This window comes from Streptomyces sp. NPDC017936 (assembly GCF_044328485.1).
Lineage (GTDB): Bacteria > Actinomycetota > Actinomycetes > Streptomycetales > Streptomycetaceae > Streptomyces.
In genome coordinates this window covers 210,026-267,696 of sequence record NZ_JBIRHK010000001.1, presented here as the reverse complement: position 1 = coordinate 267,696, position 57,671 = coordinate 210,026, and the positions used below count along the sequence as shown (strand labels likewise).

At 73.6% G+C, this 57,671-nt stretch carries 45 protein-coding genes (1 of these 45 cut by a window edge); 33 read left to right on the top strand and 12 right to left on the bottom strand.

Annotated elements, in window-relative coordinates:
• The 7 genes from ACH4F6_RS01100 to ACH4F6_RS01070 form a co-directional block, all read left to right on the top strand.
• On the top strand, positions 1-890 hold the 3' portion of the coding sequence (locus ACH4F6_RS01100) for an aldehyde dehydrogenase (protein WP_397957696.1). Its footprint begins 574 nt before the window's first position; only the last 890 of its 1,464 coding nucleotides appear in the window; its start codon lies off the left edge, out of view; the stop codon is at positions 888-890.
• Positions 883-1,803 (top strand): 3,4-dihydroxyphenylacetate 2,3-dioxygenase, encoded by a 921-nt coding sequence (locus tag ACH4F6_RS01095; protein WP_397957695.1) that lies wholly within the window; start codon positions 883-885, stop codon positions 1,801-1,803. The genes ACH4F6_RS01100 and ACH4F6_RS01095 overlap by 8 nt, the downstream gene beginning before the upstream one ends.
• Positions 1,804-1,818: 15 nt before the next feature.
• Positions 1,819-2,664, top strand: a complete 846-nt coding sequence (locus tag ACH4F6_RS01090; RefSeq protein WP_397957694.1) for a fumarylacetoacetate hydrolase family protein — start codon at positions 1,819-1,821, stop codon at positions 2,662-2,664.
• A 28-nt stretch (positions 2,665-2,692) separates the two neighbouring features.
• Positions 2,693-3,295 carry a TetR/AcrR family transcriptional regulator gene (locus ACH4F6_RS01085; RefSeq protein ID WP_397957693.1) on the top strand — a complete coding sequence of 201 codons (603 nt, stop codon included), beginning with the start codon at positions 2,693-2,695 and terminating at the stop codon, positions 3,293-3,295.
• Between the two features lie 220 nt (positions 3,296-3,515).
• The gene (locus ACH4F6_RS01080) at positions 3,516-4,979 is read left to right on the top strand and encodes an APC family permease (protein WP_397957692.1); all 1,464 of its coding nucleotides are present in this window, start codon (positions 3,516-3,518) and stop codon (positions 4,977-4,979) included.
• Positions 4,980-5,061: 82 nt separating this feature from the next.
• On the top strand, positions 5,062-6,552 hold the full coding sequence (locus tag ACH4F6_RS01075) for an aldehyde dehydrogenase (protein WP_397957691.1): 1,491 nt from the start codon (positions 5,062-5,064) through the stop codon (positions 6,550-6,552).
• The gene (locus tag ACH4F6_RS01070; protein ID WP_397957690.1) at positions 6,549-7,274 is read left to right on the top strand and encodes a gamma-glutamyl-gamma-aminobutyrate hydrolase family protein; all 726 of its coding nucleotides are present in this window, start codon (positions 6,549-6,551) and stop codon (positions 7,272-7,274) included. The genes ACH4F6_RS01075 and ACH4F6_RS01070 overlap by 4 nt, the downstream gene beginning before the upstream one ends.
• A gap of 27 nt (positions 7,275-7,301) precedes the next feature.
• Here the strand turns inward: ACH4F6_RS01070 and ACH4F6_RS01065 are convergent, their stop codons facing one another.
• Positions 7,302-7,874, bottom strand: a complete 573-nt coding sequence (locus ACH4F6_RS01065; protein ID WP_397957689.1) for a MarR family winged helix-turn-helix transcriptional regulator — start codon at positions 7,872-7,874, stop codon at positions 7,302-7,304.
• A 507-nt stretch (positions 7,875-8,381) separates the two neighbouring features.
• Between ACH4F6_RS01065 and ACH4F6_RS01060 the strand changes: the two genes are divergently transcribed.
• From ACH4F6_RS01060 to ACH4F6_RS01030, 7 genes are all read left to right on the top strand, one after another.
• Positions 8,382-9,692, top strand: a complete 1,311-nt coding sequence (locus ACH4F6_RS01060; RefSeq protein WP_397957688.1) for an ABC transporter substrate-binding protein — start codon at positions 8,382-8,384, stop codon at positions 9,690-9,692.
• Between the two features lie 135 nt (positions 9,693-9,827).
• Positions 9,828-10,793, top strand: coding sequence for a carbohydrate ABC transporter permease (locus ACH4F6_RS01055; RefSeq protein WP_397957687.1), 966 nt, complete (start codon positions 9,828-9,830; stop codon positions 10,791-10,793).
• Positions 10,790-11,668, top strand: a complete 879-nt coding sequence (locus ACH4F6_RS01050) for a carbohydrate ABC transporter permease (protein ID WP_397957686.1) — start codon at positions 10,790-10,792, stop codon at positions 11,666-11,668. Before ACH4F6_RS01055 ends, ACH4F6_RS01050 begins: the two co-directional genes overlap by 4 nt.
• Before the next feature lie 47 nt (positions 11,669-11,715).
• Positions 11,716-14,265: a glycoside hydrolase family 2 protein gene (locus ACH4F6_RS01045; protein ID WP_397957685.1), complete on the top strand. Its 2,550-nt coding sequence runs from the start codon at positions 11,716-11,718 to the stop codon at positions 14,263-14,265.
• Positions 14,258-15,313, top strand: a complete 1,056-nt coding sequence (locus tag ACH4F6_RS01040) for a LacI family DNA-binding transcriptional regulator (protein ID WP_397957684.1) — start codon at positions 14,258-14,260, stop codon at positions 15,311-15,313. Before ACH4F6_RS01045 ends, ACH4F6_RS01040 begins: the two co-directional genes overlap by 8 nt.
• Positions 15,314-15,522: 209 nt before the next feature.
• Positions 15,523-16,719 carry a mannose-6-phosphate isomerase, class I gene (gene manA / locus ACH4F6_RS01035; RefSeq protein WP_397957683.1) on the top strand — a complete coding sequence of 399 codons (1,197 nt, stop codon included), beginning with the start codon at positions 15,523-15,525 and terminating at the stop codon, positions 16,717-16,719.
• On the top strand, positions 16,716-17,393 hold the full coding sequence (locus tag ACH4F6_RS01030; protein ID WP_397957682.1) for an alpha/beta fold hydrolase: 678 nt from the start codon (positions 16,716-16,718) through the stop codon (positions 17,391-17,393). Before manA ends, ACH4F6_RS01030 begins: the two co-directional genes overlap by 4 nt.
• Positions 17,394-17,439: 46 nt before the next feature.
• On the opposite strand, the gene ACH4F6_RS01025 is transcribed toward ACH4F6_RS01030, so the two are convergent.
• From ACH4F6_RS01025 to ACH4F6_RS01000, 6 genes are all read right to left on the bottom strand, one after another.
• On the bottom strand, positions 17,440-18,447 hold the full coding sequence (locus tag ACH4F6_RS01025) for a glycosyl hydrolase (RefSeq protein ID WP_397957681.1): 1,008 nt from the start codon (positions 18,445-18,447) through the stop codon (positions 17,440-17,442).
• Between the two features lie 601 nt (positions 18,448-19,048).
• Positions 19,049-19,462: a hypothetical protein gene (locus ACH4F6_RS01020; protein ID WP_397957680.1), complete on the bottom strand. Its 414-nt coding sequence runs from the start codon at positions 19,460-19,462 to the stop codon at positions 19,049-19,051.
• 146 nt (positions 19,463-19,608) lie between these two features.
• Positions 19,609-20,316: a GNAT family N-acetyltransferase gene (locus ACH4F6_RS01015; RefSeq protein ID WP_397957679.1), complete on the bottom strand. Its 708-nt coding sequence runs from the start codon at positions 20,314-20,316 to the stop codon at positions 19,609-19,611.
• Between the two features lie 171 nt (positions 20,317-20,487).
• Positions 20,488-22,005, bottom strand: a complete 1,518-nt coding sequence (locus ACH4F6_RS01010; RefSeq protein WP_397957678.1) for a GMC oxidoreductase — start codon at positions 22,003-22,005, stop codon at positions 20,488-20,490.
• A gap of 39 nt (positions 22,006-22,044) precedes the next feature.
• The gene (locus ACH4F6_RS01005) at positions 22,045-22,965 is read right to left on the bottom strand and encodes a sugar phosphate isomerase/epimerase family protein (protein ID WP_397957677.1); all 921 of its coding nucleotides are present in this window, start codon (positions 22,963-22,965) and stop codon (positions 22,045-22,047) included.
• The gene (locus tag ACH4F6_RS01000; protein ID WP_397957676.1) at positions 22,962-24,029 is read right to left on the bottom strand and encodes a Gfo/Idh/MocA family protein; all 1,068 of its coding nucleotides are present in this window, start codon (positions 24,027-24,029) and stop codon (positions 22,962-22,964) included. The genes ACH4F6_RS01005 and ACH4F6_RS01000 overlap by 4 nt, the downstream gene beginning before the upstream one ends.
• Positions 24,030-24,140: 111 nt before the next feature.
• Here ACH4F6_RS01000 and ACH4F6_RS00995 point away from each other — a divergent pair, with 111 nt between their 5' ends.
• The 7 genes from ACH4F6_RS00995 (at position 24,141) to ACH4F6_RS00965 (ending at position 32,095) form a co-directional block, all read left to right on the top strand.
• Positions 24,141-25,412 (top strand): ROK family protein, encoded by a 1,272-nt coding sequence (locus ACH4F6_RS00995; RefSeq protein WP_397957675.1) that lies wholly within the window; start codon positions 24,141-24,143, stop codon positions 25,410-25,412.
• A 271-nt stretch (positions 25,413-25,683) separates the two neighbouring features.
• Positions 25,684-27,027 (top strand): MFS transporter, encoded by a 1,344-nt coding sequence (locus ACH4F6_RS00990; RefSeq protein ID WP_397957674.1) that lies wholly within the window; start codon positions 25,684-25,686, stop codon positions 27,025-27,027.
• Between the two features lie 161 nt (positions 27,028-27,188).
• Entirely contained in the window at positions 27,189-28,484 is a 1,296-nt protein-coding gene (locus ACH4F6_RS00985) for a DUF6379 domain-containing protein (protein WP_397957673.1), read from the top strand.
• Positions 28,485-28,815: 331 nt separating this feature from the next.
• Entirely contained in the window at positions 28,816-29,997 is a 1,182-nt protein-coding gene (locus ACH4F6_RS00980; RefSeq protein ID WP_397957672.1) for a serine hydrolase domain-containing protein, read from the top strand.
• A 316-nt stretch (positions 29,998-30,313) separates the two neighbouring features.
• On the top strand, positions 30,314-30,979 hold the full coding sequence (locus ACH4F6_RS00975) for a hypothetical protein (RefSeq protein ID WP_397957671.1): 666 nt from the start codon (positions 30,314-30,316) through the stop codon (positions 30,977-30,979).
• Between the two features lies 1 nt (position 30,980).
• Positions 30,981-31,403 (top strand): phage holin family protein, encoded by a 423-nt coding sequence (locus ACH4F6_RS00970; RefSeq protein ID WP_397957670.1) that lies wholly within the window; start codon positions 30,981-30,983, stop codon positions 31,401-31,403.
• Complete coding sequence (locus tag ACH4F6_RS00965) at positions 31,379-32,095, top strand: DUF3618 domain-containing protein (RefSeq protein WP_397957669.1); 717 nt, start codon at positions 31,379-31,381, stop codon at positions 32,093-32,095. Before ACH4F6_RS00970 ends, ACH4F6_RS00965 begins: the two co-directional genes overlap by 25 nt.
• Positions 32,096-32,424: 329 nt before the next feature.
• Here ACH4F6_RS00965 and ACH4F6_RS00960 read toward each other — a convergent pair whose 3' ends face one another.
• Positions 32,425-33,255 carry a helix-turn-helix transcriptional regulator gene (locus ACH4F6_RS00960; RefSeq protein WP_397957668.1) on the bottom strand — a complete coding sequence of 277 codons (831 nt, stop codon included), beginning with the start codon at positions 33,253-33,255 and terminating at the stop codon, positions 32,425-32,427.
• Between the two features lie 146 nt (positions 33,256-33,401).
• On the opposite strand from ACH4F6_RS00960, the gene ACH4F6_RS00955 reads away from it, so the two are divergent.
• The gene (locus tag ACH4F6_RS00955) at positions 33,402-34,163 is read left to right on the top strand and encodes an SDR family oxidoreductase (RefSeq protein ID WP_397957667.1); all 762 of its coding nucleotides are present in this window, start codon (positions 33,402-33,404) and stop codon (positions 34,161-34,163) included.
• Between the two features lie 92 nt (positions 34,164-34,255).
• Here the strand turns inward: ACH4F6_RS00955 and ACH4F6_RS00950 are convergent, their stop codons facing one another.
• Both ACH4F6_RS00950 and ACH4F6_RS00945 read right to left on the bottom strand, forming a co-directional pair.
• The gene (locus ACH4F6_RS00950) at positions 34,256-34,459 is read right to left on the bottom strand and encodes a hypothetical protein (protein WP_397957666.1); all 204 of its coding nucleotides are present in this window, start codon (positions 34,457-34,459) and stop codon (positions 34,256-34,258) included.
• Positions 34,460-34,517: 58 nt separating this feature from the next.
• A complete protein-coding gene (locus ACH4F6_RS00945) occupies positions 34,518-35,363 on the bottom strand; it encodes an RICIN domain-containing protein (protein ID WP_397957665.1) in 846 nt (281 codons plus the stop codon).
• A 471-nt stretch (positions 35,364-35,834) separates the two neighbouring features.
• On the opposite strand from ACH4F6_RS00945, the gene ACH4F6_RS00940 reads away from it, so the two are divergent.
• The 4 genes from ACH4F6_RS00940 to ACH4F6_RS00925 all read left to right on the top strand — a co-directional run bounded on the left by ACH4F6_RS00940 (position 35,835) and on the right by ACH4F6_RS00925 (position 42,345).
• On the top strand, positions 35,835-36,884 hold the full coding sequence (locus ACH4F6_RS00940; protein ID WP_397957664.1) for a sugar-binding transcriptional regulator: 1,050 nt from the start codon (positions 35,835-35,837) through the stop codon (positions 36,882-36,884).
• The gene (locus tag ACH4F6_RS00935; RefSeq protein WP_397957663.1) at positions 36,881-37,540 is read left to right on the top strand and encodes a type VII secretion system-associated protein; all 660 of its coding nucleotides are present in this window, start codon (positions 36,881-36,883) and stop codon (positions 37,538-37,540) included. Before ACH4F6_RS00940 ends, ACH4F6_RS00935 begins: the two co-directional genes overlap by 4 nt.
• A 2,744-nt stretch (positions 37,541-40,284) precedes the next feature.
• On the top strand, positions 40,285-41,037 hold the full coding sequence (locus ACH4F6_RS00930; protein ID WP_397957662.1) for a hypothetical protein: 753 nt from the start codon (positions 40,285-40,287) through the stop codon (positions 41,035-41,037).
• 63 nt (positions 41,038-41,100) lie between these two features.
• Positions 41,101-42,345 (top strand): hypothetical protein, encoded by a 1,245-nt coding sequence (locus tag ACH4F6_RS00925; RefSeq protein WP_397957661.1) that lies wholly within the window; start codon positions 41,101-41,103, stop codon positions 42,343-42,345.
• Between the two features lie 70 nt (positions 42,346-42,415).
• On the opposite strand, the gene ACH4F6_RS00920 is transcribed toward ACH4F6_RS00925, so the two are convergent.
• The gene (locus ACH4F6_RS00920; RefSeq protein WP_397957660.1) at positions 42,416-45,739 is read right to left on the bottom strand and encodes a right-handed parallel beta-helix repeat-containing protein; all 3,324 of its coding nucleotides are present in this window, start codon (positions 45,737-45,739) and stop codon (positions 42,416-42,418) included.
• Between the two features lie 73 nt (positions 45,740-45,812).
• Between ACH4F6_RS00920 and ACH4F6_RS00915 the strand changes: the two genes are divergently transcribed.
• Positions 45,813-47,042: a S8 family serine peptidase gene (locus tag ACH4F6_RS00915; protein WP_397957659.1), complete on the top strand. Its 1,230-nt coding sequence runs from the start codon at positions 45,813-45,815 to the stop codon at positions 47,040-47,042.
• A gap of 281 nt (positions 47,043-47,323) precedes the next feature.
• Here ACH4F6_RS00915 and eccCa read toward each other — a convergent pair whose 3' ends face one another.
• Entirely contained in the window at positions 47,324-51,304 is a 3,981-nt protein-coding gene (gene eccCa / locus ACH4F6_RS00910; protein ID WP_397958193.1) for a type VII secretion protein EccCa, read from the bottom strand.
• A gap of 302 nt (positions 51,305-51,606) precedes the next feature.
• Here eccCa and eccD point away from each other — a divergent pair, with 302 nt between their 5' ends.
• The 6 genes from eccD to ACH4F6_RS00880 form a co-directional block, all read left to right on the top strand.
• Positions 51,607-53,004, top strand: a complete 1,398-nt coding sequence (eccD, locus tag ACH4F6_RS00905; RefSeq protein ID WP_397957658.1) for a type VII secretion integral membrane protein EccD — start codon at positions 51,607-51,609, stop codon at positions 53,002-53,004.
• A 17-nt stretch (positions 53,005-53,021) separates the two neighbouring features.
• Positions 53,022-54,503: a type VII secretion protein EccB gene (eccB, locus tag ACH4F6_RS00900; RefSeq protein WP_397957657.1), complete on the top strand. Its 1,482-nt coding sequence runs from the start codon at positions 53,022-53,024 to the stop codon at positions 54,501-54,503.
• 372 nt (positions 54,504-54,875) lie between these two features.
• Positions 54,876-55,220 carry a hypothetical protein gene (locus ACH4F6_RS00895; RefSeq protein WP_397957656.1) on the top strand — a complete coding sequence of 115 codons (345 nt, stop codon included), beginning with the start codon at positions 54,876-54,878 and terminating at the stop codon, positions 55,218-55,220.
• 68 nt (positions 55,221-55,288) lie between these two features.
• Complete coding sequence (locus ACH4F6_RS00890; protein WP_397957655.1) at positions 55,289-55,609, top strand: WXG100 family type VII secretion target; 321 nt, start codon at positions 55,289-55,291, stop codon at positions 55,607-55,609.
• Between the two features lie 28 nt (positions 55,610-55,637).
• On the top strand, positions 55,638-56,084 hold the full coding sequence (locus ACH4F6_RS00885; protein WP_397957654.1) for a type VII secretion system-associated protein: 447 nt from the start codon (positions 55,638-55,640) through the stop codon (positions 56,082-56,084).
• Between the two features lie 12 nt (positions 56,085-56,096).
• On the top strand, positions 56,097-57,671 hold a 1,575-nt coding region (locus ACH4F6_RS00880), incomplete at its 3' end, for an AAWKG family protein (protein WP_397957653.1).

Genomic DNA, 57,671 nt, shown 5'->3' with positions numbered 1-57,671 from the left:
TCCTCGCGGACATCGCGGCCGAGGCCGGGCTCCCGGCCGGCGTCCTCAACGTCGTCCAGGGCTACGGCTCCGAGATCGGCGACGCGCTGACCTCGCACCCGGACGTGCGCCGCATCAGCTTCACCGGGTCCGTGCCGACCGCGAGGCGCATCTGCGCCTCGGCCGCCCCCCACCTGACGCCCCTCAGCCTGGAGCTGGGCGGCAAGTCCCCGCTGCTGGTGTTCGCCGACGCCGACCTCGACCTCGCCGTCGACCTCGCCGTCGAGCAGTACGACAACGCCGGCCAGGTCTGCCTGGCCGCCACCCGCATCCTCGTCGAGGACGCGATCGCCGAGGAGTTCACCCGGCGCTTCGTGGAGAAGGCGAGCGGTCTGAAGCAGGGCGACCCGCGCGACGAGGCCACCGACATCGGACCGAACATCCACCCCCGCCAGCTGGAGAAGATCGACGGCTTCGTGCGGCGGGCGCTCGCGGCGGGCGCCCGCGCGGTCATCGGCGGCCACCGGGGCGACGGCCAGTACTACGCGCCGACCCTCCTCACCGACGTCGCCCAGGACTCGGAGATCGTCCAGGAGGAGGTCTTCGGCCCCGTCCTGACCCTCCAGACCTTCGCCGACGAGGAGGAGGCCGTGCGCCTGGCCAACGACACCCGCTTCGGCCTGGCCGCCACCGTCGCCACCGGCGACCCCGAGCGCGCCGGACGCGTCAGCGCACAGCTGGTGGCGGGCACCGTCTGGGTCAACTGCTTCTTCGTCCGCGACCTCCGGGCGCCCTTCGGCGGCAGCCGCCACTCGGGCGTCGGCCGCGAGGGCGGTACCTGGAGCTTCGACTTCTACTGCGACGTGAAGAACACCGTCACCGCACCGAAGGGACGGCAGGACCATGGGTGAGATCGTCGGGGCGGGCCTGCTCGCCCACGTCCCCACCATCGTGCTCCCGAAGGAGACCCGGCTGGAGCTGAACGAGGGCAAGGAGATCACCCTTGTCACCGGCCTGGAACAACTGCGCGCGGACGTCTTCGAGCGCGACGACTACGACACCGTCGTCGTCCTCGACTCCCACTGGGCCACCACCGTCGAGTTCGTCGTCACCGCCCAGGACCGCCGCGCCGGCCTGTTCACCTCCGAGGAACTGCCCCGCGGCATGAGCCGGATGCCGTACGACTACCCCGGCGACCCCGAACTCGCCCACAACATGGCCTCGTTCGCCGACAAGCACGGCACCTGGATCACCGCGATCGACGACGCGTACCTGCCCGTCTACTACGCCACCATCAACCTGTGGAAGTTCCTCGGTGAAGGCCTGCCCGACAAGCGGTGGGTGACCGTCGGCGTCTGCCAGACCGGCGACATGGAGGACCACCTGCGCCTCGGCCGCGCCCTGGCCGACGGCATCGCCGCCACCCCCGGCCGCCGGGTGCTGCTGATCGCCTCCGGCGCCCTCTCGCACACCTTCTGGCCGCTGCGCGAACTGCGCGACCACGAGGCCAGCGACCCGGCGCACATCTTCACGCCCGAGGCGCGCGAGGCGGACCACGAGCGCATCTCCTGGTTCAAGGAGGGCCGCCACGACAAGGTCCTCGACACCATGGACGAGTTCTGGAAGCACAAGCCCGAGGCGAAGTTCTTCCACTACCTGATGATGGCCGGCGCCCTCGGCGAGCAGGCGTGCACGGCGAAGGCCCGCCAGTACGGCGCGTACGAGAACTCGATCGGCACCGGCCAGGTCCACCTGTGGTTCGACCGCCCCGCCGAGGGCTGGACCGGCACCGGTCTGCCCGCCTCTTCCGCCCCCCGCGTCTAGAAAGGCAACCCCCTCATGCCCGAGTACCGCCGCATCCTCCTCGACGGCGCGGCCGTCGAGGTCACCGTCGACGGCGAGGAGCTCGTCGCCGGGGACGGCCGCCGCGTCGAGATCGAGGACGCGCAGCACCTGCCGCCGGTCGTCCCGTCCAAGGTGATCGCCGTCCACCTCAACCACCGCAGCCGGGTGGACGAGTTCCGGATCGGCCTGCCGGACACCCCGACGTACTTCCACAAGCCGACCTCGTCGCTGAACTCCCACAAGGGCGCGATCGTCCGCCCCGAGGGCTGCAAGTGGCTCAACTACGAGGGCGAGGTCGCCATCGTGATCGGGAGGACGGCCCGCAACATCTCCCCGGCCGAGGCGGGGGAGTACATCGCCGGCTACACGGTCGCCAACGACTACGGCCTGCACGACTTCCGCGACACCGACGCCGGCTCCATGCTCCGCGTCAAGGGCTCCGACACCCTCTGCCCGCTCGGCCCCGGCCTGGTCACCGACTGGGACTTCCGGGGCAAGCGGCTGCGCACCCGCGTCAACGGCGAGGTCGTCCAGGACGGCTCCACCGACGAGATGACGTGGGACATGCACTACCTCGTCGCCGACATCGCCCGCACCATCACCCTGTACCCGGGCGACGTGCTGCTGTCCGGCACCCCGGCCAACTCCCGGCCGGTGCGGCCGGGTGACGTCGTCGAGGTCGAGGTCGAGGGCCTGGGCCGGCTCACCAACCACATCGTGACCGGCCCCACCGCGGTCCGGACCGACGTCGGCGCGCAGCCCACGGAGTCCGAGGAGGTCCTGTCCACCGCTCTCGGCGGCGACTGGGAGTTCCGTGGGATCAGGCCGCCGAAGCGCTGACCCGGGCGCCGCCGGTAGGGTCGGCGCCATGACCGACTCCGTCGAGCCCGCCGGCGAGCGCCGCACCCGCAAGCGCGTGAACCACTACGGGACGGGCCGGGTCGCCCTGCTGGACGCCGCCGTCCGCGTGGTGGCCCGCGGCGGGCTGCGCCGGCTCACCTACCGCGCGGTGGCGGAGGAGGCCGGCGTCACCCACGGGCTCGTCGTGCACCACTTCGGCTCGCGCGACGCGCTGATCGAGGAGGCCGTCACCCACGCCATCCGCGCCTCCCTGAGCAGCAGCACGCTCGGCACCGGCGCGGGCCGGCCGGCCGACTTCGCCACCGGGCTCACGGACATGGTGGAGTCCGGCCCGGAGCTGCAGGCGTTCCAGTACGAGCTGCTCCTGGAGGCGCGGCGCAGGCCGGAACTGCTGACGCACCTGCGCAGCCTGTACGAGGAGTACTTCGAGGCCACGCGCCGCGAGCTGTCCCGGATGCTGCCCGGACCGGTGGACCGCGGGCTGTCCCGGCTCGTGTTCGCCGCGCTGGAGGGCCTCGTGCTGCACCAGCTCGTCTTCGGCGAGCGCGAGGTCACCGAAGAGGCGCTGACGCGGCTCAGGACCGTGCTGGAAGGCCTCGCCGAGGGCTGACCCGCCCCGCCCCACGTCCCGCACCGGGCTCCACGTCCCGCACCGGGCTCCACGTCCCGCACCGGACTTCACCCTCCCGCACCGGGCTTCACCGGGCCTGACGGGCCTCGGTGGGCGACTCCCCGCGCCCACCCCCTTGCCAAACGGATAGTTCCGCCCCACCATGAGGCAACTCGTTTGGCCTGAAACGAACCTCCTCCTTCTCTGGCAGGTGATCCGAGTGGACAGTCGGACGGTCTCCGCTGAGCGGACCGTGCGGGACGCCCCCACTGCAGCAGCCACGCTCAAACCCAATGCCCTGGGTGTCCTGGGCATCCTCTTCTTCGTCCTGTCCGGCCAGGCCCCGCTCACGGGCATCGCGGGCGCTGCCCCGATCTCGGTCGCCATCGGCAACGGCTCCGGCACCCCGGCCGCCTACGTGCTGGCCGGGGCCGTGATCCTGCTCTTCTCCGTCGGCTTCGTCGCGATGGGCCGGCACGTGGTGGACGCCGGCGCCTTCTACACGTACATCGGCACCGGACTCGGCCGCACCGCCGGCGCGGGCAGCGCGGGCGTCGCCCTCTTCTCGTACTGCGTCATCCAGGCGGCGATGTACGGCCTGTACGGCTCCATCGTCAGCGCGCTCGTCGCCGACCACACGTCGCTCGACCTGCCGTGGTGGGCGTGCGCGCTGGTCACCATGGCCGTGGTGCAGGCCCTGGGCGCCGCCGGGATCGAGATGGGCGCCCGCGTCCTCGCGGTCTTCGTGCTCGCCGAGTTCAGCATCCTGCTGGTCTTCGGCCTGGTCACGCTCTTCAAGGGCGGCGGTCCGGAGGGACTGGGCGTCGCCGACAGCTTCTCCCCGTCCGCGGCCCTCCAGGGCGCTCCGGGCGTCGCCGTGATGTTCGCCGTGGCGTCGATGTTCGGCTTCGAGGCCACCGCCATCTACGGCGAGGAGGCCAAGGAGCCGAAGAAGACGGTGCCCCGGGCCACCTATCTCTCGGTGGTCGTCGTCACCGGTTTCTTCGCCCTCACCTCCTGGACGCTGATCTCGGCCTACGGCGCCTCCCGGGCGCCGGCGGCCGCGGGCGAGGCGCTGGCCAGCGGGGACTCCGCCGGGTTCGTCTTCGCCCCCATCGCCGCCCAGTTCGGCGGCTGGGTGGGCGACGTCCTGCCGGTCCTCCTGGCCACCTCCCTGTTCGCCGGCATCCTCACCTTCCACAACTCCGCCAACCGCTACCTGTTCTCCCTCGGCCGCGACCGGCAGCTGCCGGCGGGCCTGTGCCGCCTCAACAGCCGGCACGCCCCGTGGGTCGCGGGCTGCGCGCAGACCGTCGCCGCCCTCGCCCTCGTCCTGCCGTTCGCGCTGGCCGGCGAGGACCCGGTGGTCACCCTCTTCTCGTGGTTCAGCGGCCTCGCCGTCCTGGCGATGATGCTGCTCTACCTGCTGACCTCGGTGTCCGTCGTGGTGTTCTTCCGCCGCCGGCGCGTGGACGGCCGGCTGTGGAACGGTCTCGTCGCCCCCGTGCTGGGCGCGCTCGGCCTCGCCGGCGCCATCTGGCTCATCCTCGCCAACTTCACCACGCTGATCGGCGGCTCGGTGAGCACGGCGCTGTGGCTGGTCCTGTCCGTGCCCGTCGTCATGGCGCTCGGCGTGGCCAACAAGCTCGTCCGCGACCGGCGCGCCGCGAACCCGGCCGGCTGAGCACCCCTTCGGCGCCGTCCGCCCTCCGGGGCGGACGGCCGCCCCCTCTTCACCGATCCACCCACGTGGTCTGGAGGACCGCATGACCGCTGCCACCCACGACGCATGGCTCCGACGGGCCGAGACGCTCGACCTGCCCGGCGCGCACCTCATCGACGGCGTCGAGGAGCCCGGTGGCGGCCGCACCTTCCGCGCCGTCTCGCCCCGCGACGGCCGGGTGCTGGCCGAGGTCGCCGACGGCGGCGCGGCCGAGGTCGACGCGGCCGTCGCCGCCGCCCGCCGCGCCTTCGACCACGGCCCCTGGCCGCGCCTCGCCCCCGCCGACCGCGGCCGGGTCCTGCTGCGCGTCGCCGACCTCCTCGAGGAGCACCGGGCCGAGCTGGCGCTCACCGTTAGCCTGGAGATGGGCAAGCCCGTCACCGACGCCCACGACATCGAGCTGCGGGCCGTGATCAACACCTTCCGCTGGTACGGCCAGCTCGCCGACAAGCTCACCGACGAGTCCCCGCACACCGCGCCGGACGCGCTGGCCCTGGTCACCCGCGAACCGGCCGGCGTGGTCGGCGCGGTCGTGCCCTGGAACTTCCCCCTGACCCTCGCCGGCTGGAAGGTCGCCCCCGCCCTGGCCGCCGGCTGCACGGTCGTCCTCAAGCCCTCGGAGAACTCGCCGCTGTCGGCGCTCCTGCTCGGACGGATCGCACTGGAGGCCGGTCTGCCGCCGGGCGTGCTCAACGTCGTCAACGGGAACGGCCCGGTCGCCGGACGCGCCCTCGGCCTCCACCCCGGCGTCGACGTCCTCGCCTTCACCGGCTCCACCGCCGTCGGCCGCCACTTCCTGCGCTACTCCGCCGACTCCAACCTCAAGCGCGTCTGGCTGGAGCTCGGCGGCAAGTCCCCCAACATCGTGCTGCCCGACGCCCCCGACCTGGACCGGGCGGCGGCCACCGCCGCCTGGGGCATCTTCTTCAACCAGGGCGAGATGTGCACCGCGCCCTCCCGGCTGCTGGTCCACTCCTCCATCGCCGAACAGGTCACCGAGGCCGTCGTGCGCCGGGCCCGCGAGCTGCGCGTCGGCGACCCCCTCGACCCCGCCACCGAGATGGGCGCGCTGGTCGGCGAGCAGCACCTGGCCCGGGTGCTGGACCACGTCGGCGACGCGCGGGACGACGGCGCCCGCCTGCTGACCGGCGGCGCCCGCACCCTCACCGGGACCGGCGGCGTCTACCTCGAACCGACCGTCTTCGACCGGGTCGCGCCGGACAGCCGGCTGGCCCGCGAGGAGGTCTTCGGACCGGTGCTCTCGGTCCTCGCCTTCGACGACCTCGACGAGGCCGTCGCCCTCGCCAACGCCACCGAGTACGGCCTCGCCGCCGGCCTGTGGACCTCCGACCTGTCCACCGCCCACCGGGTCTCCCGCGCCCTCAGGGCCGGCACGGTCTGGGTCAACTGCTACGAGGAGGGCGACCTCACCGTCCCCTTCGGCGGCATGAAGCAGTCCGGCAACGGACGCGACAAGTCCGTCCACGCCCTGGAGAAGTACACCGAACTGAAGACCACCTGGATCCAGCTGTGACCCACCGCCCGCTGATCGCCGTACCCGCCCGCTTCTCCGCCACCACCTCGGCGCTGCGGTACGCCGCCGAGGTCAACGCCCGCGCCCTGGTCGAGGCCGTGTGGCGGGCCGGCGGCGAGCCCGTCACCCTCCACCCGCACGCCCCCGGCGGCACCGCCGACCCGGCCGAGGTCGCCGCCCGCCTCGCCCGCTTCGACGGCCTCCTGCTCCCGGGCGGCGGCGACCTCGCCCCCCACCGCTACGGGGCGGCCGACGCGCACGAGACCGTCTACGACGTCGACGACGAGCAGGACGCCTTCGACCTGGAACTCGCCCGGCGGGCCCTCGCGGACGGACTGCCGCTGCTGGCCGTCTGCCGCGGCCTGCAGGTGGTCAACACCGTGCTGGGCGGCACGCTCCACCAGGACATGGGCGGCCCGGAACGCGACCACCGCCACGTCCGCCACCCCGTCCCCCTCGCCCCCGGCTCGGCCCTGGCCCGGGCCGCCGGCGCCGACAAGGCGGAGGCGTCCTGCTACCACCACCAGCACGTGGACCGGCTGGGGGAGGGGCTGACCGTCACCGCCCGCGCCGCCGACGGGACGGTCGAGGCCGTCGAACGCGCCGGGGGCGACGGGTGGTTCCTGGCCGTGCAGTGGCATCCCGAGGACACCGCGCACGAGGACCCGGTCCAGCAGCGCCTCTTCGACGCGCTGGTGCGGGCCGCCCGCCGGACCGTCTGAGGACGGCCGGGGGCGGACCCCGCCGGGTCAGCCCCTGGCGCGCCGTCCGCTGCGGCGCGGGGTGGGACTCTCGCCGTTCAGCAGCGACCTGCGCCGCTCCTCGCCGCTCTCCTCCACCTGGAGGACCACACGGCGCAGCCCGTCGGCGAGGTCGCGGCACTCCGTGTCGCTCAGCCGGGCGGTGACGAAGGCCTCCTCCTCGTTGAACGCCGGGAACACCCGGCGCATGAACTCCTCGCCCTCCTCGGTGAGGGCCAGCAGGACGAGCCGTCCGTCGGTGGGATGACCGGCGCGCCGCAGCAGCCCCCGCGACTCCAGCGTGCGGGAGACACCGGTCAGCGTGCCCTTGGAGATCCCGGCCTCCTCGGCCACGTGCCGGGTCTCGGACTCGCCCCACACCCACACCACCCACAGCACCACGAAGGCGGTCCAGGTCAGGTCCGAGCCGCGCAGCACGGAGTTCTCCAGGTGCTGGCGCACGGCGGACGCGGCCCGGTAGATGTTGGCCACCGCGGCCATCTGTTCCCGGCGCAGTGCGATGCCGCCGAGCTTCTCCTCGGCCAGCTTCTCCGCCTCGCTGATCGACCGCTGGCTGGGCACCGTGACTCCTCACGTCGTCGCCGGATCACGGACCCCGGGGCCGCGATCGTTCGGCCTCAAATTGTACGGGGAGGCGACCGGGCCGCGCCGGTCGCGGCCGACAGGGGCGACCGGGCGCCGGCCCGTCGCGGACCGAGCGCGGCTATCAGGACATCACCCGGACCGGGGTCGGCGGTCGGCCGACTACCCATCGTGTCGATGGTCCGAAGGGCGGAGCGCCCGGCCCGACCGGGAGACCGCCTCATCCCACCATGCCGCTGACAACGTTGTCCACACCTGGGCGCATATCGCCCCCGGCCCTGGTCCACGGTCTCGATCCATTTAGTCATGGTTTAGTAAAGTCGCAGGTCAGGCCAGTGAGAATCAAGGAAATTCCTCTAGACCGGTCTATGGACACGGCGGCGACGTCACGTCTACGTTGAGCGCTCGTCAGGGCCGGGGACCGCGAGCCGACGCGGTGATCCCCCGGTCCGGCACCGGAAGGTCACGCGACGAGAGGTGGCGGGGATGCGGAGAAGTTGGGTGGCGCTGGTGGCTGCGGCCATGGTGGCGGCCACGGCCTGTAGCGGGCAGGGGGAGGACCGGAGTGGCGAGATAGCGGCCCCTCCGAGCGATCCGGCGAAGGTGTCGGGGGAGATCACGGTCCTGACCAACAGGACGGACCAGCTGGCCGACGGCACCCTGGAGAAGTACGCCGCGGAGTTCCGCAAGGTCTACCCGGGCGTGAAGGTCAAGTTCGAGGGGCTGACCGACTACGAGGGCGAGACCAAGATCCGGATGAACACCGAGAACTACGGTGACGTCCTGCTGATCCCCAACTCGCTCTCCGTCGAGCAGTACCCCGCCTTCTTCGCCCCCCTGGGCACGGCCGGCGACCTGTCGGCGAAGTTCGACTACACCGACCACGCCACCGTGGACGGCCGGGTCTACGGTCTGGCCAACATCGGCGTGGCCAACGGGTTCGTCTACAACAAGGCGGTCTGGGCGAAGGCCGGCATCACCGACTGGCCGGCCACGCCCGAGGAGTTCGTCGCGGACCTCGAGACGATCAAGGCCAGGACCGGCGCCGTCCCGTACTACACGAACTACAAGGACGGCTGGCCGCTCACCAACTGGACGAACGCCATCGGTTCCCCCGCCTGCGACCCCGGCGCCTACGACGCCCTGGCCGAGACGGACGAGCCCTGGACCGAGGGCTCGGACCTGTACGCGATCGACAAGCTGCTCTACACGATCGTCGACAGGAAGCTGGCCGAGCCCGACCCCACCACGACCAACTGGGAGGACTCCAAGGCGAAGATCGGCACCGGCGAGGTCGCGTCGATGTGGCTCGGTTCCTGGGCGATCTCCCAGATGCGGGCCGCGGCGAAGGCGGCCGGCGAGAACCCCGACGACATCGGCTTCATGCCCTTCCCCGCACGGAAGGACGGGAAGTCCTGCTCCGTCCTGCGCCCCGACTACCAGTACGCGGTCAACGTCCACTCCGGCAAGAAGACCGCCGCCCGCGCGTGGATCGACTGGTACATCACCAAGTCGGGCCAGGCCGCCGCCGAAGGATCCATCTCCTCCGTGAAGGGCGCCCCGCTGCCCGACACGCTCAAGGCGTTCTCCGACAACGATGTCACGCTGATTCCGCAGCACCAGAGGAACGTCGCCCGGGTCAACGCGATCAACAAGGCGTCGGAGATCGGCATCACCGCGCAGGACTACCGGCAGAAGCTGGTGGACGTCGCCCGCGGCGCGGCCGACGGGGACATGGAGGGCTACTTCGACGAGCTGAACGGGAAGTGGTCCGAGGCCCGGCAGGCCCTCGGCTGACCGTGGCGCGGCACGGCGGGACCACGACCGCGTGAGGCCGGTCCCGGGCGCGCACCGGGACCCCGTGAACCGCGGCTCGCCGTGCCGCCGCCGCTCAGCGCGCCCGACCGGCAACCCACCACGAGGAACCATGAGATGACCGCTGTCCACAAGACCCGCACCGCGGCGCACGCCGTCGGCCGACCGGGCGCCGCGCCTCCCGCGTCCGCCGCCGGCCGGCCGCGCACCGGCGGGCGCCGCCGTGCCGGCGCCCTGACCCCCTGGCTCTTCCTGGCCGTCCCCCTGGCGCTGCTGGTGACGTTCACCTACCTGCCGGTGGCCGAGATGGTCGGCTACAGCTTCACCGACTGGGACGGCGTCAGCCCCGCACGCTCCTACGTGGGCGGCGAGAACTACACCGACCTGGTGACCCGGCCCGCCCGGTTCGAGGTGTTCCTCGTCAGCGGCTTCTACCTGGCCGCCTCGGTCGTGCAGATCGCGCTCGCCCTGTACTTCGCGACGGTCCTCAGCTTCGACACCCGGTTCCGCAACCTGTTCAAGGGCGTGCTGTTCTTCCCCTACCTCATCAACGGTGTGGCCGTCGGGTTCGTGTTCCTGTACTTCTTCCAGCCCGACGGCACCCTCGACACGCTGCTGCGCATGGTCGGCGTGGACGGCGAGCACCTGTGGCTGGGCGACCCGGACCTGGCCAACCCCTCGCTGGCCGGGGTGTCGGTGTGGCGCTTCACGGGGCTGAACATGGTGCTGTTCCTGGGCGCCATCCAGTCGATCCCGCCGCACCTGTACGAGGCGGCGCAACTGGACGGGGCCAACCGCTGGCAGCAGTTCCGGCACATCATCGCGCCCGGCATCAAGCCCGTCATCAGCCTGAGCTTCCTCCTCGCCGTGTCCGGTTCCCTGGCCGTCTTCGAGATCCCGTACATCATGACCGGCGGCGCCAACGGGACGGAGACGTTCGTCATCCAGACGGTCAAACTCGCCTTCCAGTTCGACAAGGTCGGCCTGGCCTCGGCCTCGGCCGTCGTCCTGCTGGTCCTCATCCTGCTGATCACCTGGGTCCAGCGCCGTCTGGTCCCCGAGGAGAGGGTGGAGCTCTCGTGACCACCGGCACCGCCACCCCCGCCCGGCGCCCGGCCCGCGCCGGCCGCGGCGCACTGCCGCGGACCGCCGCCGCGCTGAAGTACCTCTCCCTGCTGCTGGCGTCGGCCGTGGTGCTCGTTCCGCTCGGCGTCGTCCTGCTGACCTCGCTGAAAACACGGTCGGAGACGGTGAGCGACGGTCCGCTGTCGCCGCCCGGCGACTGGTTCAACTTCGCCAACTACGCGACGGCCTTCGAACAGGGCGCCATGCTCAGGGCGTTCGGCAACACGACGCTGATCCTCGTGGTCTCCACCGCCGGCACCGTACTGATCGGCTCGATGAGCGCCTACGCCATCGACCGTTTCCGGTTCCGTCTGAAGAAGCTGGTGACGGGCCTCTTCCTGCTGGCCGCGCTGGTCCCGAGCGTCACCACACAGGTCGCCACCTTCCAGGTGATCGACGATCTCGGGGCCTTCAACACCCGCTGGGCGCCGATCCTGCTCTACACCGGCACCGACATCGTCTCGATCTACATCTTCCTGCAGTTCATCCGGTCCATCCCCACCTCCGTGGACGAGGCCGCCCGCATCGACGGCGCCAACTCCTGGACGATCTACCGGAAAATCATCTTCCCGATGCTGCGGCCGGCCGTCGCCACCGTCGTCATCGTCAAGGGCATCGCCGTCTACAACGACTTCTACGTGCCCTTCCTCTACATGCCCGACCCCGAACTCGGCACCATCTCCACCGCCCTGTTCCGGTTCAAGGGCCCCTTCGGCGCCCACTGGGAGACCATCTCCGCCGGCGCGGTCCTGGTGATCGTGCCGACCCTGATCGTCTTCCTGGCGCTGCAGCGCTTCATCTACAGCGGCTTCGCGGCCGGTTCCACCAAGTGACCCGCCCGTCCACCGCGCCCCGCACCACGTCTCACGAGGAGTTCCGCATGAAGGTCCGCACCCCGCTGTCCCAGGGCTGGACGCTGCGCCTGGACACCGGCCGTCACACCCCCGAGCAGGCGCCCCCGGGGCTGGCCGGGGCCGTCGTGCCGGCGCGGGTGCCCGGCTGCGTCCACACCGACCTGATGGCGGCGGGATGGCTGGCCGACCCGTACCTCGACCGCAACGAGGACGAGGTGGCCTGGGTGGGCCGCGCCGACTGGACGTACGCGACCGAACTGCCCCGGCGGGACGGCGCCTTCGAACGCGCCGACCTGGTCTTCGACGGCCTGGACACGGTCGCCGCCGTCCGCGTCGCCGGCCGGCTGCTGGGCCGCACCCGCAACATGCACCGGTCGTACCGGTTCGACGTCACCGAACTGCTGGCGGACGGGCCCGCCCCGCTCGACGTGACCTTCACCTCCGCGTACGTGGAGGCGGAGGCGGTGCGGACCGCGCTGGGCGAGCGGCCCAACTCCTACCCGGAGCCGTTCAACCACGTCCGCAAGATGGCCTGCTCGTTCGGCTGGGACTGGGGTCCCACGCTGGTGACGGCCGGTGTGTGGCGCGAGGCGCGGATCGAGCAGTGGTCCACGGCCCGGCTGGCCTCGGTCCGTCCGCACGTCACCGTCGCCGAGGACGGCACCGGCGTCGCCGAGATCGTCGTCGGCCTGGACCGCACGGCGGGCGGACGGGACAGGGCCCTGCGCCTGGTCGCCGCCGTCGGCGACGCCTCCGCGGAGGTCGCCGTCGCACCGGGGGAGAGCACCGCCACGGTGACGGTGCGGGTCCCGGACGCCGAACTGTGGTGGCCGCGCGGCCACGGCGACCAGCCGCTGTACGGATGCACGGTCGTGCTGAGCGAGACCGACGGCGGCCGGGCCCTCGACACGTGGGAGCGCCGCATCGGCTTCCGCACGATCGCCCTGGACACGTCCGCGGACGCGCACGGAAGCGCCTTCACCCTGGTCGTCAACGGCACCCCGGTCTTCGCCCGGGGCGTGAACTGGATCCCCGACGACGCCTTCCCCGCCCGGGTCACCCCCGACCGCTACCGCACCCGCCTCACCCAGGCCGCCGAGGCGGGCGTGGACCTGGTGCGCGTGTGGGGCGGCGGGATCTACGAGGACCGGGCCTTCTACGACGTGTGCGACGAACTCGGCCTGATGGTCTGGCAGGACTTCCTGTTCGCCTGCGCCGCCTACCCGGAGGAGCAGCCGCTGCGTTCGGAGATCGAGGCCGAGGCCCGGGAGAACGTGATCCGGCTGATGCCCCACCCGTCGCTGGTGCTGTGGAACGGCAACAACGAGAACCTGTGGGGCTTCGCCGACTGGGAGTGGGAGCAGGCGCTGGCGGGCGACTCCTGGGGCGAGGGGTACTACCTGGGCCTGCTGCCCCGCGTCGTGGCGCAGACGGACCCGACGCGCCCGTACTGGGCGGGCAGCCCGTGGTCGGGGTCCTGGGACCACACGCCGAACGACCCCGACCACGGCACCGCGCACTCGTGGGAGGTGTGGAACCGCCGTGACTACGCCGACTACCTCACCACGGTGCCGCGGTTCGTCGCCGAGTTCGGCTGGCAGGCGCCGCCGGCGCTCGCCACGCTGGAACGAGCCCTGTCCGAGCGCCCGCTGTCGGCCGATTCCCCCGGCATGCTGCACCACCAGAAGGCGGAGGACGGCAACGGCAAGCTGAACCGGGGACTCGCCCCGCACTTCCCGCCGCCCGCCGACTTCGACACCTGGCACTACCTGACCCAGCTCAACCAGGCGCGGGCCGTGGCCGCCGGGGTCGAGCACTGGCGCTCCCACTGGCCCCGGTGCGCCGGCACGGTGCTGTGGCAGCTCAACGACTGCTGGCCCGTCACGTCCTGGGCGGCGATCGACGGCGACGGCCGGCCCAAGCCCCTCTGGTTCGAGATGCGCCGGCTGTACGCCGACCGGCTGCTGACGATCCAGGACCGCGACGGCGAACCGGTGCTCGTGGGCTGCAACCAGGGCGCGGCGACCTGGGAGACGACCGTCACCGTCCGCCGGGTCCGGGCGGACGGAGAGGTGCTGGCGCACGCCGAGGTCGCGCTGAAGGCGGCGGGGCGCGAGGTGGCGACGGAGCGGCTGCCGGAGTCGGTCACGCGCTTCGGCGACGCGCGCCGGGAGTTCCTGGTCGCCGACGCGTGGGGGTCCCCCCGCGCGTGGGGGTCCCCCCGTTCGAGCGAAGCCGGGAGCGGGGGAGGAGCCGGGAGCGGGGGAGACCTGCGGGCGGTGCGCTTCGCCTGCCCGGACCGGGAGTTCGCCTACCCCGCCGCCTCCTACGAGGTGCGGGTGAGCGAGGACGGCGCGGACGGCGCGCGGGTCACGGTGACGGCCGGCGGGCTCGTACGGGACCTGCTGCTCCAGGCCGACCGGCTGCACGCGGACGCCCGCACCGACCACGGGCGTGTGACGCTCCTGCCCGGCGAGAGCACGACGTGGCGGGTCACCGGCTGGCCGCGGCCCGACGCGCGGACCGCCCGTGCGGCGCTGTTCTGCGTCAACGGGGCCGGAGGCGTCCGTGAGTGAGGGCGCGGCGCGCCGGCCGCGGCGCGTCACGATCTCGGACGTGGCGGCCCGGGCCGGTGTGTCGCGGGGCGCGGTGTCCCTGGCCTTCAACAACCGCCCCGGTGTCTCGCCGGCCACGCGTGAGCGGATCATGGCGGCCGTCGCCGAACTGGGCTGGGTGCCGAACCAGGCCGCGATCAAGCTGTCCGGTTCGGCGACCGGCGCGGGGGACACCGTCGGTCTGGTCGTCCTGCGGCCCGCGCGGCAGCTCGGTCTCGAACCCTTCTACATGGAGTTCATCTCCGGGGTCGAGTCCGTCCTGGAGGAGCAGGGGTGCTCGCTGCTGCTGCACCTCGTGCGGGACACCGCGCAGGAGATCGCCGTCCACCGCCAGTGGTGGCAGTCCCGCAGGATCGCCGGGTCCATCCTGGTCGACATCCAGCGCGACGACCCCCGGATCACCGAACTGGCGACCATCGGGCTGCCGGCCGTCGCGGTCGGCCACCCGTCCCTGACCGGCGGCTTCACCTCGGTGTGGACCGACGACGAAACCGCCGTGCACGAGGCGGTGCGCTACCTCGCCGCCCTCGGCCACCGGCGGATCGCGCGGGTGGGCGGTCACCCGGCACTCGGCCACACCCTGATCCGTACCGCGGCGCTGAACACGATCGTGGCGGAACTGGGCCTGGAGCCGGCCCGCAGCGTCACCACCGACTACTCCGGCGAGCAGGGCGCCCGGGCCACCCGGTCGCTGCTCGCCTCCCGGGAGCGTCCCACCGCGATCATCTACGACAACGACATCATGGCGGTCGCGGGTCTGTCCGTGGCCGCCGAGATGGGCCTGAGCGTGCCGAGGGACGTCAGCCTGATCGCCTGGGACGACTCCCAGCTGTGCCGCCTCACCCATCCGAACCTGTCCGCCATGAGCCACGACGTCTTCGGCTTCGGCGCCGACGTCACCCGCCGGCTGTTCGACGTCGTCCACCGCCGCGACCCCCCGTCGGGTCCGGTCGCGACGCCCGTCCTGCTGCCGCGCGGCAGCAGCGCGCCTCCGCGGGCCGCCGACTGACGGCGCCCCGGCCGGCCTCGGGCGGCCCGGCCGGGACGCACACCCCGCTGGGCCGCCCGAGGCCGGTCCGGCCCGCGGCGGCTCGACCACCGCCACGAACCGGCGTCCCCGCCACCTGCCGGGCACGACCCCCGACCCCGTACGCGCCCGGCACCAGCCCCGCCGCCCTCGCCCGCCGGGGGCGGCCCTTTCACGCCCCGGAGCGTCCCGTGACAGCGATCTCCCTCCTGGCTCCCGTCGTCCGCGCCTACTCGTGGGGGTCACGCACCGCGATCCCCGCCCTCCTCGGACAGGAGCCCACCGGTGAACCCCAGGCCGAGCTGTGGTTCGGCGCGCACCCCGCCGCGCCGTCACCGCTCGCCGGCCGGCCCGGCGCCCCGGACCTGGCCGCCGCGATCGCCGCCGACCCCGCCGGCGCACTGGGAAAGGCGAGCCTGGCGGCCCACGGCCCCGAACTGCCCTTCCTGCTCAAGCTGCTGGCGGCCGACCGGGCCCTGTCGGTGCAGGTGCACCCCACGCGCGAGCAGGCGCGGGCCGGCCACGACCGCGAGGAAGCGGCCGGCACACCGCTCGACGCCCCCCACCGCACCTTCAAGGACCGCCACCACAAACCCGAACTGCTGTGCGCGCTGGGCCCCTTCGAGGCGCTCTGCGGCTTCCGGGACCCGGCCCGTACGGCCGCCCTGCTGGACGCGCTGTCCGTGCCCGAACTCGACCGCTGGGCGGCGCTGCTGCGGTCCCGACCGCCGCGGGACTCCCTCCGGCGCACACTGCGCGCAGCCCTGGACGCCCCGGAACGCCTGGTGCGCGCCGTCTCCACCGCGCTGCCCCCGCTGGCCGCGGCCCGGGGCCCCTGGAGCACCGCGGCCGCCGCGTACGCCACCGTGGCCGGCGACTTCCCCGGCGACCCCGGCCTGCTCGCGGCACTGCTGCTCCACCACGTCCGCCTCGACGCCGGGGAAGCCCTGTACCTGGCGGCGGGGGTGCCCCACGCCTATCTGCGGGGGACAGGCGTGGAGATCATGGCCAACTCCGACAACGTGCTGCGATGCGGCCTGACCGACAAGCACATCGACACCGCACTCCTGAGCGACGTCGTCGACCCGACCCCGGGCGAGCCGTCCGTCATACGGCCCACGCCGACGGGGACGACGGGCGAGGGGCACTACGGCTGCCCGGCGACGGAGTTCGCCCTGTCGCGCGTGGACGCGGGCGTCGAGGCCGTGTGCCTGACCGACGCCGGCCCGCAGGTGCTGCTCTGCCTCACCGGCGAGGCCCGCCTGGAGCCGGGGCCGGCTCTTCGGGCGGGTGCCGCCGCGTTCGTCCCGGCCGGCGCCCCCTGCGCGGTGTCCGGCGCGGGAGCGGTGCTCTACCGGGCCCGGGTGCCCCTGGACGGTGTCTCGTGAGGCTCGCGACCCGGGTCTGGGGCGACGGCCCCCGCACGGCGGTCCTGGTGCACGGCATCATGACGGACTCGCGCAGCTGGGCGCGTGTCGCCCCGGCGATCGCCGGCCGCGGCTACCGGGTCGTCGCCGTGGACCTGCCCGGCCACGGAGCCAGCGGACCGGCCGGGACCTACACCCCCGCCGCCCTCGCCGCCGACCTGCTCGAGACCCTGCCCCCGGCCCCCGACCTCGCCATCGGCCACTCACTGGGCTCGGCCGCGCTGCTCCTCGCCGTACCCGCACTGCGCTGCGCCCGCGCGGTCCACTGCGACCCCGCCTGGCTGCCCCGGCGCCGGGACCTGGACGCCCTGCGCGCCGCCAAGCACGCCACCTGGCGGGAGGTGCGCGCCGCGCACCCCGGCTGGCACGACGACGACATCACCGCCGAGCACCAGGCACTCGCCGTCTGGGACCCCGCATCGGTCACCGCCCTTCGGCACCTGCCCGGCCTGCCGGACGTCCCGTCCGTCCCCTCGCTGGTCCTGCTCGCCGGCCCCAGCGAGCGGATCCCGCCGGCCGAAGCCACCGCGCTGAGCCGCCGCGGCTGGCGGGTCCGCACGGTGGACGGCGCCGGGCACACCGTCCACCGTGACGATCCGGCCGGCTTCCTGCGCGGGCTGCGCGGCTGGCTGTGACGGGCGCCGCCGGCCGGCCCGGCCGCGCGGCGCCCGCCCGCGGGGGTCAGGGCAGCCGGACCTCGCCCTGGTTCAGCACACGGGGGTGGAAGTACGCCGCCTGGATCTCGGCGTTGGTGTTGTTCCCGCGCAGGTGCTCGGACCACATCATGAACCACGCCCACTGGGTCTGGCTGTCCAGCAGGGCGGCGGTCGGCATTTTGCCGATTTCCGCGATGGCCATGGGCTTCGTGCCCGCGATGCCGCGCATCTGCTGGTAGTCGGCGGAACTGGGGTGGCTCTTGTACCAGACGTCCAGCGAGACGACGTCCACGTACTGGCTGCCCGGATAGTAACTGCTCCAGCCGCCCGCCGGATTGTCCTGCACGTTCCAGACCCAGATCAGATTGTCCAGCCCTTTCGTCCCGGCGAGATAGTCACGGGTGATCTGAAAGAGCCGTGCACTGCCGTTCGCTCCGGGCCGGTTTCCCCACCAGTTCCACGATTCGTTCATTTCGTGCAGGGGCCGGAAGAGAACGGGAACCCCCGCGTTCTTCAGTTGCTGGAGGTAGGGGACGACCTCGTCGAGGCGCCGTTTCCAGGCGTTGTTCAGGGCGCTGCCCTCGGTGAGGATCTGCGAGAACTGCGCATTCGACAGGTTCGACTTCACGCCGCCCTCGAACGCGCAGGTGCTCCCGCCGGTCGGCGGGCAGACGTGCCAGGTCAGGGCGACCAGCGAGCCGTTCGCCCACTCGGTCTTCGCCTGGTCGGTCACGCGCTGGCGGTTGGCCACGTCCGTGGCGGTGAACATCAGGTCACCGCCCCACAGGCCGGGGTACTGCCCCGTCACGTCCTTGACCTGTTGCGTGTACTGACCGGGCGCGGAGGCGGGCTCCTTGTTGTGCTGGCCCGAAACGATGTGGTTCCCGGAAAGGGAACGCAGATAGTTCAGGACCGTCTGCTTGGGGGTCGGGGGAAATGCCTGCGCGGATTCCGTCGCGGTCCAGACGAAGATCGCCGCGGCGACGGCCGCGACAGCGACGGCGAAGGCGACGCCGTGCCGGATCGTTCTCATGGGCATCCCAGCTCTCGTGGTCGAACGGAATTCGGTTCGCCACAAAGGTGGTTGCCGCGGCGGCATTCGTCAATGGGCCGGCCCTCTTTCCGCAAGCGGTCCGCGGAATCTTTTGCTGAACGTTTTCTGAACGCCGCCGAGAAACCGGCCGCTCGTCCCTCATGGGTGTTTTGTGCCGAGCGTCGTCGGCCGGGTACACGCGAAAGCCCCGGCCGTGCCCGCGCCGCTCCCACGGCGTTCCCGGGTGTTCAGCCTCCGGGGGTGCGTGGCGTGCCGGAGGGCGCGCCGGCCGGACAGCCGTCGACCACGGCCAGGAAGTCCTGGTCCGTGAGGCCGAGTTCGCGCGCCTGGGTGATGAGGCCGTGCACGGCCTCGGTGCGCCGGGCCCGGTCCGCGATGCCGGGCGCCGCGGCGACCTCGCGGGCGGGCGGCAGCCGCTCATGCGGGGCCGCCGTGCCGTCGGCGCTCGCCCCGCGCGCACAGGCGGTGCTCAGCCGCGCCGGGCGGAGTGGTGGACGGCCCGTGCGGTCCTGCCGAGCGTCATCCGTCCCTCAGGGAGCCGCCGCCCTCGCCGTGACGGCCGGCCCGGCCCGGAAGCGGATCACGCGTAGCCGATTTCCCACGGGCCGTCCTCGTCGTCGGTGCAGTCGTCCCGTGCGAGGGTGTTCCGGACGCACCGGCGGAAGGCGACCTCGCGGCCCTCGCCGAAGTCGTGGTCGAACTTCAGGGCGGAGCCGATGTCGCTGACACCCCGGTGCGTGCCCTCCGGGAGAGTCCCGTCCGTGCGGATGTACGTGTACCCGAGGTACGGGCGACCGCCGTGGGACGACCTCTTCGTCACCTCGAACCGGTCCCCGACGCCGATGAACGACGCGGAAGCGACGATCTTGCCGTCGACGCAGAGGTCGACGTGCGCGTCGTGCCCGGCGGGTGCCGCCTGTGCCGGTGCGCGGACGCCGCCGACGACCGGTGCCGCGCCGAGTCCCGCGCCGGCGAGGGCATGCGAAAGACGCATGATCACTCCTGCTCGCGGCAACGGCGTGCGCCGTCCCGGACGCGGCGCGTCCGGTCCGGGCTGGTCCGAGGGATGTCCAGGAGGTGTCCCGGACATCGCGCACGGGGGACTCCGCGTCGTGCGCCGGCCCCGGGGCGGTGGTGCCGTCAGACCGGGGTGCGGTACCCGCGGAAGGACACCCGCTTCCTGCTGTCGAAACCGAGCCGCTCGTAGAGGGCGATCGCCCCCGTGTTCGCTTCGGCCACGTGCAGGAAGGGACGTTCGTCCCGGGCCAGGACGCGCGCGGCGAGCGCGGCGACCAGGCGGGTGGCGTGGCCTTGGCCGCGTGCCTCGGGCGCCGTGCAGACGGCGCTGATCTCGGTCCAGCCGGGAGGCCGGAGCCGCTCGCCCGCCATGGCCACCAGCCTGCCCCCGCTCCGCACGCCGAGATAGGCGCCGAGTTCCCGGGTGCGCTTCCAGAAGGGGCCTGGCTGGGCCCGCGCGACGAGCGCGAGCATCTCCGGCACGTCGTCGGCGCCCAGTTCGACCACCTCGGCGCCGGTGGTGGCGGGAGCCCCGTCGGGCCGGTCGCGTCCGGCCCAGACCATCTGCCGGCCCTCGAGGACGAAGAGCGGCTCCCAGTCCGACGGCGGGACCGCCGGGCAGCTGAACATGTCGGCGAACGCGCCCGGTCCGAGCAGCCGGGCGAGGTCCGTCCAGTCCTCTGCGTCCGCTTCGGCGGACACCGCGGAGAAGGTCGCGACGTCCGGCAGGTAGGTGGCGGCCCGGCCGAGCCGGCGGGCGAGACGCGCGTGGTGCCCGCGGAGCGACTCGCCCACCGGGTCGTCGAGCGCGACGGCATCACGGCTCGTCATCGTGGGGCACCTTTCCTGACGCGTGGGGGCGGCCGGCCGAGGGCGAGGACCGCGATCCCGGCACCCGTCCCGCCGATCATCGCATCCGGACCCGAGCGCCGGTTCCGCCCTCCCGCGTGAGGGGCGGACTCGGGGCCGGTGAGGAGGGTCCCACCGGCTCCCGCCGCGCATTCAGCGGGTGCGGACGCCCGTCGGGTCCGTGGTCCGGGCCCGCTCGGCCGTGGTGCGCAGGTGGTCGAGGAGCGCCCGGGCGCCCCGGACGGCGAGGGCGACGGACGTCAGCGTGGGGTTGCAGGCGGTCGCGGTGGGGATGACGTTGTTGCCGGCGACCCACAGTCCGCGGGTGTTCCAGACGCGGCTGTGGCTGTCGCAGACGCCGGTGCCGTCGTCGGCGGGGCTCATGCGGGTGGTTCCCTGGTAGTGCAGCGAGCTGCCGGCGGGGAGGAGGACGGGGGAGCCGTCCAGGGGGACGCCCACGGCCGCTCCCGCCTCGGCGACGGCCCTCTTGGCCCGCTCGATGACGGCCAGGTCCGCGTCGGTGTGGCGGTAGTGGACGCGCAGGCCGGGCAGGCCGTGGACGTCGGTCTCCGTGTCGCTGAACTCGACGCGGTCGTCGGGGGTGATGTCCTTGGCGCAGAACCAGCCCAGTCCGACGACGGCGCCGGGTGCGACGCCGGTTCCCTCGGCGAGGGGGACGGGTGAGGCGTCGAGCTGCATCACCTGGCCGTGGAAGGGGTGCGCGTCGGTGTAGGGGACCCAGCTGACGCCGCTCTGGGGGACGATGGCGCCGTCCTCGTCGCGGGTGCGGCCGGTGACGGCCCGGTGGGCGGCGACGACCTCGTCGGGCAGCCGGACGGCGTGGACGATCTGCGGCTGGTCGTTGAGGTAGCGGCCGAGCGCGGGGGGCCGGACACCGGAGGCGTACAGCAGCTGCGGGGTGCGCAGGGCGTCGGCCGCCACGACGACCGCCCGCGCGGCGACACCGGTCTCCTCACCGGTGACCAGGTCGCGCACGACGACGCCGGCCGCGGTGTCGCCGTCCATGACGACGCGCAGGCACAGGCAGCGGTCGGCGATGTCGACGCGTTCGTCGTGCGCGGCCGGACCGAGGACGACGTCGGTGCCGCTCCACGCGTGGGCGCCGTCGGGGCGGGCGGTGACGGCCAGGGGCATCGGGGCCACTCGGCGGTGGGCCGGACGGCCGGCGTCGACGAGGGCGGACAGCCGGTCGCGCACCTCCTGCGCGAAGGGAGCCGCGTCGAAGGCGTGCGGGTCGACGTGCAGGAGTTCTTCGGCGCGGGTGAGGTCGGCCTCCATCTCGTCGGCGGGGATGAAGCCGATGCGTTCGCCGTCGCCGGGGCGGGGGCAGGCGCCGGTCCAGTGCGCGCCCATGCCGCCGACGTTGGTGGAGACGGCGGCCGCGGGCAGGTCGGGTGTGCCGAGCAGGCGGGTGCCGGGGCGGCCGGCGGGGCCGGGGCCTTCGGCGGCGCGCTGGGCGCGGGCGCGCTCGTCGGGGTCGGGGATGTTCTTGACGTGGGCGCCGGGCCGGTCGGTCAGGCGGGGGCCGGCGTCGAGCAGCAGGACGCGGGCGGTGGGGTGGCGTTCGCAGATCTCGCGGACGTAGGTGCTGCCGGTGGGGCCGCTGCCGACGACCACGAGGTCGTAGGAGGGACGGGTGGGCAGGGACATGGGGCGGCTCCGGTCGGTGGTGGCGGGCAGGCGGGCGGGTCAGCCGGTGACGAGGGGGCGCAGGGTGTGGTGCGCGATGGTCAGGCCCCGGCAGACCTTCTCCGGGGTGCCGCCCCACAGCGGGTCCTCGTGCTCGACGGAGAGCGTGCCGGTGAACCCGCTCTCGTAGAGCCGGTCGACGACGCGGGCCCAGTCGACCTGGCCGCGGCCGGGCACCCGGTAGCGCCACCAGCCGGTGGCCCACGGGTCGCCGTTCTTGGCGGTGGTGCCGAAGAACCCGTAGCGGTTGCGGGCGACCGGGTCGATCTCGATGTCCTTGGCCTGGGCGTGGACGATGCGGTCGGCGTACGGCGCGATGGTCGCCAGCGGGTCGATGCCGAGCCACATCAGGTGGGAGGGGTCCCAGTTGAGGTACAGCCCGAGGGAGAACATCCACTCCCACAGCTCGGGGGAGTAGGCGATGTTGCCCGGGTGGCCGTCGGGGTGCCAGCCCTCCATCACGCAGTTCTCGATGATCAGCCGTACGCCGCGTTCGCCGGCGTAGTCCACGAGTTCGGGCAGGACGCGTTCGGCCTCGCGCTGGTTCTGCGGCACGCTGAGGGTCGGGTCGCGTCCGACGAAGGTGCCGACGTACGGCACGTCGAGGGCCTGGGCGGCGTCCACGGCGTGCTTGAGGTGGGTGCGGATCTCCGCGCGGCGGGCGGGGTCGGGGTGGAGGTTGTTCTCGTAGTAGGCCAGGGCCGAGATCTCCAGCCCGGTCTCCCGCAGCACCTTCCGTACGCGTTCGCGTTCCCCGGCGTGGAAGTGCGCGACGTCGATGTGGGCGGCCTCGAAGGCGCGGCCGCCGGTGGCGGGCCACACGGCGACCTCCAGGCGTTCGTAGCCGGTCGCGGCGGCCCAGGGGGCGATGCGTTCCAGCGGCCGGCCGGGCAGGCAGGCGGTGAGCATTCCGAGCTTCATCGGGGGATCTCCGTCCAGGTGGAGCCGTCGGTGGCGGAGGCGAGCACGGCCTCGGTGAGGCGGGCGGCGCGCAGTCCGGCCCGGAAGGTGGGCAGGCCGTCGGGGATGTCGCCCCGGACGGCGGCGTAGGTGTCGGCGACGAAGTCGGCGAAGCACTCGTGGTAGCCCTGGGGGTGCCCGGCGGGCAGCGCCCGCGGCCGGCCTCCGGGCCGTGCGGGGTCGCGCGTCAGCGTGCGGTCGGCGTCCGTCCCGCCGATCCACAGGCGTTCGGGGTGCTCCTGGTCGAAGACGTAGGAGGCGTCGGGGCCGTCGAAGGAGAACCACAGCCGGTTCTTGCGTCCGGCGCTGGCCTGGCTGATGACCAGGGAGCCCAGCGCCCCGCCGTCGGTCCGGAAGGTGATCACGCCGCCGTCCTCGGTGGCCGCCGGGCGGCCCGCGCGCACCGGGTGGGCGGTGCCGAGGGTCGCCTGGAGCGCGGTGATGCGCCGGCCGGTGACGAACTCCATCAGGTCGCACCAGTGGATGCCGATGTCCCCGAAGGCCCGGCTCGCGCCGCCGCGGGCGGTGTCCACGCGCCAGTTGTCGGCGTCGGGGGCGGCGAGCCAGTCCTGGAGGTAGGAGCCGTGCAGCAGCCACGGACCGCGGGCGTCGGCCGCGATCAGCGAGCGCGCCAGCCGCACGGAGGCGTAGAAGCGGTAGACGAACGGGACGGTCGCCACCAGGCCCGTGCGGTCGGCGAGGTCGGCCAGGTCGGCCGCCTCCTTCACCGTCAGGCCCAGGGGTTTCTCGCAGACCACGTGCTTGCCGGCTTCCAGCGCCCGTCGGGCCATGTCGTGGTGCAGGTGGTTGGGCGTGCAGACGTGGACGACGTCCACGTCGGAGGCCAGGACGTCGTCGAAGTCGGCGGGCCGGGCGCCGGGGACGGACGCGGCCAGGTCGCGGGCGCGTGCGGGGGAGCTGCCGGCGACCAGCCGCACCCGGCCGTTCGCCGCGGTGACGGCGCGGGCGTGCACGGATCCCATGAATCCGGTCCCTACGATCGCGGCCCGCATCTGCTGCGTCATGGCAGCCTCCGGCTTCTCGAGTGGAGCGTTGACGACAGCACTATTGCACGCCACATGCAAAAGTCGTCAACCCTGTGCTCCCTCCCGGCGGAAGTGCGGAATGATGGCGGCATGTCACGCCGACCGCCCACCGCCATCGATCAGTACGAGGCCCTGTCCACCGTCGTGCGCCTGGTGCGCCGGAACCGGGCGCGCACCCGTCCGGAGCTCGCGGCGACCGCCCTGCTGGGGCGCACGGTCATCTCCCAGCGGGTGGAGGAGGCCATGGCGCTCGGCCTGCTGGAGGACGCCGACGTCGGCCCGTCCAGCGGGGGCCGCGCGCCCAGGCGGCTGCGCTTCCGGTCCGAGGAGGGGCTCGTGCTGTCGGCCGTCCTCGGTGCCGCCGCCCTGGACGTGGCGGTCACCGACCTCGACGCGGCGGTGCTGGAGCACCGCCATCTGGAGTGGCCGGTCGCCCGCGGACCCGAAAAGACGCTCGACTTCCTCGACGAGCAGTTCGACGACCTGCTCGAGGGGCGCGACCGGGGGCGGCTGTGGGCCGTCGTGATCGGCGTGCCCGGCCCGGTCGAGTTCGCGACGGGGCGGCCCTCGCAGCCCCCGATCATGCCGGGCTGGGACGGCTTCGACGTCCGCGGCCGGCTCCAGGGCCGCCACGGGGTCCCCGTCTGGGTCGACAACGACGCCAACCTGCTCGCCCTCGGCGAGGCCAGGACCACCGGCCTGGACGACGAGCAGCACATGATCTTCGTGAAGGCCGGCACCGGCATCGGGGCCGGCGTGGTGAGCCGGGGCCGGGTCCACCGCGGCAGCAAGGGCGCCGCCGGCGACATCGGGCACGCCCGTGTCCTGGAGGACAGCTCCGTGATGTGCCGGTGCGGGCGCACGGGCTGCCTGGAGGCGCTCGCGGGCGGCTGGGCGCTGGCCCGGGACGCGGTCACCGCCGTGCACGAGGGCCGCAGCCGCTTCCTGGCCGACGTGCACCGCGCCACCGGGGAGATCACTCCGGCCGACATCGGGCGCGGTGTCGTCGAGGGCGACGCCTGGTGCCTGACCGCGGTGGCCCGGGCCGCCGAGCGCATCGGCAGCCTCATGGCCGCCCTGGTGAACTTCTACAACCCCGACGTCCTGGTCTTCGGCGGGGGCGCCGTCACCGGCGGGGACACCTTCCTGCGCGTCGTCGAGCACACCGTGCGCAGCCGGGCCCTGCCCCTGGCCTCGGCGGACCTGGCCGTCCGGGCCTCGGCGGCCGGCGGCGCCGCGGGGGTCGCGGGCGGCGCCCACCTCGCCGTCGACGCGCTGCTGTCGGCGGACGCGCTCGCCGCCTGGGCGCCCGGCGGGCGGCCCTCGGCGGTGGAGCCGGACCGTCTGGTGGGCGGCGTCTGAGCCGTCGGCGGGCCGGCGGACCGGCGAGCGGTGCGACGGCGGCGGCTGCGGGGCCGCCGCCGCGGATGGCCCGCACCCGATCATCGGCAATGGCTATGACGGGCATATGAAGCGCTCACGGCCATTGACTTCTGTTGATGGCGTGCATAAGTTCCGACGACAGCGAGCGGGCTCCGGACGAGGCCCGCCCGCAGTCATCGGCAGCCGCCCACCGTCTCCCGCCCTCTGCGCGTCGCGGCGGCACGCCCTCTGTCTCCCGAAGGACTCGACGATGAGTGCCGTTCCCTCACCCGCCGCCGACACGGCCACCCCACCCGCCGCCGAGCGGCCTCCCCTGACCCGGACCGCGGAGCTCGGCTACGGGCTCGGCGACCTGGCGTCCAACCTGACGTGGACCACGCTGACGGCCTTCCTGCTGTACTACTACACCGACGTCGCCGCGCTGACCGCCGCCACCGCCGGCACCATCCTGCTGATCGGCCGCGTCGCCGACGCGGTCATCGACCCGCTGGTCGGCCTCGCCGTCGACCGCACCCGCAGCCGCTTCGGCCGCGCCCGCCCCTACCTGATCTTCGCCGCACCCGTCCTCGGCGCCGCCTTCGCCCTGACCTTCACCTCACCCGGCAGCGGCACCACCGCGGCGGTCTGGGCGGCGGGCACCTTCGTCGTCGTCGGCATCAGCCACTCGCTCGTCAACGTCCCCTACGGCGCGATGCTGCCCATGCTCACCGACGACGCCGACACCCGCCTGAAGATGAGCGGCTACCGGTTCGTCGGCGCCTCGCTCGGACTGATCACCGTCTCCCTCGCCGTCATGCCGCTCGTCGCGTCCCTCGGCGGCGCCGACCGGGCCCGCGGCTTCACCGGCATGGCGATCGTCCTCGGCGCGGCCGGCACGCTGCTGTACTGGATCGTCGCCCTGCTGTGCCGCGAACGCCCCGCCGCGCCGGCCCCGCGCGAGGTCACCACCCGGCGCGCCCTGGCGGCGCTGCCCCGCAACCGCCACTGGCTGGGCGTGAGCGCCGCCTCCCTCGTCGCCTTCGTGCGCCTGGGCGTCATCACCGCCGGCGCCGTCTACTACGCCCGCGACGTCCTCGACGACGCCTGGGCCACGAGCTACATCCTGCTGGCGTTCTCGCTCTCCGCCCTGGCCGGATCCGTCGTCACCCCGTGGGTGCTGCGCCGCACGGGAAAGCGCCGCGGCATCAACCTCGGCCTCGCCGCCACCGCACTCCTGTACGTCAGCCTGTTCTTCCTGGACGGACAGCCGGCCGCGTTCCTGGCCGTCTTCCTGTTCGCCAACCTGCTCGGCGGCTTCGGCCTGGTCGCGGCCCCGGCGCTCGTCTCCGACACCGTAGACCACCACGAGGTCCTCACCGGCAGCCGGGACGAAGGCCTGCTGTACGCCGGATACAGCTTCGCCACCAAGGTCGGCACGGCGCTCGGCGGCGCCCTGTTCGCCTGGGCCCTGAGCTGGGGCGGATACCGCGCGGAGCACGTCTCCGCCCAGGCCGGCCAGGCCATCGAGTGGGCCTTCGTCGGCCTGCCCGCCGTGCTGTGCCTGGTGCAGGCGGCCTTCATGAGGCTCTACGACCTCGAGAAGCGCCCCGCCTGATCCCCCGGCCGGGGCCCGCCCTGCCCGATCCCCCGGCCGGCCCGCACGGAAGCGGCCCGCCCGCGGTCGGCCCCGCACGGCCGTGACCGCCCCCTCCACCCCCCACCCCCCACCCCCCACCACCACCCGCCAGCCCCACCCAGCGACGAAGGACGACGTCCATGCTCGAACGCCCGATCATCCAGCAGCGCGGTTTCCGCAACACGACCGACGGCACCGAGGTCACGGGCTTCCAGCTCCTCCTGCGCAACCCCAACTACCGAGGCGTCGCCGGAAGCCTCGTGGACGGTGCCGACGTGACCGTCGACGGACGGGCGTTCCCGCGCGAGGCGCAGCGCTGGACGCTCCAGGGCCGCACGTTCACCCTCGACGAACTGCGCGCCTCCACGGACGTACGGTGGCAGCTCGACGAGCCGGCCACGCTCTTCGTCCCCCACCCGGGCGGCCTCGGCGCCGGCACCCACCAGGTCGAGGTCGCCGTCCACCTGCGCCGGCCCTACATCCCCGAGGTCGCCGGCCCGTCCGTGTTCCGCTCCGCCGCCACGGCCACGATCGTGCCCGGGGGCGACGCGACGCCCGGACTGCGCTACGGCGTCTCGCTCTACAGCTACTCGGGCGACCTCTGCACCTCCATGACGCTGGAGGACGCCATGGCCGACATCGCCGACCTGGGCGCGACCGGCATCGAGATCCTCGGCGAGGGCAACATCCCCGGCTACCCGCACCCCGACCCGGCCTGGATCGACACCTGGCACCGGCTCCTGGACCGGTACGGGCTCACACCGACGAACTTCGGCTCCTGGGTCGACACCGCCATGTGGCGCGACCGCGACCTCACCGCCGAGGAAGGCCGGGCCCAGCTCGAACGCGACCTGCGCCTGGCGAAGCTGCTCGGCTTCACCTCGATCCGCCCCAAGTTCGGCGTCGTCACCCCCGAACTCGACCCGCACCCGATCTGGCGGCCCGCCGTCGAGCGGGTCCTCGGTCTCGCCGCCGACCTCGACGTGGTCATCTGCCCGGAGATCCACAGCCCCACCCCGATCAAGCACCCGGTCACCCAGGCGTACCTCGACTTCATCGACCGCACCGGCAGCGACCACTTCAAGCTGCTCATCGACACGGGCATCTTCCAGACGGCCCCGGTCGACGACGGGCACGAGGGCTTCGAGGGCAAGAAGCGCCCGTCGTTCCTGGAACCGCTGGCCGTCCCGATGAGCGACCTCGTCGACGTGCTGCCGCACGTGCACTTCATCCAGGCCAAGTTCTTCGAGATCGACGACCGGCTCCACGACCTGCACGTGCCCTGGCCCGGCATCGTCGCCACCCTGCGGGCGGCCGGCTGGCAGGGCTGGCTCTCCAGCGAGTACGAGGGCCGGCGCGAACCCTACCGGGGGCGCGACCAGGTCCGCCGCCAGCACGCCCTGCTCCGGTCCCTCGCCGCGAGCACCGCTTCGTGACCGGTGGGAGAGCCGGTCGGCGAGCCGGGCGGCGAGCCGGGCGGCGAGCCGGGCGGACCTCGTCGGCGCCCCGAGGCCGGGCCGCAGCGGCGGGGGAGCGCGGACCCGAGCGCGCGGTGGCGGCGGACGGCCGGGGCGCCCGGCCCCGCCGACGTGCCCCTCGCCCCCCGGCACCCGCGGGTGCCGGGGCGGGCGGAGCGGCACACCGTCACACCGCGGCCGGCGGGTCGGCGCCGGAGCGACGAGCGGCCCGCGCCGGGGGACATCCCCCGGGCGGATGCTGGGGTGCACCGGATCGTGCCCCGTCGGGGGGCGACCATAGCGTGCAGCCATGACGTCACACCTGCGGAAGCGCCTCGCCCTGGCGGTCGGTGTCGCCACGCTGCTCGCCGCGGAGGCGGCCACCGCCGTCGCCCGGCCCGCCGGCTCCTCCACCCTGGAACAGCTGCGCCGGGACACCGAGGCGATCCACGCCCTCGGTGTCAGCGGTGTGCAGGCCCGCGCCGTCGCGCCCGACGGCCGGCAGTCGGTCGCCACCAGCGGCACCGCCGACCTGCACACCGGCCGCCCGGTCCGTTCCGACGGCTACTTCCGCATGGCCAGCACGTCCAAGACGCTCATCGCCACCGTCGTCCTCCAACTGGAGGCCGAGGGCAGGCTGTCCCTGGACGAACCGGTCGACCACCGGCTGCCGGGAGTCGTGCGGGGCAACGGCAACGACGGCGGCCGCATCACCCTCCGCCAACTCCTCCAGCACACCAGCGGCATCCACGACGACCTGCCCGGATACACCACGCCGCGGGAGTACTACCAGCAGCGCCACGACATCCACAGCCCCGAGCAGCTGGTCGCGCGCGCCATGGCCCACGCGCCGGACTTCCCGCCCGGCGAGGGCTGGGGATACTCCAACACCGGTTACGTCCTGCTCGGCATGGTCATCCGGAAGGTCACCGGCCACCCCGCCCACCAGGAGGTCGAAGACCGCGTCCTGCGCCCGCTCGGCCTCGACCGGACCCGGTGGACGGGCACGTCACCCACCCTGCCCCGGCCGCACGCCCGGGCCTACCAGCTCTTCGGTCCCGGCTCCCGGGTCGACGTCACCGACCAGATACCGGTGGACCACGAGAACCTCTCGTTCGTGACGACCACGCGGGACGAGAACGCCTTCCTCCGCGCGCTGCTCGCGGGCCGCCTGCTCCCGGCGCGGCAACTGGCCGAGATGAAGCGGACCGTCCCCGTCAGCGCCGAGGTCCAACAGCTGTGGCCCGGCGGGCGGTACGGGCTCGGCCTGGTCGAACGTCCCCTGAGCTGCGGAGGAACCTACTGGAGCCACGAGGGCGGAGACGGCGGCTACATCACCCTCAACGGCGTCACCGACGACGGCGGGCGAAGCGTCGTGGTCTCCCTGTCCGAGGCACGCGGCGACACCCCGGAGCACATCCTGGAGCAGGAGAACGCGGCCAGCACCCTGATCGACCACGCACTGTGCGCCGACGGACCCGGCGCCCTGTGAGGGGAGCCGCGGTCGCGGGCCGGTGGGCGGCGAGCCGGGACGGGGCGTAGGGCCCCGCAGCAGCTCCTGACACGATGCGCGCTCACGAGGAGCCCATGCCTCCACGTGAGTCCGATTAATCCTTTTCCTGCCGCATTTGCTGTTTTTGTGCTCCGGTCATGGTTAGTCGAGGAAGGGAGAGAGGGGGCTGGGCTCGAAGGGCCGGTGACGTGACGTTTCCCGGTCTGCTCCGCCCAGCGGTGGGGGCGTGTACCGACGAAGCGGACGGTCCTGCTGCCTCACCGAGAGGCACGGGGCGGCGCTGCGAGGAGGACTCATGAGCGAGACGGCGAACGTGCATGCCGGGCGTGCCCAGCAGACCGGACAGACGGCGAAACAGGAGGCGTCGGCCACGGCCGTGCAGGTCAAGGAGGCCGCGGGCGAGGTCGCCGGCACGGCCGCCGAGCAGGCCGCGGCCCTGGCCGGTGAAGCGAGGCAGCAGGCCGGGGCGGTGACCGGTGACCTGCGTGAGCGGGTGACGGAGCAGGCGGAGAGCCAGATGCAGCGCGGGGCGGATGCCCTGCGGCAGTGGGCGGACGACCTGGCCGATCTCGCGGACCACACGAAGGGTGACTCCCCGGCGAAGAGCCTGGTGACGCAGGCCGCCGACCGCGGTCGCCGCACCGCCGACTACATGGACGAGCGGGGCGTGAAAGGCCTGGTCCACGACGTGAAGGACTTCGCCCGCCGACGCCCGGGTGCCTTTCTGGGCGGCGCGGTACTGGCCGGGTTCGCGGCCGGCCGGCTCGCCAAGGCGGGCAGCAGGGCCGGCGGCGGTCCGAGTCCGTCGACGCGGCCCCTCGCCCCGCCCCCACCCGTCGAACAGCCCTTCGCCCCGCCCGTCGGGCAGCCTCTCGCCCCACCGCCCCCGTCGGCGCAGGGTGAGCAGCGACTGCCCGGGGACGCCGTAGCGCCTGACCCGCAGGGTTACCGGGAGGCATGAGATGTCCTCGTTCTCGCCGCGGTCCCCGCAGCAGCCGGGACAGGATCCGCAGGACACGTCGGTGGGGGTCCTGCTGGCGACGGTGACGTCGGACGTGCAGCAGCTGTTCCGGCAGGAGGTGGAACTGGCCAAGGCCGAGGTGCGGCAGGAGGCGACCAAAGCCGGCAAGGCCGCCGGGATGTACGGCGGAGCCGGACTCGCCGGTTACATGGTGGCCCTGCTCCTCACGCTCGCGGCCATGTTCGCCCTGGCCAACGTCATGGACCTCGGCTGGGCCGCGCTCATCGTCGCCGCCATATGGGCGGTGATCGGCGCCGTCCTGTACCGCAGGGGCCGTGACCGCATGCGGACCGTATCGAAGCCGGAACAGACCATCGACACGCTGAAGGAGGACGCGCAATGGGCACGGCACCCGATCAGGTGAGGGCCGACATCGAAACCACCCGGGAAAGGCTGTCCGAGGACGTCTCCCGGCTGGCTCACCACGCCCGCCCCCGCCAGGTGGTACGGCGGCGTACCCGGCGGGTCCGCGGCACACTGTCCGGGATCAGGGAGCGGGTGATGGGCACCGCCTCGGAGATCACCGACCAGGCCGCCGACCGCACACGGCAGGCCGCCCATTCGGTGCAGGACACCACCGGGCAGGCCGCGGACAGCGCGCGGCAGGCCGCCGACAAGGTCACCGACGTCGCCCGCCGCGGCGCCGAGCAGGCGGGTGAGGCCGTACGGCAGGCCCCGGAGCAAGCCGTCCGGCAGACGGAGGGCAATCCGCTGGCCGCGGGGCTCATCGCCTTCGGCGCGGGACTGCTGACCGCGTCGCTGCTGCCCACCTCCCAGGCCGAGCAGCAGGCGGCGACGCGGATCGCCGACCGTGCGGGCGACACCCTGGAACCGGTCAAGCAGGCGGCCACGGAGTCCGCGCAGCAGTTGAAGGAGGACGCGACCGAAGCCGGTCGGCAGGCGGCCCAGCAGGTCAAGGACACCGCCGCCGAGGCCGCCCGCACGACCGGGGAGCAGGCCAGGGAGCAGGCCGGGCAGGTCACCGAGCAGACCCGCCGGTCCGCCCGGAGCACGGCGGACGAAGCGCGCAAGCAGGCCCGCCGCCCCGGGCGTTAGCCGCCGGGCGGCAGGTCATGACGGTGCTGCGGTCGGCACCGGCCGCGGACATCAGGAGCGCTGGTCCGGAAGCGACGACGACCACCTGTTCTTGATGTCCGCGACCACTCCCGCCCGTCTTGGCCGGCGCCGTCGGAACCGGCCCCCTCGGCGGCCGGCCACGCCGCACCGCCCCGGACAACCGTTCGGTGGCACGGGGCAGTACGAGGCACAGTGGCCCCGTGAACGAACGAGGGCCGGCGGCCTCCCGTGCAGCGCTCCGCGGGCCGAACGGAGCGGGCGCCGGGGCGACGGCGGCGTGCGTGCCGGGCCTGCGCGTGCCGGCGGCTTCAGACCGTGTGAGCCGGGGCCCAGCTGCCCAGGAGGGCCAGTCGCTGCGCCGTCTCCGAGCCTGGCTCCGGTGTGTAGACGACGAGGGTCTGCTCCGGTTCCGCGGGGACCGACAGGGACTCGTAGGGCAGGGTCAGCCGGCCCGCGACGGGGTGGTGGACGCGTTTGGCGCCGTACGCGCACGCCTTGACCTGGTGGTCGGCCCACAGGAGGCGGAAGTCCTCGCTCTCGAGGGAGAGTTCGCCGACGAGTTCGCGCAGGGCGGGGTCGTCGGGGCGGGTGCCCGCGTTCAGCCGCAGGTTGGCCACGGTCTGGGCGGCGACCGCCGTCCAGTCGGGGTAGAAGACGCGGCTGTCGGGGTCCAGGAACAGCTGGCGGACGACGTTGCGCCGTGCGGGCGGCACACGGCTGAAGCCGTTCAGGGCGTCGCCCAGCGTGTTCCAGGCCAGGACGTCCATGGCGGGCCCGAGGACGAAGGCGGGGGTGTGGTGCATGCTGTCGAGCAGGGCCTGGATGCCGGGCCGGACCAGGGGCGCGGCCCGGCGGCTCCTGCGTCGCCCGGACGGCCGGGCCACCGCGTGGAGGTAGGCGTGCTCCTGCTCGTCCAGCCGCAGCACGCGTGCGAGGGCGTCGAGCACGGCGCCCGAGACGCTGGGGCCGCGGCCCTGTTCGAGGCGGATGTAGTAGTCGACGCTGACGCCGGCCAGCTGGGCCACCTCCTCCCGGCGCAGGCCGGGAACGCGGCGCCGTCCGTGTGCGGGGAGCCCCACCTCCTGCGGCTGGAGGCGAGCGCGGCGTGAGCGCAGGAAGTCTCCGAGGGTGCCGTCCATGGACCCGATCGTAGGGGAGCCGGCGGGATCCCAGCCTGGTACTGCCGGACCCAGGAAAAAGGGAGCCCTGGGCAGCGCCGGCCGGGCGGCACAGAGTGGTCGGTGTCGCCGGGAGACGCCCGGCGCCTTCCCCCCGAGGAGCACTCATGCCGTACGAGAACCTGGCCGGCCGCACCGCCGTCGTCACCGGTGCCGCGAGCGGCATCGGCGAGGCCGTGGCGGTGCTGCTGGCCGAACAGGGCGCGCGGGTCGCGCTGCTGGCGCGGCGCCGCGATCGGCTGGACGGCATCGTGGAGAAGATCCGGGCGGACGGCGGCCGGGCGCTCGCCGTCGCCGCCGACGTGACCGACGCCGCTTCGGTGGACGCGGCGGCCGAACGGATCCACGCCGAGTACGGGGCCGTCGACCTGGTCGTCAACAACGCGGGCGTCATGCTGCCCAACCCGGTCGACGACGGCCGTGTCGACGAGTGGCAGCGGATGATCGACACGAACGTCACCGGGGTGCTGCGGGTGATCCGAGCCTTCACCGGCGATCTGGTCGGCGCGGCCGCCGCCGGCCGTACCGCGGACCTCGTGAACATCTCGTCCATCGGCGCGCACGTCCCGTTCCCCACCTACGCGGTGTACGGGGCGACCAAGGCGGCGCTGACGTACCTCTCCCAGTCCCTGCGCACCGAGTTCGGGCCGCGGGACGTGCGGGTCACCAACATCGAACCGGGGCTGACGTCCACCGAACTGGCCACGCACATCGACAGCGACGCGCTGCGGGAGGAGATCGACGGCATGCTGCGGGAGACGGGCTCACTGTCCCCGCAGGAGCTCGCCGACGTCGTCGCGTACGTCAGCAGCCGTGCCCGGCACGTCAACCTGCGGCAGATCGTGGTGCTGCCCACCCGGCAGGCGTGAGGCCGGCCCTCCGGCCGGGCGGGCGGTGCCGCGCCGACCGCGGTACGCACGCGGCGGGCGGCACCGGGGACCCGGCGCCGCCCGCCGCGTCCTCAGGTGCCGATGGTGGCCTGCGGCCCCGAGAAGGAAGCCAGCAGGGCGGGCACGTCGGCTGCCGCGTCCAGGGTGTAGGAGTAGTGGTCGCTCGGCTTGAACGTGGTTCCGTAGGTCTGCGCCTTGCCGGTGCAGCTGACGCAGATGCTGCCGGTCTGGGTGAGGGACGCGGCCGTGGTGTCGTTGTAGTAGGGGTTGGCCACGTTCTTGAAGTAGCTGTTCTCGATGACCGTCTTCGACGACCCCCGCGACAGGTTGCCGTTAGGACGCCACGTTCTCCAGGTAGTTGTTGTAGAGGTGCGCCAGGGCGACGTCGTCGATGCTGGGGTTGCGCTGGTTGGTGTCGTGGATCCAGTTGTGGTGGATCGTCATGCGGGCGGTGACGTTGTCCGTCCAGCCGATGCCGAACGCCTTGTTGACCTCGCCGAGCCGGTTCCAGGAGACCGTCAGGTAACTGGTGTCCTTGCGGCTGTCGATCAGTCCGTCGTTCATCCGGACGATCGTGTTGTGGTCGATCCAGACGTGGTCGGCGGTGTCCATCTGGATGCCGTCGTAGTCGTAGACCTTGTCGTCGGGATCGTCGTCGGCCATGCGGGTGTCGCGGATGGTGAGGGTGCGGATGATGACGTTGCGGACGCCGGAGCCGAGGAAGAACCCGCCGTTCACGATCTGGCCGGAGGTGCCGACGCCGACGATGGTCTTGTCGGACGTCACCGGTATCTCGTGACCGTACGGGGTGACGGTGACGGCGCCCGACACCCTGATCACGTAGGCCGCGCTCGCGGTCGCGTACTTCACCAGGTCGGCGTAGGTGCTGACGGTGACGGTGGTGCCGCCCGCGCCGCCGGTGGTCCCGCCGCCGGTGGAGGCGAACCCGTCCGCCGCGGCGGGCCAGGTGCGGTCGCCGACGGACCGGAACGCCCACTGCTTGTTGCTGTTGGCGGTGCAGGTCTCCTGGATGACCGGGTTGCCGCTGGCGGTGGAGGCGTCCTTGTCGCTGACGCACAGGCCGCTGTCGACGTTCCTGATCCGGCACCGCCCGCTGCCGACGTCCGCGAGGGTGAACTGCTGCCAGGGGGAGTTGGTCGTGCAGCCCCACTGCTGCAACGCGGCCCCCGTCGGCCGTCGAGGCGCCGGGCACGTCGATGCACATGCCGCTCTTGCGCACCACGAGCCGGCAGGCGACGCCCGTGGCGGGCGCCGCCGAGGCGTGGGGCGCGGCGACCACGCCGGACGCACCACGAGGGCCTGGTCACTCCCGAGCGGCTGTGGTTCGACACGGCCTCGCCCCGGCTCCCGTCGCCCCCGCCGGAGCGACGCGGACCGCCCCGCGCTCACGTCGACGCCGCGCGGCACGGGCCTCCCGAGGCGCGGGTGGAGGAGGGGAGCCGAATGGCTCCCTCACTTCCCTGACGTGGGCGACCCGTTCGGGAACCGGAGGGTCCGGTCTCCGCGGTCACCGGGGTCTCTGGTGTCACTCCGATGTCGTTTTCCCGTCATATGCTGCTCACTTCACCCAGATGAACTAGCGCGAGAAGTGACGTAAGTTGACGATCGATGAGTGCGCGGAGAGACGACATGGCCGAACCGGCTGAGGTGGTGGCGTTACCCGCGCCGATCGACACACTCCTCGCCGCCGCCGTCGCCCGGCGCTTCTACCTGGAGCAGCGGTCGAAGGTGGAGATCGCCAAGGAGTTCGGCATCAGCCGGTTCAAGGTCGCCCGCCTCCTCGACGCGGCCGTGGCCCACGAGATCGTGCGGATCGACATCACCGTCCCGGCCGAGATCGACGTCCCGCTCGGGCGGGCCCTGACCGAGCGGTTCGGACTCCGGCACGGCATCGTCGTCGACCTGGCCCGCGTCGAGGGCGGTACGGCGTCCCCCGCGGACCGGCGCCGGAGCGACCGCTGGCTCGGCACGGCGGCGGCCCGGCTGCTCTCGGAGATCGCCGAGGAGGGCGACGTCCTCGGCCTGGACGGCAGCCACGTGGCGGACGCGCTGAGCGAGGCGGTCACCCGGCTGCCGCCCTGTGACGTCGTCCAGCTGACCGGGGTGCACGGACGGGACCTCGCCCACGACTCCGCGATCGCCGCGGTCCGCCGTACGGCGGCCGCGGGAGGCGGCGGGGCGTTCCCGCTCCACGCCCCGTTCCTCCTGCCCGACGCGGTGACGGCCGCCGTCCTGCGCAGCCAGCCCGCCACCGCCGAGACGCTCGACCGGTTCGGCCTGGTCACCAAGGCCGTCGTCGGCGTCGGCGCGTGGGACGCCCCGCACTCCCCGGTGTACGGCGCCCTGTCCGAGCGGGAGCGGGAGACGCTCCGGGAGGCGGGAGCGTGCGCCGAGGTGGCCGGCCACCTCCTGGACGCCGCCGGCCGCATGCTGCCCACCGAGCTGAACGCCCGCACGATCGCGGTCAGCGCCGCCGAACTCCGCGGCGTCACGGAGCTGATCGGTGTCACGACCGGCGGACGCGGCACCGGGGCGGCCCGCGCCGCACTGAGGTCCGGACTGCTCACCGGAGTCGTCACGGACGCCACGACCGCGCGCCACCTCCTCCGGCACGACGACCCGGGCGACACGGCACGGACCGCGGCGTCGCCCCGATCCACCGAACAAGGACAGAGATGAGCCGACAGGACGGGGCGCTCCCGCCCGTTCCGGACGACATCCGTGAGGCGGGCCGCCTCGCCCCGGACCACTGGCTGGGGGTGGTCGACCCGATGTGGAACGGAGCGGGGAAACCCCCGGAGTGGGCGATGACCGGCCGGTGGCGGTCCGGTCTCGACGGCGAGATCGTCGCATGGGAGGACAACCCCGCGTACCGGCCGTCCCCGCGGGCGCTCGGCTGGCCCGAACCGGAGGACGAGGTGGACCGCGCCGTCCAGCTCGCGTCGACCGGGTACGGGCCCGGCGAGGCGGTGCCGGCCGCGCTGGTGGGGCGCGAGGTGGCCGTGCTGACGGCGCCGGGCGGCGGTCCGCTGAGCGCGGCGGCGTCGGACGGGACGCCGGTCGTGCCGGTGTTCACCTCGTCGGTGTTCCTGCACACCGCGGGACGCTTCGCCTTCGAACTGCTCGGCGTGGAGGACCTCTTGGCGCGTGTTCCCGAAGGACACGCGCTGTATCTGAACCCCCCGGCCGCGGTCAGCATGCTGCTGGACCCCGACGCCGTGCGCGACGCGGTCCGGGACGGCGCGGGGGAGCGGCCGCCCGCCGGCGCCGCCGACGGCCGCACCGCGCGGGTGCTGACCGAGGCCGTCCACCCGATCCGGGGGACGGACGCGTGAGCCGCTGGTCGTCCGTGATGCCGGGCCGGGGACGAAGGTCCGGCTCCGGTGCGGGCCGCCGCGGCACGGCGAGCCCGGCAGGCGGCGCGAGCGGCGCCGGGAACCGGGGTACCGGCGGCCCGCCGGTCGAGGACGTCGACGGCGTGCTGCTGGTGCGCTCGGTCGAGGACGACTCGTTCCCCCTGGACGTCGTGGCCGAGGTGGCGGGCGCCGTCGGCAGGGAGGGGGACGTCGTCACGGTGATCGTGGGCTCCGCCGCCGGGGGCGGGGCGCCCGACGCCGACCACTGGGCACGGCTGGGCGCGCTGCTGGACTCCCTCCGCGCGCGGGGCACCGACCGGGTCCGGCTCGTCATGTCCGGCGCCGGTGACGACCGGCCGGACCGGCCCTGCGTCGCCCGCAGGATCGCCGACGCCTGGGAGCTGGAGGTGACGGCTCCGGACGGGGCCGTCCTGATCACGCCCGGGGGCGCGCTCTTCGTCCACGGCGACTCCCGCTCCGGCTGGTGGCGGTTCACGCCCGGCGCGCGGCCCCGGAGGCTGGGCCGGCGCGCCCCGGCGCCCACCTGGGAGGAGGCGCTGGACGGGGTGCCCGAACGCACGGCCGGTGGCTGTGTCGTGGACCGTGTCCCGGCGGGCGTGCTGATCCGCCCGGCCGAGGCGCCCGGGCCGGCCCCCGACGACCTGTGCTTCTCCGTGCCCGTCGACTTCGAGCGCCTCACGGTGCTGGTCGGCGCCCCGCAGGCGGAGGACGTCGCCGCCGACGAGGTGGCCGCCGTCCTCGCGGGGCTGCCGGAGGCCGAGCGCGCCCGTTCCCGGCTCGCGCCCGGCGGCCGGCGCGATGTGCTGCGGCTCGGGCAGTCGGTCGCCGACCTGCTGGGAACCGAGGTGGAGGTGCTCACCGGCCTGCCGCTGCTCGACGACCACGCACCGCCCGGAACTCCTCCCCGGCCCACGCTGGTCGGGCGGGACGGCAGGCCGAGCTGGCGGCCGTTCGTGTCGTCCGTGGTCTGCGGGCCGGTCGACTCGCGGGGGCGGGCTCCGATACCCAGGCCGGTCGGACTCCAGCCGCCCGACTGGATACTCGGCGGCGGCGAACCGGGGACGCTGCGGCTGACGGACCGCTGGCAGGCGACGGTGACCCGGGCGGGACTCGCCCTGTGGGCACTGGACGGGCCCCGCCCCGGGCCGGTCGGACCGGCCGTCGACCCGGAGGTGTGCTCCGTCGAACTCGGCATGCCGGGACAGCCGTTGGACGACTCCCTGCTGCCCGCGCTGTCCCGTCTCCTGCAGGGCCTCGCGACCGACGTCAGGTCACGCACCACCCTGCTGGTCCGCGGCAGACTCCTGGCGGGCGACGGCGCCCTGCGCCGCCTGGCCGCGGAACACGGCGTACCGAACATCCGCTACGTCACCTCCGGCCGGCCCTCGCACCCCGGCCCGGCGACCGTCCGGCCGGTCACGACCGCGGAGCCCGGCCGTGTCCCACCGCCCGGGCGGGCGGCCCACGGGCCCGGTCCGGCCGCCGCGCTGCCGCCCGCCGGGACGGGCAGGACTGCCACCGGCCCGTCGGCTGCCGGGCCCGGTGGGGCTTCGCCGCCCGGTGGGGTGGTCCGTGAGCCGGGTGCGACCCCTGCGGTTCCGGGTGCCGGGGTGGGGCGCGGGTCTGATCGGGCTGCGGGTGGTCCGCGGGTGGGCGGGCCCGGGCGGGTGGTGTCGTCCGGTGCGTCGGGCCGGGGGACTGGTGCGGTCGCGGGTGGGTCTTCGGCTGCCGGGCCCGGTGGGGCTTCGCCGTCGGGCGGGGTGGTCGGTGAGCCGGGTACGACCGCCGCCGGGCCGGGTGCCGGGGTGGGGCTCGGGTCTGGCCGGGCTGCGGGTGGTCCGCGGGTGGGCGGGCCCGGGCGGGTGGTGTCGTCCGGTGCGTCGGGCCGGGGGACTGGTGCGGTCGCGGGTGGGTCTTCGGTTGCCGGGTCCGGTGGGGCTTCGCCGTCGGGCGGGGTGGTCGGTGGGTCGGGTGCGACCCCTGCGGTTCCGGGTGCCGGGGTGGGCCGGGGAGCTGGTGCGGTCGCGGGTGGGGCTTCGGCTGCCGGGTCCGGTCGGGTTCCGCCGCCCGGTGGGACGGCCGACGGGCCCGGAGCGGCTGTTCCCCGGCCCGCTGCCGGGGACGGCGGAGCGGCACGCCGTGACGGTGCGGCCGCCGCCGATCCGCAGGCCGCCGAGCCCGGGGCACCGGCGTCCGCGCCTGTCGCGTCCCCGGACGCCCTCCCGGGCGGTGGGACCGCCGAAGCGAACGGTCCTTCGGGCGCCGAGCCCGTTGCGTCCCCGGATCGCCGAGCGGACGGGGACGTTCCCGGCCGGCCGGCCGGGAACGCTGCGGAGCCCGTGGGCGGGCCGCCCGCTTCTCGCCCGGAGGCCGGTGGCCCCGGGGAAGCGGGGCGCCGGGCAGCCGTGCCCGAGGCGTCCTCGGAGTCCCTTCCGGAGCGACGGCCCGCCGCGGGGGCCGGGCCCGGGGCTTCCGGGCCCGTCGCCTCGTCGGACGACGCGCCGGCGGCCCCAGAGGCTCGGCCCGCCTCCGCGGCCGGATCGCGCACCGGCTCCGGCCCGCGCGCCGGAGCCGGCGGTCCGGGGCCGGACGGTGGCGCCGGCGAGGCGGCCGGCGGCCGGGCCGTACGTGCCGGGGCGCCGACGGGACCGCGGGGCCGGAGCGGTGACGCGCCCGCCCCGGACCGTGCCGCCCTTCCGTTCGTGCCCGGGCACGTCAGCGGGGCCGCCGAGCGCGCCGCGTTCCGGGACGCCGCGGCCGGCGCCTGGGAGGGGCACGCCGCCGCCGTGTCCCGGGTGCTCACCCGGATGCCCGCCCTGCGCGGTCACGAACTGGAGGCGGCCCGGGCCGACCTCGTCGCCGCGCACGCCTACCTCACCGCGGAGGAAGGGCCGTTGCACCACCGCGAGGTGATCCGGGACCTGCGCACCGGCGAGGGGCGCCTGCTGCCCTACGCCGGCTGCCTGGCGTCCGCCCTGCGCCGGCTGCCCTCCTACCGGGGCGTGGCCCTGCGCGGCGGGGGCGCCGACGGCCCCGAACCGGCGGCCGGCACGCTGCTGCAGGACCCCGCCCCGGTCAGTGCCCTGGCCGGAGCCTCGGCGCTCCCCTCCGGGGCCCCCGTGCGCTATGCGATCTGGTCCGTCACCGGGCGCAAGGTACGGCAGCTGCTCGACCGGCCGGGCGGCTCCTCGGAACCGTACGAGGAGATCGTCTTCGTGCCGGGGACCGGTTTCCGGGTGCTGGGGGTGCGGACCGTGCCCGCGGGCCCGTCCGTCGTGCTGCTGCGTGAGCTCCCCGGGAACGCGACCGCCTACATGGACGGGTCGCAGGAACTGAGCGGGCTGGACCTCAAGGCCCTCGCGCACCTCGAGGAGGCGCTCGCCAAGGGCTTCCGCGTCGGTGACGACCCGCAGTGGCCGGAGCGCTGTTCCGGGCCCGTGGGCCAGGACGGATAGCGGAGGGGGACCGCACCGCACGACCAGTTCCCACTCCACAGTCCTCACAGATCTAGGAGAACGATGGCAAGTCAGAAGAAGCCGCCCGCTCCCGACGGGCCCGACGGCACGGGCGGTGCCTCCGTCCGCAGGGCCGTCTCCCTCGGGTCGGCGGCGGCCGACCCCGGCCCGATGCTGGCGCCGGCCGCACGGCGCACGGCCGCACCGGAGCCCGGCGAGGGCGGCCCCGAGGCAGCGGGGACGGCCCGGCCGGCCCCGGACACCCCCGAGAGCGAGGCCGCCCCCGAGGCGCCCGCCGCCGGGGAACCGGCCGCGACGGCCACCGCGCCGGTCGCGTCCGCCTCGCAGGAGCGGCCGGAAGCGGAGCGCGGGAGCGCCGCAGAGCCGGCCACCGCTCTCCGGGCCGCCCCGGACGCCGAGGCCCGCGGGGTCGGCGCGACCGCGGCGGCCGGAACCGCAACCGCGGCGGCCGGTGCCGGTGCGGACGGACCGCCGTCCGGGAACCCGAAGAAGCCCCTGCTCGCCGCCGCCGGCATCGCCGGCGTCGTCCTCCTCGCGGTGCCGCTGCTGATCTGGGCCACGGACGACTCGCGGCAGAAGAAGGACAACGTGGCGGTGGCCGCCGGGTCCGACACGCTGCTCGAGGAGGAGCCCCTGGCGGTGCCGAAGGGCGACTACGCCCCGGCGGAGCCGACCCCGCAGCCGTCGACCGCGAAGCCGTCCGCCAAGCCGAGCCCCGTCGTCAAGAAGGCGGACCCGGTGCCGAGTTCGGCCCCGGCGAGCACGCCCGCCGAGACGCCGAAGACGGCGGAGGCGCAGGTGAAGGCGCCGGCAGCCCCCAAGCTCCCGCCGAACACCGCCGCCTACGCCGTTCAGCGGCTGGCCGCCTCGAACCCCGGCCGGCACATCTGCTACCGGGTGTACGCGAAGGGCTCCGGCTGGACGGCCCCCGTGTGCGACGGGGCCACCGCGGGCCAGGAGGGCAAGGGGCGGCCCATCACGGCCATCAACATCGCGGTGGCGGACGCGAAGAGGGTCAACGGCAACGAGTTCATCCAGAAGGACGGCTGGACCACCGAGTGGTCGGGCGCGGTCGACGGGACCGACCTGGTCCTGGGAAGAGCCGCCGCGGACGCGCCGAACCTCAGCGGCTTCACCATCGGCGTCGAGTCGGGCAACGTCTGCCAGAACCACAAGCTCGGCGAGCACGACTGGGGCGGCCTGGCGTGCGAGTCGCCCAAGGGCTGGATCTTCGGCGGGTCGACGGAGCCGCAGTTCTGGCTGGAGGCCGTCAGGTTCACCGTGTGAGGGACGTGACAGCGCAGTGGCGAACGCCCGCCGGCGCGAACCGGCGGGCGTTCGCCTTCGCTTCAGGGGGTCACAGGGCGGCCTCCCGCCGCCGCGCCGGCGGCAGGTCCTCCGGCAGCAGCGTGGTGAGGTCGGCGAGACTGGGCGAACCCAGCCCGCCCAGCCGGCGGGCCTGGCTCGTCATCATCGTCTCCAGCAACTGCCGGGCGAGCCGCGCGTTGCCGAAGGACCGGTCGCGAGGGATGGCGTCCACATGGGCGCGCAGCGCCTCGACGGTGGCGTCGGCGCACTCGTACCCGGAGGCGGCGGCATGCCGGGACACGATGGTGACCAGCTCGTCCGTGCTGTAGTCCTCGAACGTCACGAACTTGGAGAACCGGGACGTCAGACCGGGGTTGGAGGCGAGGAAGCGCTCCATCTCCTCGGTGTACCCGGCGACGACGACCACGATCTCGTCGCGGTGGTCCTCCATGAGCTTCAGCAGGGTGTCGACGGCCTCGCGGCCGAAGTCGTTGGACGATCCCTCGGGGGTCAGGGTGTAGGCCTCGTCGATGAACAGCACCCCGCCCAGCGCGCTGGTGAAGACGTCCTTGGTGCGCTGGGCGGTGTGGCCGACGTACTGGCCCACCAGGTCCGCCCGCGCCACCTCCACCAGGGAGTCGCGGGGGAGCACCCCCAGCGAGTGCAGGAGCCTGGCGTACAGCCGGGCGACGGTGGTCTTGCCGGTGCCGGGCGGTCCGCTGAAGACCAGGTGGTTGCTGATCCGGGGGGCGGGCAGCCCCGCGGCGATCCGCTGCCGGGCGTTGGTCAGCAGACTGACCAGGTCGGCGACCTCCCGCTTCACGGCGGCGAGCCCCACCATGGCGGTGAGCTCGGCCATCGGGTCGGACGCGTCGTCGGAGTCCTGTGCCGTGCCGCCGACGGCCGCCGCCTCCGCGTCGCCGACGTCCTGCGGCAGCAGCAGCGTCAGGTCGTTCTCCGCCGGGTCGGTCATGGCCGCGAGCCGGAACGCCTGCCGGTCCACCATGTCCTCGAACACGGCGCGGGCCGCGCGGCCGTTGCCGAAGGACGCGTCGCGCGTCATCCGCTCGAAGCGCACGGCGAGGGCCTCCCGGGTCAGCGGCCCGAGCTCGAACTGGTGCCGGTGGCAGAGGCTCTCGGTGATCGTCACCAGCTCCTCCACCGCGTAGTTGCCGAACTCGATGGTGCGGGTGAACCGGGAGGCGAGGCCCGGGTTGGCGGTGAGGAACGACTCCATCTGCTCGGAGTAGCCGGCCGCCACCACGACCACGTCGTCGCGGTGGTCCTCCATGAGCTTCAGCAGGGTGTCGACGGCCTCCCGGCCGAAGTCGTTGGACGTCCCCTCGACGGTGAGGGTGTAGGCCTCGTCGATGAACAGCACCCCGCCCAGCGCGCTGGTGAACGCCTCGGTGGTCTTGATGGCCGTACCGCCGATGACCTGCGCGACCAGGTCGGCGCGGGCGACCTCGACCAGATGCCCGCTCCTGAGCACGCCCAGGTCCGCGAGGATGCTGCCGTAGAGGCGGGCGACGGTGGTCTTGCCGGTGCCGGGCGGCCCCGCGAAGATCAGGTGCCGGCTCATCGACGGGACCGGCATGCCGAGCCGGCGCCGGCGCTCCGCGAGCTGGTTCAGGTTGACCAGCGTGCGCACCTGGTGCTTGACGTTCTCCAGGCCGACGAGCGACTCCAGTTCGGCCAGCGGGCCCTCGGGCTCCGGCTCCTTGCCGGGCCCGCCCGGGGCGCCGTCCTCGCCGGCCGTCCCGGCGGACTCGCCCCAGCTGTCCGGCAGGCCGTTGTCCGCGCTGGTCAGCAGCTCGACCGTGAGCCGTTCGCTCGCGCGGCTCTGGCGCAGTCCCGCGCCGCGGTTGTCGCGTACGACGCACCGGATGACGTCGACCGGTTCGGCGCTGTCGATCCGTACGCCGTCGCCCGTGCTGCCGGTGATCTCGCAGGCGGTGAGGGCGGCCCGGCCGCCGCGCGACACCTGCACGCCGTGGGCCCGCGAGCCGTGCACCCGGACCCGCTCCAGGGTGACCTCCGCGCCGTCCCGCACGCCGACCCCGGCGTCGGCGCTGTCGCCGATCTCGCAGTCCCGCAGGGTGCCCCGGCCGCGTTCGCCGACGAGGAGGCCCGTGCGGGCGGCGGAGTTCAGCACGGTGTCGCTGATCTCGGGGTCGGCGTCGTCGTCGATGCTCAGCGCGCAGCCGCCGGCGGACTCGACCTCGCAGTGCTCGAGCCGGCCGCGGCCGTCGTCGGTGAACTCGATGCCGTGGCCGCCCGCGCCGGTGACCCGGGCCCGGCGCAGCAGGGGGTCGGCGGCGGAGCGCACCGAGATGCCGACGCCGGCCGCGTCCAGGACCTCCAGGCGCTCGAACTCGGCCGTGGAGCCGTCCGCGAGCTGCACCGCCCCGGCGGTGTCGGCGCAGTCGCTCACGACGGTGTCCCGCAGCAGCGGGGCGCTGCCCTCGACGACCCGTACGGCGGCCTCGGTGGAGCCGTGGAACGAGCAGCCCTCCAGGATCCCGCGCGAGCGGTCCAGGACGAGCAGTCCGCTGCTCTTGGTGCGCCGGGTGACGCACCCGCGCAGCAGCGGGTCGGCGCCGCCGGAGATGACGACACCGCTCTGCGCGATGGACTCGAACGAGGTCTCCTCGATCTCCGGGCGGGCCATGCTGCTCACCAGCAGGCCGACGGACGTGTGGTGCACGGCGCACCGCAGCACCCGGGTCGAGCTGTGGCCCTCCAGGGCGATGGCGGGCTTGTCGGTGCCGGAGATGTCGCAGCCCTCCACGGTGCCCCGCGCCTCGCCGCTCGCCAGGACGCCGTTGGCCCGCGCGCCGCGGATGCGGCAGTCGCGGATCAGGGGTCCGGCGCTCTCGCCGAGGACCACCGCGGAGGTGCCGAAGTTCTCGAACGTGCAGTCCTCGACGATGCTCTCGGTCTGCGACGAGTCGACGAGCCCGGCGCCGCCGGGGTTGCCGATCCGGCAGCGGCGGGCGGCCAGCGAGCCCTTGCCGCGGACCAGCAGCGCCGTCCATCCGGCACCGGTCACGGTGCACCCGTCGAGGGCGGCCTGACCCGCCGGGACGTCCACGACCGCGGCCTCCTTGTCGCGGCCCCGCAGGGTCAGGGAGCTGAGCATCACGGCGTCGGCCATGAGGGTGACGGCGGTGCCGTCCCGCGGGCAGAGCTCGACGGTGCCCGGCTCGCCCTCGCCGACGATCGTCACCCGGTGCCGGATGACGAGGTTCTCGGCGTAGCGGCCGGGACGGACCCGGACCACCGCCCCGGTACGGGCATGGGCCAGCGCCTCACCGATCGTCTGGAAGCCGTCCGACCGTTCCGGGCCGACCGTGAGTATGTGACGTGCCACGCCTCGAACCTCCTTGTGCTGTGCGGTAGTTGGCGTTGTACGCCGTACATGTTGTGTGCATATCATGCGCCTCATGCGGAATGTCATGAAACGCCGGAGTGCGGGCCTCGTGCTGGCGATCGCCGTGGTCCTGCCGGTCACCGGGGGACCGGCCCTCGCGGCCCCGGCCGCCCCCGCCGCGTCGTCGGCCGGGCCCGGCGCCGACGATCCGGGGGCCACGCTGCTGCCCCCGCTGCCCGTCCGGCTCGGCGAGGGCAACCCGTGCACCGGGGCCTCCGGGCAGACGGCCACCGGAGCGGCGTGGTCGCAGACGGCGCTCGGGCTGTCCCGGGCCCAGCGGGTCTCCCGCGGCGGCGGGGTGACCGTCGCGGTGGTCGACACCGGTGTCGCCCCCGGCGTCCCCGGCCTGTCCGGCAGGGTGGAGTCCGTCGGCGGGGCGGGCGAGGACTGCGTGGGCCACGGCACGTTCGCCGCCGGCCTGATCGCCGCCGCACCGGTGACGGGCAGCGGCATCACCGGGGTCGCCCCGCAGGCGGAGATCCTCGCCCTGTCCGGCACCGACGACCGCGGAGTGCCCTCCGCGGAACGCGTGGCCGCCGGCATCCGGACGGCGGCGGACCGCGGCGCACGGGTCATCTACGTCGGCCAGGCCCTGCGCACCGGCGAGGCCGAACTCACCGCGGCCGTCGCCCACGCCACCCGCAACGACGCACTGGTCGTCGCCCCGGCCGCCCCGGACGCCGTGCCCCGCGAGGAGCAGGGGCCCGACGGCGAGATGCCCGAGGGCCCGTACTGGCCGGCCGCGGTGCCCGGCGCGCTCGCCGTCGTGGACTTCGGCCCCGGCGGCGTACGGCAGGAGAACGCGCCGCCCGCGCACGAGCCCGAGCTGTCCGCGCCGGGCGGCGCGATGGTCAGCGTCGGCCCCGGGGGCTCCGGCCACTACATCGGTTCCGGCGCCTCGCTGGCCGCGGCGGTCGTCGCGGGCGCCGCCGCGCTCGTCCGCGCCTACCACCCCGACCTCACGGCGGCGGAGGTCACCCGCCGGCTGCTGGACACCGCCTACCCCGCCGACACCCCCCGCCTCGACCCGTACGCGGCCCTGTCCCTGGTCCAGGACGGCACGGAGCCCGTCGCGCCGACCCCGGCCCCCGCACACATGCCACCCGCCGCCGACCCCACTCCCCACGACCGCTCCCTGACGATCGCGGCCGCGGGCCTGACGACGGTGCTCCTGCTCGCGGCCCTGGCCGCGGTCGTCCCCCGGGGCCGCACCCGCAACTGGCGTCCCCCGACCGCTCCCTGAGGGGGACGTCACCGTGACCGCCCGCGCCGGCCCGCCCGGCGCCGCCGCGGTCCGCGGACGGTCGTGCCGCGGGGCGACACGGGCGGGCGACGGGGGTCCCCCCGCTCGAACGGAGCCGGGAGCGGGGGAGGGCGGACGCGACGGCACCCCGCGGGCGCCGGGCCGCGCGACCACCCCCGGCCCGCACCGGCGCGGCGCACCCCGCGAGCCCCGGGCCGCGCCGCACCCGCAGGAGGCCGGCCCCGCAGGGGACCGGTCCTCACCCGTGGGGGACGGACGCGTCACGACGGGTCCTCCACCAACGCCGTCTGCACCTGCAGGGTCTTCCGGCGGGCGATCCGGATCGCCCGCCCCGGAATCAGCTCCCGCCCCTTCACGCTCCCGAAGAGGTAGCCCTCGCTCGGCGGGCACGACATCAACAGGCCGGGCGTGTTGACCTCCTGCAGCCGGCGCAGCAACGCCTCGTTCAGCCCGCGCCCCGCGCCCGCCGACGACCGCGCCACCACCAGGTGCAGTCCCACCTCGTGCCCCAGCGCCAGATGGTCCAGCAGCGGGGCGAACGGCTGCGCCATCGGCCCGCTGCCCACCATGTCGTAGTCGTCGACGAGGATGAACAGCCGCGGCCCCTGCCACCAGTCGCACAGCCGCATCCGCGACGGAGCGATGTCCTCGCCCGGAACCCGCTGCTTGACCGCCCGCGCCGCCCCGTCCACCAGTTCCCGCAGCATGTCCAGGGACACGGCGTGCCCGAGCCGGTACGCCTCCGGGACGCTCTCCACCAGCTCCCGCCGGTAGTCCACCGTCATGATGCGCGCCTCGGCGGGCGTGTACCGCTCGGTGATGCCCCGCGCGACCAGCCGCAGCAGGTTCGTCTTGCCGCTCTCGGTGTCGCCCACCACGATCAGGTGCGGGTTCTCGGTGAAGTCGTGCCACACCGGGGCCAGTTCGTTCTCGTCCAGGCCGATGGCGATCCGCAGGCCGTTCTCGCCCTCCGGCTCCGGCAGCTCCCCGACCGGCAGCTTCGCCGGCAGCATCCGCACCCGCGGCGCGGTGGGCCCCGTCCAGTTCTCGGCGATCGCGGCGACCAGTCCCGCGACCCCGTCGGCGAGGTCGTCGGCGTCCTCGACCCCGTCGACGCGCGGCAGCGCCGACAGGTAGTGCAGCTTGTCCGAGGTCAGCCCCCGCCCCGCGCTGCGCGGGACCGTCGCCGCCTTGCGGGAGTCGATCTGCGAGTCCATCGGGTCACCCATCCGCAGCTCCAGCCGGGTCCCGGTCTGGTCGCGCACCGAGGACGACAGCTCCACCCAGCGGGCGGTGGTGACCATCAGGTGGACGCCGTAGTTGAGCCCGCGGGCGGCCAGCGCGTTGAACGTGGGGATGTGCCGGTCGAAGTCCTGGCGCACGGTGGCCCAGCCGTCGATGGCCAGGAAGACGTCCCCGTGCGGCTCGTCGGGGAACTCGCCCGCCGCGCGCCGCTTGCGGTACGTGGCCATGGAGTCGATGCCGTGCTCCAGGAAGAACCGCTCCCGCCGGGCGAGCAGCGTGGTGACCTCCGCGATCGTACGGCCCACCCGCTCGGTGTCCACCCGCGCCGCGACCCCGCTCATGTGGGGCAGCCCGTCCAGCGCGGCCAGCGTGCCGCCGCCGAAGTCGAGGCAGTAGAACTGCACTTCGCGCGGGGTGTGGGTGAGGGCCAGCGCGGTGATGAGGGTCCGCAGCAGGGTGCTCTTGCCGCTCTGCGGCCCGCCGGCGACGGCCACGTGGCCGCCGGCCGCCGACAGGTCCACGGTCAGCAGGTCACGCAGTTGGTCGAAGGGACGGTCCACGACCCCCACCGGCACCGTGAGCCGTCCCCGCAGCGGCCAGTCCGCCGTGGTCAGGCCGTACCGCGGATCGGGCGCCAGCGGAGGCAGGATCTGGTCCAGGGTGGCCGGCCGGCCCAGCGGCGGCAGCCACACCTGGTGGGCGGGCGGACCCGCGCCGCGCAGCCGGTCGAGCGCCACCGACAGCAGCGTCTCCCCGCCGCCGTCCTCCCCGGCCTCCGGCCCCGGCCCGTCGGGCTCGCCCGCCGCGTCCGGGTCCGCGGGCGCGCGCGGCACCACCCACTCCGACGTCCACGGCACCACCTGACGCGCCACCTGCGCCTGCGCGACGGCCCGGCGCCGCCGGTACGGCCCCGAGACGTACGCGGCCCGGAACCGGGTGAGCGCGTCCACGCCGCTCTTGAGGAAACCGGCGCCCGGCTGCGCCGGCAGCTCGTAGGCGTCCGGCACGCCGAGCACGCCCCGGCTCTCCATCGCGGAGAACGTCCGCAGACCGATCCGGTACGACAGGTGGCTCTCGAGCTGGTGCATGCGGCCCTCGTCCAACCGCTGCGAGGCCAGCAGCAGATGGACCCCGAGACTGCGCCCGAGCCGGCCGATCATCACGAACAGCTCCATGAAGTCGCGGTGCGAGGCGAGCAGTTCGCTGAACTCGTCGACCACCACGAACAGGCTCGGCAGCGGCTGCAGCGGCGTCCCGGACTGCCGGGCCTTCTCGTACTCCAGCGCGGAGGTGTAGTTCCCGGCGGCGCGCAGCAGCTCCTGCCGCCGGATCAGCTCCCCGTGCAGGGCGTCCTGCATCCGGGCGACCAGCGCCACCTCGTCGGCGAGGTTGGTGATGACCGCCGAGGTGTGCGGCAGTTCGTCGAGGCCGAGGAAGGTGGCGCCGCCCTTGAAGTCGACGAGGACGAAGTTCAGCGTCTCGGAGGAGTTGGTCAGCGCCAGCGCCAGCACCAGCGTGCGCAGCAGCTCGCTCTTGCCGGAGCCGGTGGCGCCGATCAGCATGCCGTGCGGGCCCGTACCGCCCTGCGCGGACTCCTTGATGTCCAGCTCCACGGGCCGGCCCTCACCGCTCACCGCGATCGGCACCCGCAGCCGGGCACTGCCGGTCGACCGCTCCCACAGCGTGGCCGGGTCGTGCCGGTGCAGATCGGGGATGTTCAGCAGCGAGGTCAGCTCGACGTCGTCGGCGAGCGGCCGGGAGTCGTCGCCGCCCACGCTCATCCGGTACGGCGCCAGCAGCCGGGCGAGCGCCAGCGCGCCCGCCGTGCCCAGCCGGTCGGGCCGGCCGAGCACGGTCGACTGCTCCTTGCGGTCGCGGTCGGTGCGCACCAGCGCCACCCCGTCGCCGTCCACCTCCAGGCGCAGCGTGGTCCGCCCCGGCTTCCACGCGAGCGCCCCGGTGAGGTCGAGCACCACCGCGTTGCGGAACCCGTGCCCGTCGAAGCGGTGCCCCGCCGGCACCGTGCAGCCGTCGATCACGACGACCGTGTACGGCTCCTCACGCCCCGGCACCGCGTCGGGGTCGGCGCCCGGCCGCTCCAGGAACTCCGCGCCGAGCAGGTTCTCCAGTTCCGTGAAGGCCGAGGCGATCATGCGGGCCGGTCCGGCGCCGTCCTCCTCGTGCCGGTGCAGACCGTGCGGCAGCCACTTCGCCCACTCCCACTCCGCGCGCCGCTCGTCCGAGACGCACAGCGCGATCCACAGGTCGTCGGGGGAGTGGAACACCGCCAACTGCGCGAGCAGCGCCCGCACCTGGGCCCGTATCCGCTCCTCGTCCCCGCGGAACAGCACCTTCGACCAGGCCCGCAGGTAGATCGCGATGGGCTGGTCCCGGACGGTGGAGTAGGCCCGGGTGAAGCTGCGCAGCGCGTGCGCCGACAGCGGCTCCAGGTCCTCGACGGGCTTGGTCGACAGCGGCGTCAGCTTCATCGCGAGCCGCTGGTCGCCCACGCCCATCCGCACCTCGGCGAAGTCCTCGTCCGACGCCCGGCGTTCCCACAACCGGGTGCTGCGCACCAGCGACGACAGCGCGTCGGGCTCCGGGTGCCGCCAGGCGAGGGCGCGCTGCTGCTCCACGATGGACGCCCGCACCACGCGCCGGGTCTGCCGCAGGTACCGCAGGTAGTCGCGGCGCTCGCCCTTCATCCGCTGCTTGCGCTCGCCGTTGCGCCGCATGACCTGACCGAGCATCATCCCCGCCGACGCGACCACCATCACACCGAGCGCGATGTAGATGAACCCGCCACTGCTCTGGCTCATCCCCGGCCGCATGAACATCAGCATCATCGAGACCGACATCAGCGCCATCGGCAGGTACGTCCACACCGCGGAACTGTCCGGCACGACTTCCGGAAGCGTCGGCGGCTCCTGGAGACTCAGTTCCCCCGACGGCATGTCCGGCCCTTTGCGGCGGGCCGGCCGGCGGAACAGGATCACGCTCAACGAACGTCCTCCTCAATGATTTCTGAAGGAATACCGGGGGAGCCGCGCGGGAACGTCGCGGGTTTTCTCGTAAAGAGCTCGGAATCCCGCGCGACGGCAGCGGGAAAACGGCCAGGGGGTGCCGCGACGCCGAACTCCCGGAGTGGTGTTGCGAAAAGCCCGGCGTTTGGTCAAACTCGTCGGCGCATGCCCCGTCCGACTTTTCCGTCGCGTTCGGCGACCGGCCGGTGTGCCGCTGCCGCCTTCCAGCCACCGCGTGATCCCGTGGCCCGCCAGAAAGTGTGAAACCCGAACCCATGACTGAGATTCAGGCGGCAAGCCTGTGCCGCGTCACCGTACGTGCTCCGGCCAGGACCGTCGACCTGGCCGTGCCCTCCGACGTCCCCGTCGCCGACCTGCTGCCCACGGTGATCGGCTACGGAGGGGACGACCTGGAGGAGTCCGGCCTGGAGCACGGAGGGTGGGTGCTCCAACGCCTCGGCGGTCCACCGCTCGACCCCGAGAGTACCTTGGACTCCCTCGGTCTGCGGGACGGAGAGCAGCTTCATCTGCGGCCGCGTACCGAGGCGCTGCCCGAGGTGCACATCGACGACCTCGTCGACGGCATCGCCGAGGGCATGGGCCGCAGACCGCACGGCTGGAGCCCGGAGGCGGGCCGGCGGCTGCTGCGCGGACTGGCCGCGGCCACCCTCGCGCTGGGCATCGTGCTGCTGGCCATGCCGGGAACGGCGGGCTGGACGCGGGCGGTCGCCGCCTCGGCCGCCGGACTGCTGCTGATCGCCGGAGCGGGCTCCGCCTCCCGCGCCGTCGGGGACGCCGGAGCCGGCTCGGTGCTCGGCCTGATGGCGGCCCCCTACTTCGCCCTGGCGGGCTGGCTGCTGCCCGGCGGCGACCTCGGCGGCGCCGACGGCGAGGCCGTCCTCGGCGCACGGCTGCTGGCGGCGTCCGCGGCCGGCGGCGCGGGCGCGGTGCTGGCCCTGGCGGCGGTCGGCGTGTACCCGGCGCTGTTCATCGGCGCGGCCTGCGTCGCGGCGGCGGGCGCGCTCGGCGCCGCCCTGATCACCCTGGACCTGGCGCCGCAGCAGGCGGCCGGCGTGGTGGCCGTGGTGGTGGTGCTCTTCGGCGGGTTCGTCCCGTCCCTGTCGTTCCGGCTGGCCGGCATGCGGATGCCGCCCCTGCCGACCAACGTCCAGCAGCTGCAGCAGGGCATCGACCCGTACTCCTCCTCGGAGGTCGACGCGCGCTCCGCGCTGGCGGACGGCTGGATGACCGCCCTCTACGGCGCCATCGGCCTGGTGTGCCTGCCCTGCCAGGTGGCGCTCATGGCCGCGCCGGACCTCGCCGAGGTCCTCACCGTGGTGGCCCTCTCCCTCCTGCTGCTGCTGCACAGCCGGGGGCTGGGCAACGTCTGGCAGCGGCTGGCGCTGACCGCCGCCGGGGCCTGGGGCGTGGTCCTGCTGCTGTTCGTCTCCGCGCGCTCCCTCGCCCCGGCGGACCGGCTGACCCTGACGGCCGGTCTGATGGGCCTGGCCGCCGCGATCACCATCGCCTCGTGGACGGTGCCCGGACGGCGGCTCGTCCCGTACTGGGGGCGCGCGGCGGAGCTGCTGCACTCACTCGCCGCCATCGCCATCCTGCCGCTGACGCTCTGGTCGATGGGCGTCTACGGCCGGCTCCGCGGCATCAACGGCTGACCCGGGAGAACGGCGACATGCACAGCAAACGCGACCAAGTACAGGCGCACCTCTTCATCATGGGGCGGCTGGCCTCGGCCATGCTGCGCGCCGAGCCGGACTCCCCGGAGAGCCCGCTGGGCCGGACCAACCGCGGTGCCGCGATCGGCGTGATCATCGCCGTGCTGGTGTGCGCCGGCGCCTTCGTCTTCGGACTCATCCGGCCCGGCGGCAACGACTCGTGGCGCTCGGGGGAGAGCCTGATCGTCGACAAGCAGACCGGGGCGCGCTACCTGTACCTGGACGGGCGGCTGCGCCCGGTGCGCAACTACGCGTCGGCCCGGCTGGTCACCGGCGGCGACGTCGACGTCACGACGGTGGGCACGTCCTCGCTCGCCGGCACCCCGCACGGCACTCCCGTCGGCATCCCCGACGGGCCCGAGGCCCTGCCGGGGACGGGCGACCTGGACCGCGCCCCGTGGCTGGTGTGTTCCGGCGTCCTCCCGCGGACGACGGGCGTCGTCACGGCGACCACGACGCTCGCCCTCGGCACCGGCGCCCCGCGGGACGTGCCCGGCGGCCGGCAGCTGGGCGATGACGAGGGCCTGCTGGTCACGGGCCCGGACGACGCCACGTACCTGCTGTGGCAGGGCAGCCGGCTGCGCCTGGACGAGCGGGCGAAGGCGGCCGAGGCGCTCGGGTACGGCGATGTCGCACCCCGCCCCGTGTCCGCGGCGTTCCTCGACGCCTTCCCGCTGGGGCCCGACCTGGCCCCCGCCGACGTGCCCGGCCGGGGCGAGAAGGGCCCCGAACTGGCCGGGCGCAGCACCAGGATCGGGCAGCTCTTCCGGGTCGGCGTACCCGGCTCCGCCGACCGTTACCACCTGCTCACGCGGGAGGGGCTCGTCCCCCTGACCGACACCGGCGCCACCCTCCTGCTGGGCGACCCGCGGACACGGGAGAAGGCGTACGGCGGGGGCGCCGCGACCGTGGCGGAACTCGGCGCGGACACCCTGGCGGGGCATCTCGCCCCCGGCGCGCGGGACGCCGGACCGGGGGCGGCCCAGCTGCCCGCGAAGCCGCCGAAGGCGGTCGCCGTCGCCCCCGGCTCCGTGGCCTGCGCCGAGGTCGACTCCGCCGGCTCCGGTGTGCGGGTGGGCACCTCGGTGCTGCCCGAGGGCGCCCTGCCGGAGGCCGTGCAGGCGCCGTCGCCCGAGGTCGAACCGGGCTGTCTGAAGGTCGACTCCATCGCGGTGCGGGCCGGGAAGGGCGCGCTGGTCCGGGCGTTGAGCGCGAGCGGCAGCGCACTGGGCGACACCACGTACCTGGTGACGGACGAGGGCGTGAAGTACCGGCTGCTGTCCCAGGAGGCGGTGAAGGCGCTGGGCTACGAGGGCGTCGAGGCGCGGACGATGCCGTCCCCGCTGCTGGCCATGCTGCCCAGCGGCCCGGACCTGACCCCCGAGGCGGCGTCCGACGGCGAGGCACGGGTGACGCTGCGGTGCCCCGCCGGGGGGTAGCGGGCGGGAGCGGCCGGGCCCGTCGGCAGTCGTCCGGAAGGGAAATTCTCGGCGTACGCGCGGTCACCTCACGTTGAAGCCGGGCACCCGTGGATCCCGGTGGACGACGCCGATGCCCGATCTGTCCGGCCGGATTCACCGCGCCGCTCACCTGAGCGGCGCGAATTCCGGATCCTTGCTCAATCGAGCTCTCGGGTAAGGGACTTCGGGGTTCCGTCGGCAATTGCCAAACAAGTTGAGGCCTGCATAGCATCTGGCCATCCCATGGTCCCGCGAGTCAGTCGTGCTCGCCGGGACGCCCTGTCTGCCCACAGGGTGACATGGGGGCCGCAGCCCGGTGGGTTTCGCCGAAAAGGGAGTTTCCTCATGGCCATGCAGCAGTCCGAAGAACGCGCGACCCGTAATGGGATCATGGCGCTGGAACAGGCCTTCTCCGGTGTCCAGCGCTGCCAGCAGGACGTCCAGACCACGTCGCACACGCTCGCCTCGAATTACGGCGGTGTGGACGGCGGAAAGTACAAGAAACTGCTGGAGCAGTGGGACGAGCACGTCGACACCATCCTGATCAATCTGGACCGGATGGTCGACGAGCTCAACGGCACGCTCCGGGAGCACGGGCTGGTGCAGGGATCCACCAGCGACACGATCGACAGGGAGTACTCGCGCTCCACGCAGGTCTTCGACCAGCTCAACGGCACCCACACGTCGGGGAACTGACCCCGGCGCACCGGTGCCAGGCACCGGCCCCCCACTCTCTTCGTCATCCCGGTGAATCGAGGCATCCGATGGACTTCTCCGACGGCTACATCTACGTCGACTACAACCACGCCGAAGGCGCGGCGGACGACATGGTCAGCCAGTCCCAGTCGATCATGAGCATTCTGGCCAACCTGGAAATGGAGCTGGCCGAACTCAAGAACAGCTGGATCGGTGACGACAAGGACGTCTACAGCGAGGTCCAGGCGAAGTGGGACAACGCTGTCGAGAACATCAAGAACCTGCTCGCCAACCACTCCGGTCTGCTCACCGAGATCTCCGCCAACTACCGCTACACGGAGCAGAACCTGTCGCAGCGGTGGGGCGACATCAGGATCGGCAGCCGCTGACGCCGGCCGGTGACGGAAGGACGATCGCATGGCCGTCACGGTCCTCGACAGCACGTTCCTGAAGAACTTCATCAACAACCAGATCGACGGCTTCCGCACGACGCTGGAGAACATCCTCAAGGACAGTCCGACCGCCGGGCCGGCGATCTCGTTCATCGCGGACAGCATCTCGACCACGACGATCGACTCCGCGAAGCCCCTCGTCATCGGCCTCATGGCCGGCGAGAACAGCGCGGCGGGCGGGGGCGCCCTGAACAAGGTCATCCAGCAGGGCGCGGACGAGGTCGTGCGCATCCTGGAGGACCAGACGGTCCTCTTCGAGGACCTCGAACAGGCGCTGTGGGACACGATCGACGAACTGGCCAAGGCTCAGGGCAAGAACCTCGAGAACATCACCCCGGACGATTTCATGGACATCTTCGAGGATGTCGACAGTGATCTCGACAATCAGGGTGGCACCGAAGAGAAAGAGTAGCGGAGTTCGGCGATGGCCAACCCCGAGGACAACAACAACGACAACTGGAAAAAAGCGGTTGACCTGCTCACCGGCTATGTCCTGCCGGAGCGGAAGACGTTGTTCGACGATCTGAAGGGTAACGACGGCATCCCGCTGATCCACGTCCGGCTGGACAAGCACGGCGGCCCGGAGTACTCGTCGGGCTTCCTGTCCTCGAGCGGATGGAAGACGCACAACACCGACTACACCATCCCGTTCTACCGCCCCAGTGACGACTCCCAGGACGTGTCCGCCGGGAAGTACCTCTACCGGTACCGCGCCTACATCACCTTCCTCGCGTCCGGCCAGGACTGGCCGCCGGGCGGGGACGACGTGATCCCGGACTACACGAAGACGAGTGAGCGCCTGAAGGACAAGGGCGGCTGGAACAAAGAGGGCGAGAAGCTCGACTGGAACACCAACGCGCTGGTCCGGTACGTCTACGGCTCCAGGGACGCCCTCTCGCAGCTCACCATGTGGCCCTACTCGACCCACGGGTTCAAGAACCGCGGCTACCCGGTGAACGACGCCGACTATGTCGACCTGCTCACCTTCACGAAAACGGCCAAGGCCTTCGACCGGGTCGTGAAGTTCTTCGAGGACAGCGCGGTCACCATCGGCAAGTGGGACACCGAGAACATCGGAGAGGGCAGCGACGCCTGGGACGGCACGTCGGCCGCCGTCTTCAAGGAGCTCATCCACAAGCTGGCCCGGAACTACGAGGGCTACGCCGACCAGCTCAACGGCAGGGGTGACGGCGGCGAGAGCGCCGTCACCGTCGACGGCGTGACGGTGACCTCCGAGCCGGCCCGGGCACTGGCCGAGGCCCAGGGAGTTCTCCTCGCCCAGGCGCAGAAGCTCTCCGACGCCTGGAACGCGTGGAAGGCCGAGAGCAATCCGCAGCGCTGGCTCTACGACATGCTGCAGAACGCCCGGCTGACCCTCTTCGACACCCAGTACGACAAGACGGACATCGAGACGGTGTCCAGCGGCTCCGGTCCGTACACCTCCTGGCACAACTACGTGGTGTCGACCACCGGCTTCCAGAACGACATCGTCATCGAGGGCAAGTCGTACGGCAAACCGAGCGAGATGACCACGTGGAAGGCGATCGCCGACGAGGCGGTGCGCCGGTGGGAGCAGTCCGTGCAGGACTGGCTCAGTACGGCGGGCGCCGAGGCCATCGTCGAGATCCACAAGGCCTTCAAGGCCGCGGAGAAGGCCTTCGACACCAGCATCACCGACAAGGACGACCGTCCCCTCTCCGAGATCTCCGCCAAGGAGGAGGCCGACGCCGAGAAGAAGAAGGCGGCGGCCGAAGCGGCGGCCGCCAAGGCGGAGGCCGAGCGGGAGAAGGCGGAGGCCAAGGCGGAAGCCGAGAGGGAGAAGGCGGAGGCCAAGGCCGAGCGGGAGCGCGAGAAGGCGGAGGCCGAGCGGGAGAAGGCGGAGGCCAAGGCGGAAGCCGAGAGGGAGAAGGCGGAGGCCAAGGCGGAGCAGGAGCGCGAGAAGGCCGAGGCCGAGCGGGAGAAGGCGGAGGCCAAGGCGGAAGCCGAGAGGGAGAAGGCG

Excerpts from the sequence above, each read along its gene's own strand:
- ACH4F6_RS01095 (WP_397957695.1), top strand. The coding sequence starts at position 883 with ATGGGTGAGATCGTCGGGGCGGGCCTGCTCGCCCACGTCCCCACCATC.
- ACH4F6_RS01090 (WP_397957694.1), top strand. The coding sequence starts at position 1,819 with ATGCCCGAGTACCGCCGCATCCTCCTCGACGGCGCGGCCGTCGAGGTC.
- ACH4F6_RS01085 (WP_397957693.1), top strand. The coding sequence starts at position 2,693 with ATGACCGACTCCGTCGAGCCCGCCGGCGAGCGCCGCACCCGCAAGCGC.
- ACH4F6_RS01075 (WP_397957691.1), top strand. The coding sequence starts at position 5,062 with ATGACCGCTGCCACCCACGACGCATGGCTCCGACGGGCCGAGACGCTC.
- ACH4F6_RS01060 (WP_397957688.1), top strand. The coding sequence starts at position 8,382 with ATGCGGAGAAGTTGGGTGGCGCTGGTGGCTGCGGCCATGGTGGCGGCC.
- ACH4F6_RS01055 (WP_397957687.1), top strand. The coding sequence starts at position 9,828 with ATGACCGCTGTCCACAAGACCCGCACCGCGGCGCACGCCGTCGGCCGA.
- ACH4F6_RS01045 (WP_397957685.1), top strand. The coding sequence starts at position 11,716 with ATGAAGGTCCGCACCCCGCTGTCCCAGGGCTGGACGCTGCGCCTGGAC.
- ACH4F6_RS01025 (WP_397957681.1), bottom strand. The coding sequence starts at position 18,447 with ATGAGAACGATCCGGCACGGCGTCGCCTTCGCCGTCGCTGTCGCGGCC.
- ACH4F6_RS01020 (WP_397957680.1), bottom strand. The coding sequence starts at position 19,462 with ATGCGTCTTTCGCATGCCCTCGCCGGCGCGGGACTCGGCGCGGCACCG.
- ACH4F6_RS01015 (WP_397957679.1), bottom strand. The coding sequence starts at position 20,316 with ATGACGAGCCGTGATGCCGTCGCGCTCGACGACCCGGTGGGCGAGTCG.
- ACH4F6_RS01010 (WP_397957678.1), bottom strand. The coding sequence starts at position 22,005 with ATGTCCCTGCCCACCCGTCCCTCCTACGACCTCGTGGTCGTCGGCAGC.
- ACH4F6_RS01005 (WP_397957677.1), bottom strand. The coding sequence starts at position 22,965 with ATGAAGCTCGGAATGCTCACCGCCTGCCTGCCCGGCCGGCCGCTGGAA.
- ACH4F6_RS01000 (WP_397957676.1), bottom strand. The coding sequence starts at position 24,029 with ATGACGCAGCAGATGCGGGCCGCGATCGTAGGGACCGGATTCATGGGA.
- ACH4F6_RS00995 (WP_397957675.1), top strand. The coding sequence starts at position 24,141 with ATGTCACGCCGACCGCCCACCGCCATCGATCAGTACGAGGCCCTGTCC.
- ACH4F6_RS00990 (WP_397957674.1), top strand. The coding sequence starts at position 25,684 with ATGAGTGCCGTTCCCTCACCCGCCGCCGACACGGCCACCCCACCCGCC.
- ACH4F6_RS00985 (WP_397957673.1), top strand. The coding sequence starts at position 27,189 with ATGCTCGAACGCCCGATCATCCAGCAGCGCGGTTTCCGCAACACGACC.
- ACH4F6_RS00980 (WP_397957672.1), top strand. The coding sequence starts at position 28,816 with ATGACGTCACACCTGCGGAAGCGCCTCGCCCTGGCGGTCGGTGTCGCC.
- ACH4F6_RS00975 (WP_397957671.1), top strand. The coding sequence starts at position 30,314 with ATGAGCGAGACGGCGAACGTGCATGCCGGGCGTGCCCAGCAGACCGGA.
- ACH4F6_RS00970 (WP_397957670.1), top strand. The coding sequence starts at position 30,981 with ATGTCCTCGTTCTCGCCGCGGTCCCCGCAGCAGCCGGGACAGGATCCG.
- ACH4F6_RS00965 (WP_397957669.1), top strand. The coding sequence starts at position 31,379 with ATGGGCACGGCACCCGATCAGGTGAGGGCCGACATCGAAACCACCCGG.
- ACH4F6_RS00960 (WP_397957668.1), bottom strand. The coding sequence starts at position 33,255 with ATGGACGGCACCCTCGGAGACTTCCTGCGCTCACGCCGCGCTCGCCTC.
- ACH4F6_RS00955 (WP_397957667.1), top strand. The coding sequence starts at position 33,402 with ATGCCGTACGAGAACCTGGCCGGCCGCACCGCCGTCGTCACCGGTGCC.
- ACH4F6_RS00940 (WP_397957664.1), top strand. The coding sequence starts at position 35,835 with ATGGCCGAACCGGCTGAGGTGGTGGCGTTACCCGCGCCGATCGACACA.
- ACH4F6_RS00935 (WP_397957663.1), top strand. The coding sequence starts at position 36,881 with ATGAGCCGACAGGACGGGGCGCTCCCGCCCGTTCCGGACGACATCCGT.
- ACH4F6_RS00925 (WP_397957661.1), top strand. The coding sequence starts at position 41,101 with ATGGCAAGTCAGAAGAAGCCGCCCGCTCCCGACGGGCCCGACGGCACG.
- ACH4F6_RS00915 (WP_397957659.1), top strand. The coding sequence starts at position 45,813 with ATGCGGAATGTCATGAAACGCCGGAGTGCGGGCCTCGTGCTGGCGATC.
- eccD (WP_397957658.1), top strand. The coding sequence starts at position 51,607 with ATGACTGAGATTCAGGCGGCAAGCCTGTGCCGCGTCACCGTACGTGCT.
- eccB (WP_397957657.1), top strand. The coding sequence starts at position 53,022 with ATGCACAGCAAACGCGACCAAGTACAGGCGCACCTCTTCATCATGGGG.
- ACH4F6_RS00895 (WP_397957656.1), top strand. The coding sequence starts at position 54,876 with ATGCAGCAGTCCGAAGAACGCGCGACCCGTAATGGGATCATGGCGCTG.
- ACH4F6_RS00890 (WP_397957655.1), top strand. The coding sequence starts at position 55,289 with ATGGACTTCTCCGACGGCTACATCTACGTCGACTACAACCACGCCGAA.
- ACH4F6_RS00885 (WP_397957654.1), top strand. The coding sequence starts at position 55,638 with ATGGCCGTCACGGTCCTCGACAGCACGTTCCTGAAGAACTTCATCAAC.